This window comes from Paracoccus sp. MC1854, assembly GCF_014164635.1.
Classification (GTDB): domain Bacteria; phylum Pseudomonadota; class Alphaproteobacteria; order Rhodobacterales; family Rhodobacteraceae; genus Paracoccus.
In genome coordinates this window covers 1-54637 of sequence record NZ_JACJFU010000017.1, presented here as the reverse complement: position 1 = coordinate 54637, position 54637 = coordinate 1, and the positions used below count along the sequence as shown (strand labels likewise).

The following is a 54637-nucleotide window of genomic DNA, read 5'->3' as shown; positions in this document are numbered from 1 at the left end:
TTCTGGAAGAACTGGAATGTCGAGAGCGTCTCGGGGTTCGTCATGGCACGGGCTCCTTCTGGAACCTTTATAATCTAGCTAGCCACGACCGCCAAGCGAAATTTGGCTAGTTATCTATATAGTCCCCTTGAAGAACTGCCAGGCAGGTTCAGTGTTTCACAACGCGTCCGGTTGCCGCAGGCCGCAGGCCGCAGGTCCGAATCGTCTCGCCCCCACCATCTTTCCTATGAACTCCGCCCCCGAGGGGCTTTGCGCGGATAGCGGCTTTCATGGCGCTGTCATCGGGGCTATACCCCGCGCGGACCGTCAAAGGGGTTTAGGCATGGCGAATGTGGTGGTGGTCGGCGCCCAGTGGGGCGACGAGGGCAAGGGCAAGATCGTCGATTGGCTGTCCGAGCGCGCCGACGTGATCGCCCGCTTCCAGGGCGGCCACAACGCGGGCCACACGCTGGTCATCGGCAACGAGGTCTTCAAGCTGTCGCTGCTGCCCTCGGGGATCGTCCGCAAGAACAAGCTGGCCGTGATCGGCAACGGCGTCGTGCTGGACCCTTGGGCGCTGTTTGCGGAAATCGACAAGCTGGCGGGGCAGGGCGTCGCCATTTCCACCGACAACCTGATGATCGCGGAAAACACGCCGCTGATCCTGCCCCTGCACCAGGACCTCGACCGCCTGCGCGAGGAAGCCGCGGGCGCCTCGAAGATCGGCACCACCGGCCGCGGCATCGGCCCGGCCTATGAGGACAAGGTCGGCCGCCGCGCCATCCGCCTTGCCGATCTTTCCGACGAGGAGACGCTGGACCAGCGGCTTGACCGGCTGCTGGCGCACCACGACCCGCTGCGGCAGGGACTGGGGGCCGAACCCATCGACCGGACGGACCTGAAAGCCCGGCTGCTGGAGATCGCGCCGAAGCTGCTGCCCTATGCCCAGCCCGTCTGGAAGATCATGGCCGACGCCCGGAAATCCGGCAAGCGCATCCTCTTCGAAGGGGCGCAGGGCGCTCTTCTGGACATCGACTTCGGCACTTATCCCTATGTCACCTCCTCCACCACCATGTCGGGCGCTGCGGCCAGCGGCACCGGCATGGGGCCGGGCGCGATCGGCTATGTGCTGGGCATCGTCAAGGCCTATACCACCCGCGTCGGCTCCGGTCCCTTCCCGACCGAGCTTGAGGATGAGATCGGCCAGCGGCTGGGCGAGCGTGGGCACGAATTCGGCACCGTCACCGGCCGCAAGCGCCGCTGCGGCTGGTTCGACGCGGCGCTGGTGCGCCAGACCTGCGCCATTTCCGGCGTGAACGGCATCGCCCTGACCAAGCTGGACGTTCTGGACGGCTTCGAGACGCTGAAGATCTGCACCGGCTACACCGTGGACGGCCAGCATTACGACTACCTGCCCATCGCCGCCGCCCTGCAGGCCCGCGCCCAGCCGGTCTACGAGGAGATCGAGGGCTGGTCGGAATCGACCGAAGGCGCGCGGTCATGGGCCGACCTGCCGGCCGCGGCCATCAAGTATGTCCGCCGGATCGAGGAACTGATCCAGTGCCCCGTCGCGTTGCTGTCGACAAGCCCCGAACGCGAGGACACCATCCTTGTCACCGACCCCTTCGCCGACTGATCCATGCGCGTCCTGATCCTCGACGGCCATCCCGACAGCGACCGGCTGACCCAGTCGCTGCTGGACGCCTATGAGGAGGGGCTGCCCCCCGGCACCCGCGTCGCGCGGCTGGCGGTCCGCGATCTCGACTTCGACCCCAACCTGCGGCGCGGCTACGAGACGATCCAGGAATGGGAACCCGACCTGCACCTGCTCTGGCAGGCGATGCTGGCCGCCGACCATATCGTTCTGGGCTTTCCGCTGTGGTGGGGGGCGGAACCCGCGCGGCTCAAGGGCCTGTGGGATCGGCTGATCCTTCCCGCCAAGGCGTTCTCGGTGGCCGAGGGCGCGCTGATGCCCGACCCCATGCTGGCCGGGCGTTCCGTGGACATGATCGTGACGATGGACACGCCGCCGCTGCTTTACCGCCTCGTCATGCGCGACCCCCTAGGCGCGCGAATGGGCTGGCAGGTGCTGGGCTACTGCGGGCTCGACCCGATCCGCCGCATCTATCTGGGCCGCGTCCGCGAGGGCGAGGCGGAACGCAACATGCCCCGCTGGCGCCGCCGCCTGCATGGCGCGGCCGCCACCGCCCTGCGGCTGCGCCGCCGCCCCACCGCTCGCCGCATCGCCGTCGAGGCGCAGGAGCGCGAGACATGAACCTCCAGCAACGCAAGAGATGGTCGCTGGTCCTGCTGCTGGTCTGGATGCCGGTCTGGATCGTCATCGCCGTGACCTTCATCAACTGGCTGGACGCCCGCTTCGGCCGAATGCCGATCTGGGCCGAGGTGCCGGTCTATATCTTCCTCGCCTTTGCTTGGCTGCTGCCCTTCCGCCGCGTCTTCCGGGGCGTTGGTCGGGGGGAATGACGCCGGTCCTGACCTCGGCCGCCGGCGTCACCCTGATCGGCGGCGGCGCGGTGACGGCGGCCGATCTTGCCGAGGCGCTGGCGTTGGCGCCCACCGTGGCGGCCGCCGACAGCGGCGCCGACCGGGCCTTGGCGGATGGCATCATGCCGCAGGCGGTGATCGGCGATCTCGATTCGCTCTCGACGGCGGGGCGCGCGGCCATCCCTCCCGATCGGCTGCACCATGTTCCCGAACAGGAAACGACCGACTTCGAGAAATGCCTGACCCGCATCGCCGCGCCCTTTGTCGTGGCGGTGGGCTTCACCGGCTCGCGCGCCGACCACCTCTTGGCCTGCCTGACCACGCTTGTCCGGGTGCCGCGCCCCTGCCTGCTGCTGGGGGGCGAGGACGCGATCTTCGCCGCCCCCGCCCGGCTGGCGCTGGACCTGCCGCCGGGCACCCGGCTGTCCCTTTATCCCCTCGGCCCCGTCACCGGCACCAGCCGGGGCCTGCGCTGGCCCATCGACGGCCTGACGCTCGACCCCGCCCGGCGCACCGGCACCTCGAACGAGACGACCGGCCCCGTCGAACTGGCGCTCGACGGCCCTTGTCTCGTCATCCTGCCCCGCGCCCAGGCCGCCGCCGCCATCCAGGCCATCACCTCGGCCTGACGGTAGCCTGCGGGCTTCTTCTTCGTCGAAATATCCCCGGGGTGAGGCCCGGAACGGGCCGAGGGGCAGCGCCCCTTGACTCTTGCGCCGCATCTTCCCCTTGCCCGCGCGCCATGCCACCCTGCCACCGCCGCGAAGGAGACACCCATGCCCGTCAAGAACCGCTTTGCCGAGCTTCACCCCGAGATCACCGCCTGGCGGCGGGACTTCCACGAGAAGCCCGAACTGGATTACGACGTCCACCGCACCGCCGCCCGCGTGGCCGAACTGCTGCGCGGCTTCGGCGCCGACGAGGTGACGGAAGGCGTCGGCCGCACCGGCGTCGTCGGCGTCATCAGGGGCCGCAGCGACAGCAGCGGCCGCGTCATCGGGTTGCGCGCCGACATGGACGCCCTGCCGATCACCGAGGCGACGGGCGCCGATTACGCCTCGAAGACCCCCGGCGTCATGCATGCCTGCGGCCATGACGGCCATACGGCCATGCTGCTGGGCGCGGCGAAATACCTGGCCGAGACGCGCAACTTCGACGGCACGGCGGTGGTGATCTTCCAGCCCGCCGAGGAAGCCGGCGGCGGCGGGCAGGCGATGGTGCAGGACGGCCTCGTGGACCGCTGGGGCATCCAGGAGTTCTACGCCATGCACAACCTGCCCGGCCTGCCCGCCGGACAGTTCGCCATCCGCGACGGCGCGATGATGGCCGCCGCCGACACATTCGAGATCCTGCTGACCGGCAAGGGCGGCCACGCGGCCCGCCCCCATGACGGCGTGGACACGACCCTGATGGCCGCGCAGGTGATCGTGGCGCTGCAATCCATCGTCTCGCGCAACGTCGATCCGCTGCACAGCGCCGTGGTCTCGGTCTGCGTGGTCGAGACGAGCAGCCGTGCCCATAACATCATCCCCCAGACCGTCCGCCTGCGCGGCACGGCCCGCAGCCTTGATCCCGCCATCCGCGACCTTGTCGAAGAACGGCTGCACCGCGTCGCGACCGGGGTGGCCGGGGCGATGGGCGGCTCGGCCGAGGTGAACTACCAGCGCGGCTATCCGGTGACGATGAACGACCCGCAGGCAACCCTTCACGCGGCGCAGGTCGCCCGGCAGGTCGCGGGCGAGGTCGACACCGAGATCATGCCGATGATGGCGGGCGAGGATTTCAGCTACATGCTGCTGGAACGCCCCGGCGCCTATATCTTCACGGGCAACGGCGACACGGCGATGCTCCACCACCCGGCCTATGACTTCAACGACGAGGCCATCCCGGCGGGTTCAAGCTGGTATGCTGGCATGATCGAGGCCCGGATGCCCGCCGCGTGACGCAGACCCTTCCGCCCGAGCTTGCGGTCCAGCTTGACCTGCTGGGCCTGGGCGGGGGCTTCGTCCCGCCGACCGAGGTCGGTCTTGCCGCGCGGCAGGGCCTTGCCCTGCGACAGCGGCATGGCCGCGGCGGCACCGAAGTCGGCCTTGCCCGCGCGCAAGGCCTGTCCGCCCTGCGCCCCCATTCAGCCAGAGAGATGCGGGTGATCGCGGTTTGGTTCGCCCGCTTCGGCTATCTGCGCGGGCGGGGGCGCTGGGACGATGCCGCGAACCCCTCGACCGGCTACATCGCCTGGCTGCTCTGGGGCGGCGATGCCGGGCGCGACTGGGTCGAGGCCCGCCGCGCCGACTGGTCGTGACCCGGCGCGGGCCTCAGCTTCGATAGACCTCAAGCTCGGGCAGGTCGGTCAGGTCCGCGCCCAGCGTGGTCAGCGCCGGCAGCGACACCTGGCTGCCCGCCGAGGCCGGACCGGGCAGGGGGATCAGGTCCACGTTCACCGACCGCCCCGAGGCCGCGTCCACGATCCGCCCCTTGCCTGGCGCGCTGACCAGCGGCGTCTTGATCCAGAACCCGCCCTCGGTCGCGTCGCCCAGCGAGGCGATGGTGGTGCCGAGCCGCCCGCCCGCCGCGCTCGGCCGCGTGGCCGCCGCCTTCTCGGCGGCCGAGGCGTCAAGCTGCGCCACCGACTGCGAGCCTGCCGGCCGCTGCAGCGAACCGGCCGCCACCGTGGGCGCGGCGCTGACCGTCGCCGCCGGGGTCCGCGGGGGTGGCGCGGGCCGCAGGTCGGACATCATGTCGCAGCCGGCCAGCGCCAGAACCAGCGCGGCGGACGAAAGAATGGGGCGGATCGTCATGTCGTATCCCTTGTGCATGAGATGTGCATCGACCGTGCATGGCCTGTGACCGCGATTTTGCGCCGCTGGCCGTCCCGCTGTCCACGCCCGGCGCGCGCCCCGGCGGCAAGCCGCCAACCTTGTGCCCCGGACGCCACGGACCTATGTTGCCCCCATGACTGCAGCTCCCCTGATCGACCCCTTCGCCCGCCCGATCACCTATCTGCGGGTGTCGGTCACCGACCGCTGTGATTTCCGCTGCACCTACTGCATGGCCGAGCACATGCAGTTCCTGCCGAAAGCCGAGCTGCTGACGCTGGAGGAACTGGAACGCCTCGCCGGCGCCTTCATCGACCTCGGTGTGCGCAAGCTGCGGATCACCGGGGGCGAACCCTTGGTGCGACGCAACATCATGTCCTTCTTCCACGTCATGTCCGACCGGCTGGGGCAGGGGCTGGACGAGCTGACCCTGACCACCAACGGCAGCCAGCTTGCCCGCTTTGCCGAGGAACTGGCCGAGTGCGGGGTGCGCCGCATCAACGTCTCGCTGGACACGCTGGACCCCGACAAGTTCGCCGCCATCACCCGCTGGGGCCGCCTGCCGCAGGTCATGGACGGCATCGCCGCCGCCAAGACCGCCGGATTGCGCATCAAGATCAACACGGTAGCCCTCAAGGGCTTCAACGAGGACGAGTTGTTCCCGTTGATCGACTGGTGCGGCGAACAGGGCCACGACCTGACCTTCATCGAGGTCATGCCGATGGGCGACATGGGCGAGGAGGTCCGTCTGGACCAGTACTGGCCCCTCAGCGACCTGCGCCGAAGGCTGGAAACCCGCTTTACCCTGACCCCGCTGGCGGAACGCACCGGCGGCCCCGCCCGCTATGTGCGGCTTGAGGAAACCGGCCAGAAGATCGGCTTCATCACGCCGCTCACGCATAATTTCTGCGAAAGCTGCAACCGCGTCCGCGTCACCTGCACGGGCGAGCTTTACATGTGCCTCGGGCAAGAGGACCGCGCCGACCTGCGCGGACCCCTGCGCGCCAGCCCCGGCGACGCGCCGCTGAAGGACGCCATCCGCGCCGCCATTGCCCGCAAGCCGAAGGGCCACGACTTCGACTATTCCCGCGGAGTCGGCGGTCAGGTGACGCGGCACATGAGCCACACCGGCGGCTGACCTGTAACTACAGCCTGATCCAGACCACGCCGGGCACCATCACGCGCAGCCCTGCATCGCGCGGCTGCGCCTCGTGTTCCCCTCCCGGCATGACCTGGCCGCTGCCGAAGTCTGGCGCGATCCAGCCCCTTCAGTGTGACAGGGGGCCAGCCGTGGATGAGGGACGCGCCGCCTGCTGTGCGGTCGTGGGCGGCGGCGCGAAGGACGGGCAGGGGACGATCCCGCCTTGTCACACGCGCGGGTAGGGAAAACCCGAGCCGCTGATCCGGCAAGACGGAACCGCTGTGGCCCTTACGCCGAGGCGCCGTCGTAGTGGCTTGACTCCAGCGTCCGCGCGTCCACCCCCTCGAGGCAGTTGACGTTGATCGCCACCATCTTCTGCCCGTTCTGTTCGCCATAGGCGAAGGGTTCGATGCCGCAAACAGGGCAGAAGCGGTGCGAGATGACCTGCTCGTTGAACCTGTATTCCGTCGTCGGCCCGTCCGAGGTCAGCCGGAACGCCTGCCTCGGAACAAAGGCCAGCACCGATCCCAGCCTGCGGCAGCGCGAGCAGTTGCAGGTGACGGTCTGGTCCAGGTCGGCGTCCACCTTGAAGGCGATGGCGCCGCATTGGCAACTGCCGGCATGATGTTGCGCGGCCATGGGTCATCCTCTCATTTCACGGTAATGCGGCCGTTCAATGCAGGGGCATAGCCCAGCCCCTGCCGCGACAGCCAGTCGGCCAGAATCTCGGCCAGATCGGGGCCGAAGTCATAGGCGTCGGTTCCCTCGGTGGCGAACATCGCATAGCCGTCGCCACCGCCGCGCAGGTAGTTGTTGGTGACGATGCCATAGGTCGCCGCGGGGTCCAGCGGCGCCCAGCTTTCGCCCGTCCGAACCTGAACGTCGCTGATCCGGCTGCCCGCGGGCGCTGCGGGATCAATCGCATAGCGTAGCCCCGCGACCTGGGCGAAGCGGCCTGCGCCATCCTCGATCTCGCTGGCGCCGTTTTCCAGCGCGGCCAGAACGGTCGAGCCCTTGGCGCGGAAGGTAGAAAGCGAGTTCTGGAAGGGCAGGACGTCATAAACCTCTCCCATCGTCACCGGCCCTGCGTCGATCGAGGCGCGCAAGCCCCCGCCGTTCTGGATTGCGATGCTGACGCCCTGATCTGCCACCCGCGCCAGCATCGCATCGGCCACGACATTGCCCATGACGCATTCCCGTGCCCGGCAGTCGGCCCGGTCAGCGCCCAAGGGAACGGCGATCTCGGCCACCTGCTTGCGGCGCAGCTCCTCAAGCGGCCGGGCCAGTTCCTACACGCGGGCGACGATGGTGTCGTCCTCGGGGTGGCTGGCGTCCAGGAGGATCGGCGCACCCTCGGCTGCGGTCAAGCGGCCCTGGTCGTCGAAGGTCAGCTTCAACTCGCCGAGGTATTTCCCATAAGCGTAGGCAGTTGCGACCGGAACCTCGGCGCCGCTCGAAGCTGTGACGCGCGTCGGATAGGGGCCAGCGGCGCCCTCCATCTCTCCCAGCAGCGTGTGGCTGTGGCCGCCGATGATGGCATCGAGGCCGGGCACCCCTGTGGCGAACTCAAGGTCACTGCTATAGCCCACATGGGTCAGCGCGATGATCTTGTCCACGCCCTCGGCTTCCAGCGCCTGCACCCCGGCCTTGAGGCTCTCCATGTCGTCCAGGAAGATCACCGAGGGACCGGGCGAAGCCGTCTCGGGCGTGTCCATCGCCAGCGCCGAGACGAGGCCGATCTTCTCTCCGCCCACCTCCAGCGTGACCGTATGGCGCAGCTTGCCCGCCAGCAGGTTCGATTGCGAGACGTCGAGGTTGCCCGACATGACCGGGAACTCCGCCCCGTCCAGCAGGACCGCCGCGCCCTCGGGGCCATCGTCGAACTCGTGGTTGCCGAGGCTCATGGCGTCATAGCCGATGGCGTTCATGAACTCGACCGTGTCCCGGCCCTTGTAGGTCGTGTAGAACAGCGATCCCTGATACTGATCGCCCGCGTCTAGCACGATCACGTTGCCGCCCTCGGCCCGGATTGCGTCCCGCCGCGCGTCGATGGCGGCCTTCAGCCGCGCCACGCCGCCGAAGCATTCGTTCTTCGCCAGCGTTTCGGCGTCGCAGGTCGAATCGAAGGCATTGATCGGCTCGATCCGGCTGTGGAAATCGTTGGTGTGCAGGATGTGCAGCACGTAGTCGGCCTGCGCGGTGCTGGCGAAGGCGACCAGCGCCGTGGTCAGAAGCAGTCGGGTCATGGCGGACTCCGTCAGGGGATCAGGTTCAGCCTGCCAGTGGCACGCTCATGTGACAAGCTGACTTCAGCGCAGATGTTCGCCTGATGTTCTTTCCGGCTTGCGTTTCGCGCAGGCGACCATATCTGATGCCCTTGTCCCCCCGAGAGGTCCGCATGGAACAGAAGTTCATCGAGGTGCGCGGCGCGCGCGAGCATAATCTCAAGGGCGTGGACATGGACATTCCGCGCGACTCGCTGGTGGTCATCACCGGGTTGTCGGGGTCGGGGAAGTCGAGCCTCGCCTTCGACACGATCTATGCGGAAGGCCAGCGGCGCTATGTCGAGAGCCTGTCGGCCTATGCGCGGCAGTTCCTCGACATGATGGGCAAGCCGGACGTGGACCATATCTCGGGCCTGTCGCCGGCGATTTCCATCGAGCAGAAGACGACCTCGAAGAACCCGCGTTCGACGGTGGGGACGGTCACGGAAATCTACGACTACCTGCGGCTGCTGTTCGCCCGTGCAGGGACACCGTATTCCCCGGCGACCGGCCTGCCCATTGAGGCGCAGCAGGTGCAGGACATGGTGGACCGGGTGATGGCGCTGCCCGAGGGGACGCGCGCCTTTCTGCTGGCCCCCATCGTCCGCGACCGCAAGGGCGCTTACGAAAAGGAACTGCTGGACCTGCGGAAAAAGGGCTTCCAGCGGGTCAAGATCGACGGCGCGTTCCACGAGCTTGATACGCCGCCCACGCTGGACAAGAAGTTCCGCCACGACATCGACGTGGTGGTGGACCGCATCGTCGTGCGCGAGGGGCTGGAAACGCGGCTGGCCGATAGCTTCCGCACGGCGCTGGACCTTGCGGAAGGCATCGCGGTTCTGGAAACCGCGCCTTCCGAGGGTCAACCCGAGCGCATCACCTTCTCGGAAAACTTCGCCTGCCCGGTCAGCGGCTTCACCATCCCCGAAATCGAGCCGCGCCTGTTTTCCTTCAACGCGCCATTGGGCGCCTGTCCCGCTTGCGACGGGCTGGGGGTGGAACTGTTCTTCGACGAACGCCTGGTCGTTCCCGACACCGGCCTGTCGGTGGCGCAAGGGGCCATCGCGCCCTGGGCCAAGTCCAAGTCGGCCTACATGACTCAGACGACCAATGCGCTGGCCGCGCATTACGGCTTTGACCGCAAGACGCCGTGGCGCGACCTGCCGGACCATGTGCGCCACGTCCTGATGCACGGCTCAGGCGCTGAGGAAATCCGCTTCCGCTTCGACGACGCGGGCCGCGTCTACGAGGTCAGCCGCACCTTCGAAGGCGTCATCCCCAACATTGAGCGCCGCTGGCGCGAGACCGACTCGTCCTGGTCGCGCGAGGAGCTTGAGCGTTACCAGAACAGCCGCCCCTGCCATGTCTGCGACGGCAACCGGCTGAAGCCCGAGGCACTGGCGGTGAAGATCGCTGGCCGCCATGTCGGTCAGGTCACGGACCAGTCGATCCGAGAGGCGCTGGCATGGGTCGAGGACGCCCCGAACCATCTGTCGAATCAGAAAAACGAGATCGCCCGCGCCATCCTCAAGGAAATCCGAGAGCGGCTGGGGTTCCTCGTGAACGTGGGGCTGGACTACCTGACGCTTTCCCGCGCGGCGGGCACGCTGTCGGGCGGCGAAAGCCAGCGCATCCGGCTGGCGTCGCAGATCGGCTCGGGCCTGACGGGCGTGCTCTATGTGCTGGATGAGCCCTCCATCGGCCTGCACCAGCGCGACAACGACCGGCTGCTGGAGGCGCTGAAGGGGCTGCGCGATCAGGGCAACTCGGTGATCGTGGTCGAGCATGACGAGGATGCGATCCGTCATGCCGATTACGTCTTCGACATGGGACCGGGTGCGGGCGTCCACGGCGGCGAGGTCGTGGCCAAGGGCACGCCCGCCGAGATCGAGGCCAACCCGGACAGCCTCACCGGGCAGTATCTCTCCGGCGCGCGCGAGATCGAGGTTCCAGCCGAACGCCGCAAGGGCAACGGCAAGGCCGTGACGGTGGAAGGGGCGACGGGCAACAACCTCAAGGACGTGACCGTCGATTTTCCCTTGGGCCGGTTCGTCTGCATCACCGGCGTGTCCGGCGGCGGCAAGTCCACGCTGACGGTCGAGACGCTGTTCAAGACGGCCTCGATGCGGCTGAACGGCGCGCGGCAGACCCCCGCGCCCGCCCGCGCGATTAAGGGGCTGGAGCATCTGGACAAGGTCATCGACATCGACCAGCGCCCCATCGGCCGCACCCCCCGGTCGAACCCGGCGACCTACACCGGCGCCTATACCCATATCCGCGACTGGTTCGCCCGCCTGCCGGAATCCAAGGCGCGCGGCTACGGCCCCGGCCGCTTCAGCTTCAACGTCAAGGGCGGGCGCTGCGAGGCCTGCCAAGGCGACGGCGTCATCAAGATCGAGATGCACTTCCTGCCCGACGTCTATGTCACCTGCGAAACCTGCAAGGGCAAGCGCTACAACCGCGAAACGCTGGAGGTCGAGTTCAAGGGCAAGTCCATCGCCGACGTGCTGGACATGACCATCGAGGACGCGCAGGAGTTCTTCAAGGCGGTGCCCTCGATCCGGTCCAAGATGGACGCGCTGGTCCAGGTGGGACTGGGTTACGTCAAGGTCGGGCAGCAGGCGACGACGCTGTCGGGCGGCGAGGCGCAGCGGGTGAAGCTGGCCAAGGAACTTTCCCGAGCTTCCACCGGCAAGACGCTGTATATCCTAGACGAACCGACCACAGGCCTGCATTTCGACGACACCCGCAAGCTGCTGGAGGTGCTGCAGCGGCTGGTCGATCAGGGCAACACGGTGGTGGTGATCGAGCATAACCTCGACGTCATCAAGACCGCCGACTGGATCATCGACATCGGCCCCGAAGGCGGTGACGCCGGGGGTCGCATCGTGGCCGAGGGAACGCCCGAGGATGTGGCGCAGGTCACGGAAAGCTACACCGGCCACTATCTGGCGCCGATGCTGGAAGTGGCGGCGCGACGGCGCGATGCCGCGCCCAAGGCCAGACGCGCGCGGGTGTCTGCGGCCTGATGCCGCGGTGATGGGGGCAGGGGCAACCCTTCGGCCGCCGGTTCGTTCCCTTTCCGGGCGAACTGGCGAAGGAGGCTTTCATGTCCGACATCACATTCGACTTCTCGGGCCGCGTGGCGATCGTGACCGGCGCGGGGTCCGGCATTGGCCGCGCCATCGCGCTTGAGCTGGCGCGTTCCGGCGCAGGCGTCGTCGTGGGCGATCTTCAGCAGGGCGTGGCCGACAAGGTCGCGGCCGAGATTGAGCAGGCGGGCGGCAAGGCGCTGGGCGTCTCTGGCGACGTGGCCGACCCGGCCAATGCCGAGGCGCTGGTGCGGGCTGCCGAAAGCCTGCCCGGAACGCTGGCGATGGCGGTCAACAACGCGGGCATTGGCGGTCCTCATGCCGATGCGGGGGACTATCCGGTAGACGACTGGAACAGGGTCATCGACATCAACCTGAACGGCGTCCTTTACGGGATGCGGGCGCAGCTTGCGGCGATGGCGAAGGCGGGGACGAAGGGGTCCATCGTCAACATGGCCTCGATCCTCGGCAGCGTGGGATTCGCCGGGTCCAGCGCCTATGTCGCGGCCAAGCACGGCGTCGTCGGCATGACCAAGAGCGCCGCATGGGAATACGGATCACGCGGGATTCGAGTCAACGCGGTGGGGCCGGGCTTCATCCTGACCCCGCTGGTGGAATCGAGCATGGATGACGCAGCGCTGCAGGGACTGGCCGAGCGCCACGCCTTCGGCCGTCTCGGCACCCCCGAGGAGGTCGCCGCCCTGACCCTATTCCTCTTGTCTGACCGGGCGAGCTTCATCACCGGCAGCTATCATCTGGTGGACGGCGGCTATACCGCCACCTGAGGATGCGGCGAAAGCGGCGGGTTCCATTGACCCTTGGTGCGGGCGGGGCTAAATGAGGCTCAGCCAACCCACGCGGGCACAAGCACCCGCGTCGTCAGGGGAGCCCGCCTCTTGGACTATCTCGTATCCGAATACCTGCCCGTGCTGGTCTTCCTGGGCATGGCCTCGGCGCTGGCGATCATCCTCGTGCTCGCAGCCGCCATCATCGCCGTCCGCAACCCGGACCCCGAAAAGACCAGCGCCTATGAATGCGGCTTCAACGCCTTCGACGATGCGCGCATGAAGTTCGATGTCCGCTTTTACCTCGTCTCGATCCTGTTCATCATCTTCGACCTGGAGGTGGCCTTCCTGTTCCCCTGGGCGGTCAGCTTCGCCACGCTGTCCGACGTGGCTTTCTGGTCGATGATGGTCTTCCTGGCCGTCCTGACGATCGGCTTTGCCTATGAATGGCGGAAAGGGGCGCTGGAATGGGCGTGATGGACGAAACGCGCGGAGATCCAGGCGCAGCCGGGCAGACCGGCGCGAATCCCGGCTCGGCTATCGGCACCGGCACGGGGCCGGCGCATCATGGGGCGCATCCCACCCACACCAAGTCGGGCCTGATCTTCCCGGGCGGCGTCCAGACCGGCCCGAACACGGCCGGTCCCGACCGCGACGTGGCGACACAGGCCCTGAACCGCGAATTGCAGGACAAGGGCTTCCTGCTGACCACGACGCAGGACATCATCGCCTGGGCGCGCAACGGCTCGCTGCACTGGATGACCTTTGGCCTTGCCTGCTGCGCCATCGAGATGATGCAGGTCTCGATGCCGCGCTATGACCTCGAACGCTTCGGCACCGCGCCCCGCGCATCCCCGCGCCAGTCGGACCTGATGATCGTCGCCGGCACGCTGACCAACAAGATGGCCCCGGCGCTGCGCAAGGTCTATGACCAGATGCCCGAGCCGCGCTATGTGATCTCGATGGGGTCCTGCGCGAATGGCGGCGGCTATTACCATTACAGCTATTCCGTCGTGCGCGGCTGCGATCGGGTCGTGCCGGTGGACATCTATGTCCCCGGCTGTCCGCCCACGGCCGAGGCGCTGCTGTATGGCATCCTGCAACTGCAGCGGAAGATCCGCCGCACCTCGACGTTGATGAGGTAAGCGATGGCCGTCTATCCCGATCCCGAGGCGTTGGCCGAACTGGGCGAGACCATCGCCGCTCGCCGCCCCAATGACGTGCTGGGCTACGAGGTCGCCTTTGGCGAGTTGAACCTGACGATCCACGCAAGTTCCATCGTCGGGCTGGTGCAGGCGCTGCGCGACGACCCGGCCTGTCGCTTCGGCACGCTGGTGGACATCACCGCGGTCGATTACCCGCAGCGGCCGGCGCGCTTCGACGTGGTCTGGCAATTCCTGTCGATGTACACCAACCAGCGGATCCGCCTGAAGGCCGCGATCCGCGAGGACGAGCTGGTGCCCTCGATCACCAGCGTCACCCCCGCCGCCGACTGGTTCGAGCGCGAGGTCTTCGACATGTTCGGCATCCTCTTTTCGGGCCACCCGGACCTGCGCCGCATCCTGACCGACTACGGCTTCAAGGGCTACCCGCTGCGCAAGGACTTCCCGACGACCGGCTATGTCGAGGTCCGCTACGACGACATCGAGAAGCGCGTCGTCTACGAGCCCGTCAGCCTGCCGCAGGAATACCGCAAGTTCGACTTCCTGTCCCCGTGGGAGGGCGCGAATTACGTTCTGCCGGGCGACGAGAAGGCCCCCGCCACCACCGGCGTCACGGCGGACGGCAAGAAGTGATGCGCGGGCGCCGGGACCATCGTCCCGGCGCACCGGCAGTGAAATTCGCCGGGCGGCTGGCCGACAGCCCCGCTCGCGTCGCAGCAAGAGGGTAGGCCGATGGACGGCGACATCCGCAGCAACACCTATGACGACGGCAGCTTCGACGTGCTGACCGGCGAACAGCGCATCCGCAACTTCAGCATCAACTTCGGGCCCCAGCACCCGGCGGCCCATGGCGTGCTTCGCATGGTGATCGAGCTTGACGGCGAGATCGTCGAGCGTTGCGACCCCCATATCGGCCTGCTGCACCGCGGCACCGAAAAGCTGATGGAAGACAGGACCTACCTGCAGAACCTGCCCTATCTGGACCGGCTGGATTACACCTCGCCCATGTGCCAGGAACATGCCTGGTGCCTGGCGATCGAAAGGCTGACGGGCGTGGAGATCCCCCGCCGCGCCAGCCTGATCCGTGTTCTCTATTCCGAGATCACGCGCATCCTGAACCACCTGCTGAACGTCACGACCGGCGCGATGGACGTGGGCGCCCTGACCCCGCCGCTCTGGGGGTTCGAGGAACGCGAGAAGCTGATGATCTTCTACGAGCGGGCCTCGGGCGCGCGGCTTCACTCGGCCTATTTCCGACCTGGCGGGGTGCATCAGGACCTGCCGCCGAAGCTGCTGGACGACATCGACGACTGGGCGGTGCAGTTTCCGTCCAAGGTCAACGACCTCGACATGCTGATCACCGAAAACCGCATCTTCAAGCAGCGGACCGTGGATATCGGCATCGCCACCGAACAGGACGTGGTGGATCGGGGCTGGTCAGGGATCATGGCCCGCGGCTCCGGCCTCGCCTGGGACCTGCGCCGCTCGCAGCCCTACGAATGCTACGACGAGTTCGAGTTCGAGGTGCCGGTCGGCACCAATGGCGACTGCTACGACCGCTACCTGCTGCGGATGGAGGAGATGCGGCAATCAACCCGCATCATCCGGCAGGCCGTCGCCAAGCTGAAGGCCGAGCCTGCGGGCGACGTGCTGGCGCGGGGCAAGCTGACCCCGCCCAAGCGCATCGACATGAAGCGCGACATGGAAAGCCTGATCCACCACTTCAAGCTGTATACCGAGGGCTTCAAGGTTCCGGCGGGCGAGGTTTATGCCGCCGTCGAGGCGCCCAAGGGCGAGTTCGGCGTCTACCTGGTCAGCGACGGCACCAACAAGCCCTACCGCGCCAAGCTGCGCGCGCCGGGCTTCCTGCATCTGCAGTCGATGGACTGGCTGGCCCGCGGCCACATGCTGTCCGACGTGACCGCCCTGATCGCCACATCGGACGTCGTCTTCGGAGAGGTGGACCGTTGATCGCCCGTTCCACCCTGTCCGCCCTGCCCGGAGTCTTCGCCTGATGCTGCGCCGCCTGTCCCCCGTCCAGCCCGAGTCCTTCGAGTTCACGCCCGCGAACCTTGAATGGGCGCGGGCGCAGATGACCAAATATCCCGAAGGCCGCCAGCAGTCCGCGGTGATCCCGCTGCTGTGGCGGGCGCAGGAACAGGAGGGCTGGGTGTCCCGCCCGGCCATCGAATATGTCGCCGATCTTTTGGGGCTGTCCTACATCCGCGTGCTGGAAGTCGCGACCTTCTACTTCATGTTCCAGCTTCAACCCATTGGCCGGATTGCGAACATCCAGATTTGTGGCACCACGACCTGCATGATCTGCGGGGCCGAGGACCTGATGCGCGTCTGCCGCGAGAAGGTCGCGCCGACCCCGCATACCATTTCCGCCGACGGCAATTTCTCGTGGGAAGAGGTCGAGTGCCTCGGCGCCTGCACGAACGCGCCGATGGTCCAGATCGGCAAGGATTACTACGAAGACCTGACTGCCGAGAAGCTGTCGGAGCTGATCGACGCGCTGGCGGCGGGACAGGTGCCCGTGCCGGGTCCGCAGAACGGCCGCTTCTCCTCGGAACCCTTGGGCGGTGCGGTGGCGCTGGCCTCGATCGAGCGGGCCGAGAAGATGAACGCTTCGGCCGCGCTGGCGGTGAAGCTGCGCGACACGGTCAAGCGGATCGACGGGACCGAAGCACCGATCCTGACGCCCTGGAAGCGGCCCGAGGAGGTCAGCGGCGACGCCGAGCATGATCCGACCCCCGGCGAGGGGCGCCCGATCGACAAGACCGGGGTCACGGTGCAGGAGGCGCCGGGAACCTCGGCGGCGCGGCCGCCATCCAAGCGCGAGCCGGCCGGCCAGCCCGCCGACGCGAAGAGCACCGATTGAACTGACACCCACAGGGGGACCCGATGAGCACCTGCGCCCGCCAATGCTGGATCTTCGCCGCCGTCATGGGGGTGGTCGTGTTCGCCTTCGGGGCGGGCAGCGTCGGGACCGTTCCGGGGCTGTTTCTCGGGTTGGTGACGGCCGGCCTTCTGGGCGGGCTGCTGATCATCCTGTTCTGCCAGGGTGCCGACGACGTCGAGGAATGGGCACGCCCCGTTGACAGCGCCAAGGACCCTGACGTGCCCGGCGCCCGCTCGATCCGGCGCGACGGGGCGCCGGTGGCGCAGGTCCCGATTGCACGGCCCCAGCGGCCCGAGGGGATGGATGGGGCACCGCATGGGGCCTCGGTTCAGGCGGCGCAGGCCGTGACCTTCGGCGCGGATGGGTCCGGGCCGAATACGACGGACGCAAGCCGGCTGGCCCGTCGTGCGAAGGCCGCCGTTCTTGCGGAAGTGCCCGAAACGGCGCATTCCGGTGCGGTGGGGCATGGTGAATCGGCATGACGCCGGTGCGGCCCTCTGGCGATACCGGGCAGATGCGGCTGGCGGGTGGTGTCATCGCCACGGCCATGCTGTTGTGGCTTGCCGCCAACTGGGCGGGCCGGCGCTTCGGCTGGCCCTCGGAATACGCCTTTCTCGCCGATCTGGCGGCGATCGGGGCACTTGTCTGGTCGCTTGCGGTGACCTGGCGGATCTGGCGGCGGCGTGACGACGCGCCGCGCGAACGATAGGACGACACACGCGATGCTGAGCGATCAGGACCGGATCTTCACCAACCTTTACGGGATGGGCGACCGCAGCCTTAAGGGCGCGCGGGCACGCGGCCATTGGGACGGCACGGCAGACATCATCGCGCGGGGCCGCGATGGGATCATCGACGAGATGAAGAAATCCGGGTTGCGTGGCCGCGGCGGCGCGGGCTTCCCGACCGGGATGAAGTGGTCCTTCATGCCCAAGGAATCGGACGGACGGCCGTCCTATCTGGTCATCAACGGCGATGAATCCGAGCCCGCGACCTGCAAGGACCGCGAGATCATGCGCCACGATCCGCATACGCTGATCGAAGGCGCGCTGATCGCCGGCTTCGCCATGGGCGCGCATACCGCCTATGTCTACCTGCGCGGCGAGTTCGTCCGCGAGCGCGAGTCGCTGCAGGCCGCCATCGACGAATGCTATGACGCTTGCCTGCTGGGCCGGAACGCGGCCAATTCCGGCTGGGACTTCGACATCTTCCTGCACCACGGTGCCGGGGCCTATATCTGCGGCGAGGAAACCGCGCTGCTGGAAAGCCTTGAAGGCAAGAAGGGCATGCCCCGGATGAAGCCGCCCTTCCCGGCGGGGGCTGGCCTCTACGGCTGCCCGACCACGGTGAACAACGTGGAATCCATCGCTGTGGTCCCCACCATCCTGCGGCGCGGGGCCGAGTGGTTCGCGGGCTTCGGCCGCCCGAACAACGCGGGCGTCAAGCTGTTCGGCCTGACCGGGCACGTCAACACGCCCTGCGTGGTCGAGGAAGCCATGTCGATCCCGATGCGCGAGCTGATCGAGAAGCACGGCGGCGGCATCCGCGGCGGCTGGAAGAACCTCAAGGCGATCATCCCCGGCGGCGCGTCCTGTCCCGTGATCCCCGCGCATCTGTGCGAGGATGCGATCATGGACTTCGACGGGATGCGCGAGCTGAAGTCGTCCTTCGGCACCGCCTGCATGATCGTGATGGATCAGTCCACCGACATCATCAAGGCGATCTGGCGGCTGTCGGCCTTCTTCAAGCATGAAAGTTGCGGCCAATGCACCCCCTGCCGCGAGGGCACCGGCTGGATGATGCGTGTGATGGACCGGCTGGTGCGCGGCGAGGCGGAGGTCGAGGAGATCGACATGCTGCTGGACGTGACCAAGCAGGTCGAGGGGCACACGATCTGCGCGCTCGGCGATGCCGCGGCCTGGCCGATCCAGGGCCTGATCCGGCATTACCGCGAGGAAATCGAGGACCGCATCAAGGCCAAGCGCACCGGCCGCATGGGCGCGATGGCGGCGGAGTGAGGCGTGAAGGGCCAGATCCTCCATATCGACGCGCAGTCGGGCAACGGTGTGATCACCGGCGCCGACGGCCGCCGCTATGCCTTCGGCGAGGCTGACCTGCTGGGCAGCGGGCAGATCGCCCGCGCGGGCGTGCCGGTGGATTTCCAGCCGCAGGGTGATGCGGCGGTCCAGATCTATCCCGACCCCAATACCCCCGCCGCCTTTGCATATGGCGACAAAAACAAGTTCATCGCCGGGCTGCTCGCGCTGTTCTTCGGCACCTTCGGCGTCCACAAGTTCTACCTCGGCTTCAACAAGGCCGGGCTGATCATGCTGGCCTGCACGCTGCTGGGGTGGGTCGTCTTCTTCCTGCCGACGATGATCGTGGGCGTGATCGCCTTCATCGAGGCAATCATCTACATGACCCGTTCGGACGAGCAGTTCCACGAAACCTACGAAATCCGCCGGAAGGAATGGTTCTGATGGCGGGATCGAGCCGGGATCACGCCCGCATGACTGCCTCGTGTGCGGCGGTTCGCGGCCTTTGTTCCTATGTTGCAGGCATCCGCAACAAGGGAAACGCCATGACCGGAAAGACAGTTGCCGCCCTGACCGCCGCGATGATGACGCTGGGGGCGCTGGCCACCCCCGCCGCCGCGCTGGAGCCGCTGAGCCAGGAACGCTACATCAACGACCGACTGATCGCCGCGCGCATTGCCGACCGCATCCGCCGTGAATGCCCGACACTGGGCGCGCGGATGATCTATGCCTACAGCCAGGCCCGCGCGCTGGAACGCTATGCGCTGGACAAGGGCTATTCGCGCGCGCAGGTGGATGCCTTCCTTGACAGCAAGGAAGACCGCAGGCGCATCTATGCAGTGGCCGAGGATTACATGGCCCGTAACGGCGTGAAGAAGGGCGATCCCGAAAGCTACTGCCGCCTCGGCCGTCAGGAAATGGCGGGCGGGACCGTGACCGGCTCGCTGCTGGTGGCGAAATGAAGCAGGCGGTGCGCTGGATCGGGATCGGCATCACCGTGGCCGCCGCCGCGACGATGCTGCTGGCGGATGTGGCGCTTGCCGCATCCTCGGACGCAGCCGGGCGCCAGCCGCCCGCCACCAATGCGCGGGTAGGGGGCTTGCAGGCGGCCATGCCGCATGGCTTTCCCTCGACGCCGGGCCGGACGTCGGATGGTCCCGTGACCTATCGTCGCGCTGTCCAGCCGGTGACGACAATTGTCGACGCCGGGCCATGGACCGGGTATCAGCAGAAGACCTTTGTCCATCTGGACTGAGGCAAAGCGCAAGGCACGCAGATGAGCAATCTCCGCACCATCAAGATCGATGACCAGTTGATCGAGGTCGACCCGAACATGACCCTGCTGCAGGCCTGCGAGCAGGCGGGGATCGAGGTGCCGCGCTTCTGCTATCACGAGCGCCTGTCCATCGCCGGCAACTGCCGCATGTGCCTGGTCGAGGTCGTGGGCGGCCCGCCCAAGCCCGCGGCCTCCTGCGCGATGCAGGTGCGTGACTTGCGCCCCGGACCCGAGGGCGCGCCATCGGAAATCCGCACGAACTCGCCCATGGTGCGGAAGGCGCGGGAAGGGGTGATGGAGTTCCTGCTCATCAACCACCCGCTCGACTGCCCGATCTGCGACCAGGGCGGGGAATGCGACCTGCAGGACCAGGCGATGGCTTACGGCGTCGATTTCGGCCGCTACCGCGAGCCGAAGCGGGCGAACGAGGATCTGGACCTGGGGCCTCTGGTCGAGACGCACATGACCCGCTGCATCAGTTGCACCCGCTGCGTGCGCTTCACGACCGAGGTCGCGGGTATCGAGCAGATGGGCCAGACGGGGCGCGGCGAGGACTCCGAGATCACCTCTTACCTGGGGCTGACGCTGGATTCGAACCTGCAGGGCAACATCATCGACCTCTGCCCGGTGGGGGCGCTCGTCAACAAGCCCTATGCCTTCACCGCCCGCCCGTGGGAGTTGCGGAAGACCGAATCCATCGACGTGATGGACGCGCTGGGGTCGTCGATCCGCATCGACACCAAGGGGCGCGAGGTCATGCGCATCCTGCCGCGCAACCATGACGGCGTGAACGAGGAATGGATCAGCGACAAGACCCGCTTCGTCTGGGACGGGCTGCGCCGGCAAAGGCTGGACAAGCCTTACCTGCGCGAGAACGGCCGGCTGCGTCCCGCAAGCTGGTCCGAGGCGCTTGAGGCCGCGGCCTCGGCGATGAAGGGCCGCAGGGTCGCCGGGCTGGTGGGCGATCTCGCCCCGGTCGAGGCCGCCTTCGCGCTGAAGCAGCTTGTCGAGGGCTTGGGCGGCTCGGTCGAGTGCCGCACCGACGGGGCCAGGCTGCCCGCAGGCAACCGCGCGGGCTATGTCGGCACCGCCATGATCGAGGAGATCGACAGCGCCCGCCGCATCCTGCTGATCGGCACCAATCCGCGCGTCGAGGCGCCGGTCCTGAACGCACGCATCCGCAAGGCCTGGGCGCATGGGGCGCAGATCGCGCTGCTGGGCGAGGCTGCCGACCTGACCTATGACTACGACCATCTCGGCAGCGACCGCGATGCCTTGGCGAAGCTGCTGGACGATGACCTGACGAACACGGCCGGCACGCCCGGTATCGTCATCATCGGGCAGGGCGCGCTGCGCGAGGCAGACGGCGCGGCTGTTCTCGGCCATGCGATGCGGATCTGCGAACTTGGCGATTGCAAGCTGCTGGTCCTGCACACCGCCGCTGCCCGCGTAGGGTCGATGGACGTGGGCGCCGTGACCGAAGGCGGCCTGAACGCGACCATCGAGGGGGCCGAGGTCATCTACAGCCTCGGCGCTGACGAGGTCGAGATCGCGCCGCGCGTCGAGGGCGGGCCCTTCGTCATCTATCAGGGCAGCCACGGCGACCGGGGCGCGCACCGCGCCGACCTGATCCTGCCCGCCGCCTGCTACACCGAGGAAAGCGGGCTGTTCGTCAACACCGAGGGCCGCCCGCAGCTTGCCATGCGCGCCAATTTTGCCCCCGGCGAGGCCAAGGAGAACTGGGCGATCCTGCGCGCCCTGTCGGCCGAACTGGGCCTGACCCAGCCGTGGAACAGCCTCGCCGAGCTTCGCCGGGCGCTGATCGACGCCGTGCCGCATCTGGCGCAGATCGACGCGGTGCCCGCGAATGCGTGGCAGCCGGTCGAACCCGGCCAGCTTGGCCGCGCGAGCTTCCGCAACGCGGTCCGCGATTTCTACCTGACGAACCCTATCGCCCGGTCATCGCCGCTGATGGCCGAGCTTTCAGCAATGGCAGCGGCACGCCGGGCACCGGCATTGGCAGCGGAGTAATTGATGCGGGCGCTCATCACGGGATTGATCGCGGCAGCCGGCATGGCCGGGCTGACCGGCTGCGCGGCCCAGACAGAAAGCCAGAACCTGGTTGCGCCGGGCGCTGTGGCACAGGCCGGGGCCGAACGCGGCAAGGCCCAGCCCAGGCTCGGGCTGGCGCGGGTTTCGACCAAGTCGGGCGAGATCCTGATCCTCGAGCCTGACGGCTCGGTCACGCCCGTCGCGCTGGACAGCCCGGCAGGCCGCGACGCCTTCGAGGTCACGGAAGCCGATCTGGCCGCGCTGGAGGTCAATCTGGGGCTTGACCTGTCGGCGGCCGACATCGCCGGCTTTGATGTCGTGGCGCCGGAACGCCGCCGGATGCCGACCGCCCAGCAGAAGGCGCTGGAGGAATTCGCCGCCCGCACCCGCCCGGCGCTGCCTGACTTCCCCGAGGGCTTCAAGGCGGAGCCTGCGAATTTCATCGCCGTCCGGGTCGATCCCGTGCAGGGCGACCGCAAGAACGAGCTTGTCGAGGTGACGGCGAACCTTGCGGCCGGTGTGGACCCCGAGGTTGCTTTCGCCTATGCCACCTGCGCGCTGGCCGGCTGGGCCAAGACGCAGGGCAAGGACTACGGCCGGCATATCCGCACGCTGCAGAACCAGCGGAACGGCAAGCTGATGACCGGCTCGGTCTTCACCCTGTCGGACAAGAAGCCCATGGGGCTGCGCGTGATGGAAACCGACCAGACCTTGCGAAGCTGCAAGGACCGCGGCATTCCCGCCGCTTGACGAGGGGAAAACGAACACATGACTGAATTCTGGGCATCCCCCCTCGGCTACACGGTCATCCTGCTGGCGCAGGGTCTGGCGCTGATCGCCTTCGTGATGCTGTCGCTGGTCTGGCTGGTTTACGGCGACCGCAAGATCTGGGCCGCCGTGCAGTTGCGGCGCGGCCCGAACGTGGTCGGCCCCTGGGGCCTGCTGCAGACCTTCGCCGACGCGATCAAATACGTCCTCAAGGAGATCGTCGTCCCGTCGGGTGCGGACAAGTTCGTCTTCTTCCTCGCCCCGTTCCTGTCGATGATGCTGGCGCTGTTCGCCTTCGTGGCGATTCCTTTCGCGCCCGGCTGGGTGATGGCCGACCTCAACGTCGGCATCCTGTTCATCTTCGCCATCAGCTCGCTGCATGTGTATGGCGTCATCATGGGCGGCTGGGCCTCGAACTCGAAATACCCCTTCCTCGCCTCGCTGCGATCGGCGGCGCAGATGATCTCCTACGAGGTCAGCATGGGCCTCATCATCATCGGCGTCATCATCTCGGCAGGGTCGATGAACCTGTCGGCGATCGTCGAAAGCCAGCGGAGCGGCTGGGGGATGCTGAGCTGGTACTGGCTGCCGCATCTGCCGATGATGGTGCTGTTCTTCATCAGCGCCCTGGCCGAAACGAACCGTCCGCCCTTTGATCTGGCCGAGGCGGAATCCGAACTGGTCGCCGGCCACATGGTCGAATATTCCTCGACCCCCTACCTGCTGTTCATGGCGGGCGAATACATCTCGATCTGGCTGATGTGCGCGCTGATGTCGCTGCTGTTCTTCGGCGGCTGGCTGTCGCCGATCCCCGGCCTGCCCGATGGCGCGCTGTGGATGTTCCTGAAGATGGTATTCTGGTTCTTCATGATCGCCATGGTGAAGGCGATGGTACCGCGCTATCGCTATGACCAGTTGATGCGGATCGGCTGGAAGGTGTTCCTGCCCCTGTCGCTGGGCTGGGTCGTGCTGATCGCCTTCCTCGCCCGCTTCCAGGCGCTGGACGGCTTCTGGGCCCGCTGGGATCATCTGGTGCCGATCGGCCAGACCATTGTCGGAGGATAAGCCTTGATCACGAATGAAATCGCGGTTGCCCTGCGCGACGCCACGGAAAACGACAAGGCCGAGTTCGCCCAGTTCCTGCTGGACGCGCTGGCACCGCACGGGATCACGCCGGACGGCTCGGTCAAGCGCATCCTGGTGGGCGCGATGGACCGCTATGCCGCCCCGGAGGGCGGCGTGGAAGCAGTCGGAGAAACCCTGTAATGGCCGTCGATTTCGTCCGCGCGACCAAGTATTTTTTCATGTGGGACTTCATCAAGGGCTTCGGCCTTGCGATGAAATACTTCTTCGCGCCCAAGCCCACGATCAACTATCCGCATGAAAAGGGCCCGCTGTCGCCGCGCTTCCGGGGCGAGCACGCCCTGCGCCGCTATCCCAACGGCGAGGAACGCTGCATCGCCTGCAAGCTTTGCGAGGCGATCTGCCCGGCGCAGGCCATCACCATCGACGCCGAGCCGCGCGAGGACGGCTCGCGCCGGACCACGCGCTATGACATCGACATGACCAAGTGCATCTACTGCGGCTTCTGCCAGGAAGCCTGCCCGGTCGATGCCATCGTCGAGACGCCGAATTTTGAATTCGCCACGGAAACGCGCGAAGAACTGTTCTACGACAAGGCCAAGCTGCTCGCCAACGGCGAGCGGTGGGAGGCCGAGGTCGCCCGCAACCTTCAACTGGATGCGCCCTACAGATGAGCGACGGTTTCACCAAGCTGTTCCAGCAGATGCTGCAGTCCGGGCAGGAGATGGCGCAGGCCTTCAATCCTGCGCTGGAAAAATTCGACCCCCGCGCCTTTGAAAAGATGTTCCCCACCATGTCCGCCGACATGATGGAGATGTGGTTCGGCCGCACCTTCAACCGCGAGGGGCTGGACGCCAAGACCCGCCTGCTGCTGACCATCGGCGCGCTGACCGTGCAAGGCGCGATGGCCGAGCCGCAGTTGCGGCTTGCCGTGCGCCACGCCCGGGAATCCGGCGCCACCAAGCGCGAGATCGCCGAAACGATCTGGCAGATGAGCATGTTCGGCGGCTTGCCGGCGATGCAGAAGGCGCTGGAACTGGCGCAGTCGGTCTTTGCCGAGGAGGACGACGCGTCATGATGGCTTTCGCCTTCTACCTTTTCGCGATCTCCGTCTGCATCGCCGGCTTCATGGTGGTGATCTCGCGCAACCCGGTCCATTCGGTGCTGTGGCTGATCCTCGCCTTCCTGTCCTCGGCGGGGCTGTTCGTCCTGCAGGGGGCCGAGTTCGTGGCGATGCTGCTGATCATCGTCTATGTGGGCGCGGTCGCGGTGCTGTTCCTCTTCGTGGTGATGATGCTCGACATCGACTTCGCCGCGCTGAAAGGGGAACTGGCGCGCTATCTGCCGCTGGCGCTGCTGATGGGGCTGGTCGTGCTGGCGCAACTGGGTATCGCCTTCGGGGCCTGGGAAAGCGCCGCCACGGCCGAGGGCGCTCGGATCGCGCCCATCGTGGAAAACACGCTGAACACCCATGCGCTTGGCGGCATCCTTTATGACCGCTACCTGCTGCCCTTCCAGTTGGCCGGGCTGATCCTGCTGGTGGCCATGATCGGGGCCATCCTGCTGACCCTGCGCCACCGCCGCGACATCAAGCGTCAGGACGTGCTGCAGCAGATGTGGCGCGACCCGGCCAAGGCGATGCGGATGACCAATCCCAGGCCGGGGCAGGGCTTGCAATAAGACGTCCGCCTGCATCCCCGATGCAGGCGGCGGATTTCGCGGCTCGCGTCTGTTCACTCGCGGCGGCGTGATCTAAACAGCGGCGCAAGAGAGTCGCGCGCAAGAAGACCGGACCACGAACCGGAAGGGACGAAGGCAGATGATCGGACTGACACATTATCTTGTCGTGGGGGCGATCCTGTTCGTCACCGGCGTGTTCGGCATCTTCGTGAACCGCAAGAACGTCATCGTCATCCTGATGTCGATCGAACTGATCCTGCTGTCGGCGAACATCAACTTCGTCGCCTTTTCGGCGCATCTGGGCGATCTCGCGGGGCAAGTCTTCACCATGTTCGTGCTGACCGTCGCCGCGGCCGAGGCGGCCATCGGCCTTGCCATCCTCGTGGTGTTCTTCCGCAACCGCGGCACCATCGAGGTCGAAGACGTCAACGTGATGAAGGGCTGAGGCAGTTCATGGAAAAGTTCATCCTCCTTGCCCCCCTGATTGCCTCGGTCATCGCCGGCTTCGGCTGGCGGGTGATCTCGGAAAAGGGCGCGCAGGTCCTGACGACAGGCGTGCTGTTCCTTGCCGCCCTGTTCAGCTGGATCATCTTCCTCGGCTTCGACGGCCAGCCATATTCGATCCACATGATGGACTGGATCGTCTCGGGCGATTTCGCCGCCACCTGGACCATCCGCATCGACCGGCTGACCGCGATCATGCTGATCGTGGTGACGACCGTCTCGGCGCTCGTGCACCTGTATTCGATCGGCTACATGGCCCATGACGACAACTGGACCGAGGACGAGCCTTACCGCGCCCGCTTCTTCGCCTATCTGTCCTTCTTCACCTTCGCCATGCTGGCGCTGGTGACGGCCGACAACCTGCTGCAGATGTTCTTCGGGTGGGAGGGCGTGGGCCTCGCCTCGTACCTGCTGATCGGCTTCTACTACAAGAAACCCAGCGCGAATGCGGCGGCGATGAAGGCTTTCATCGTCAACCGCGTGGGCGACTTCGGTTTCCTGCTGGGGATCTTCGGGCTGTGGTGGCTGACCGGCTCGGTCCGCTTCGACGAGATCTTCGCGCAGGTGCCGACCATCGCCACGACCGAGGTGCCGTTCCTCTGGACCACCTGGAACGCCGCCAACCTGCTGGGCGTGCTGCTGTTCATCGGCGCGATGGGGAAATCGGCGCAGCTTGGCCTGCACACCTGGCTGCCGGACGCGATGGAGGGGCCGACGCCGGTGTCCGCCCTGATCCACGCCGCGACCATGGTGACGGCGGGCGTGTTCCTGGTCTGCCGGATGTCGCCGCTCTATGAATTCGCGCCCGAGGCCAAGCAGTTCATCGTCTTCATCGGCGCGGCCACCGCCTTCTTCGCGGCGACCGTGGGCCTCGTGCAGAACGACATCAAGCGCGTGATCGCCTATTCGACCTGCTCGCAGCTGGGCTACATGTTCGTGGCGGCGGGCGTCGGCGTCTATTCGGTCGCCATGTTCCACCTGTTCACCCATGCCTTCTTCAAGGCGATGCTGTTCCTCGGCGCCGGTTCGGTCATCCACGCGATGCACCATGAACAGGACATGCGGAACTACGGCGGCTTGCGAAAGAAGCTGCCTTGGACCTTCGGAGCGATGCTGATCGGAACGCTGGCCATCACCGGCGTCGGGATTCCCCTGACCACGATCGGTTTTGCCGGCTTCCTGTCCAAGGACGCGGTGATCGAAAGCGCCTATGCCTCGGGCGAGGCTTACGCCTTCTGGCTGCTGGTCATCGCCGCCTGCTTCACCAGCTTCTATTCCTGGCGGCTGATGTTCCTGACCTTCTGGGGCCAGCCGCGCCCGCAGCAGGTCTGGGACCCCGAGATCAAGGCCGAGGAGGAGGTCCAGCCTTCGCCCGCCCACGCCCATGTCCACGACGCGCATCATCACCACGATCCCATGCACGCGCATGAGCATGCCCATGAAAGCCCGCCCGTCATGCTGGTGCCGCTGGGCGTGCTGGCGGTCGGCGCGGTCTTCGCTGGGATGGTCTGGTATGGCCCCTTCTTCGGCGACCATGACCGCGTGACGCAGTTTTTCCACATGCCGCATCATGCGGCGGGTGCCGAGCATGCCAGCGCCGATCCCGCCGACCACGTGGCGGCGCCGGGCGAGGCTGCGGCCCCGACGGCTCCGGCCGAAGTGGCGGCCGACCATGCCGCCGTCGACCCGGCGACGGGGGCCACCAACCCGGAGAGCGCGCCCGCTGATGGCGAGGTTGCGGTGGTCGCCGCCCCGGTCGGAGGCGCGATCTACATGCACCCCGACAACCATGTGATGGACGAAGCGCACCATTCGCCGGTCTGGGTGAAGGTCTCGCCCTTCATCGCCATGCTGATCGGCCTCGGGCTGGCTTACGCGATGTATATCCGCAACCCCGCCGCCCCCGCGCGGCTGGCCGCGACGCAGCGGCCGCTCTACCGCTTCCTGCTGAACAAGTGGTATTTCGACGAGCTGTACGACTGGGTCTTTGTCCGTCCCGCGCAATGGATCGGCCGGGCGCTGTGGAAGGGCGGCGACCAGCGCACAATCGACGGCACGATCAACGGCATCGCCATGGGCCTGATCCCGCGCCTGACCCGTTTCGCCGGCCGCGTTCAGTCCGGCTATCTCTTCCACTACGCCTTCGGGATGGTGCTGGGCCTTGTTGCCCTGCTGCTCTGGGTGACGGCGCGGAGCATGAGCTGACATGACGACCTATCCGCTTCTTTCGATCATCACCTTCCTGCCGATCGTCGCGGGCCTGATCCTGGCGCTGTTCCTGCGCGGCAATGACGAGGCTGCGGGGCGCAATGCCAAGTGGCTGGCGCTGGTCGCAACTGTCGCGACCTTCGCGGTCTCCTGCGTGGTGATGGCTGGCTTTGACCCGCAGAACACCGGCTTCCAGTTCGTCGAGGACCAGCCCTGGATCATGGGGCTGCGCTACAAGCTGGGCGTGGACGGCATCTCGATCCTCTTCGTGATGCTGACGACCTTCCTGATGCCGCTGGTGATCCTGTCTACCTGGACCATGACGGACCGCGCCAAGGACTACATGATCGCCTTCCTGGTGCTGGAAGGGCTGATGATCGGCGTCTTCGTGGCGCTGGATCTGGTGCTGTTCTACCTGTTCTTCGAGGCCGGGCTGATCCCGATGTTCCTGATCATCGGGATCTGGGGCGGCCGCGACCGCATCTACGCGGCCTTCAAGTTCTTCCTGTATACCTTCCTCGGCTCGGTGCTGATGCTGGTCGCGATGATCGTGATGTACCGTGTCTCGGGCACCACCGACATTCCGACGCTGCTGGGCTTCGACTTCCCGTCCGAGCCGATGCGGGTTCTGGGCATCTCGGTCGCAACGGGAATGCAGATGCTGCTGTTCCTGTGCTTCCTCGCCTCTTTTGCAGTGAAGCTGCCGATGTGGCCGGTCCACACCTGGCTGCCCGACGCCCACGTGCAGGCGCCGACGGCCGCTTCGGTCCTGCTGGCGGCGGTGCTGCTGAAGATGGGTGGCTACGGCTTCCTGCGCTTCAGCCTGCCGATGTTCCCGGAGGCTTCCAACGCCGCGCAGCCGTTCATCTTCTGGCTGTCAGCCATTGCCATCGTCTACACCAGTCTCGTGGCGCTGGCGCAATCCGACATGAAGAAGCTGATCGCCTATTCCTCGGTCGCCCACATGGGCTATGTGACGCTCGGCACCTTTGCCGCGAACCAGCAGGGCGTCGATGGCGCGATCTTCCAGATGCTGTCGCATGGCTTCATCTCGGGTGCGCTGTTCCTGCTGGTCGGCGTCATCTACGATCGGATGCACACGCGAGAGATCGACGCCTATGGCGGGCTGGTGAACCGGATGCCGCTTTACGCGCTGATCTTCCTGTTCTTCACCATGGCGAACGTGGGACTTCCCGGCACCTCGGGCTTTGTTGGCGAGTTCCTGACGCTGCTGGGAACCTTCCACGTCAACACCTGGGTGGCGGTCGTCGCGACCTCGGGCGTGATCCTGTCGGCGGGTTATGCGCTGTGGCTCTACCGCCGCGTGACGCTTGGCGCACTGGTGAAGGAGAGCCTGCGGACCATGGGCGACATGACCCCGCGCGAGCGCTGGATCTTCGTGCCGCTGATCGCGATGACGATCCTGCTGGGCGTGTATCCGCGCGTCGTGACCGACATCACCGGCCCCTCGGTGGCCGCGCTATTGAACGACTATCACGCCAGCCTGCCTGCCGCCGACGACACGACGCAAGTCGCCGTCGCGCCCGTGGCCGGACAGTAAGGGGCACCCGCCATGACGTCTCTCGACTTTAACATCCTCATGCCCGAGGCGGCGCTGGCCCTGTTCTCGTTGGTGGCGCTGATGTTCGGTGCCTTCTTCGGCAAGGACCGGACCGCCGTGCCGGTGCTGTGGCTGTCGGTCATCGCCATGCTGGCCGCCGCCTTTGCCCTCGGTTGGGGCGGGCGCACGGACTCGCAGGCCTTCTTTGGGATGTTCATCGACGACGCATTCGCGCGCTTCGCCAAGGTGGTCATGCTGCTGGGCGCCGCCGCCGTGCTGGCGATGAGTGCATCTTACCTGGCCCGCAACGGGCTGATGCGGTTCGAGTTGCCGATCCTGGTGGTCCTGGCGGTCATTGGCATGATGGTCATGGTCTCGGCGGGCGACCTGCTGACGCTTTACATGGGGCTCGAACTGCAGTCGCTGGCGCTTTACGTCGTGGCGGCTCTGCGGCGCGAAAGCGCGCGGTCGTCCGAGGCGGGGCTGAAGTATTTCGTCCTCGGCTCGCTCAGCTCGGGGATGCTGCTTTACGGGGCGGCGCTGGTTTATGGCTATTCGGGGACGACCAACCTTGCCGGTATCATGCAGGCAGTGGGCGGCGAGCGGCTGTCGCTGGGTCTGCTGTTCGGTCTGGTGTTCCTGCTGGTTGGCCTTGCCTTCAAGGTCTCGGCGGTTCCCTTCCACATGTGGACGCCGGACGTGTATGAGGGCTCGCCCACGCCGGTGACGGCCTTCTTCGCGACCGCGCCCAAGGTTGCGGCGATGGCTCTGATCGCGCGGCTGATGTGGGGCGCCTTCGGCAGCGTGCCGGGGGAATGGACGCAGGTGCTGGCGGTCATGGCGGTGCTGTCGATGTTCCTCGGTTCCATCGCCGGGATCGGACAGCGCGACATCAAGCGGCTGATGGCCTATTCCTCGATCGCCCATGTGGGCTTTGCGCTGATCGGCCTGGCGGCGGGCACCGTCTATGGCGTGCAGACCATGCTGATCTACATGGCGATCTATGTGGTGATGAACGTTGGCACCTTTGCCTTCATCCTGTCGATGGAACGCGACGGCCGTCCCGTCACCGCCATCGACGACCTGAACCTGCTGGCGCGGTCCGAGCCGCTGAAGGCGCTGGCTATGGCCGTGCTGCTGTTCAGCCTGACGGGCGTTCCGCCGATGCTGGGCTTCTTCGCCAAGTTCGGCGTGCTCAAGGCGGCGGTGGACGCAAACATGGGCTGGCTGGCGTTGCTGGGCGTCATCGCCTCGGTGATCGGCGCCTATTATTACCTGCGGATGGTCTATTACATCTACTTCGGCAGCGCGCGCGAGGTGCCGGTGGAAACCCGCATGGGCGGCGTGCAGTGGCTGGCGCTGATGGGCTCGGCCGCGGTGATGATCCTTGGCGCCTTCACCATGCTGGGCACCGAGGCTGCGGCAGAACGTGCGGCGGCCTCGCTGGTGACGGCGAATGTGGCGGTGGCGGACCCGGTCGCCGTCGCGACTGCCGCCGTTGACTGAGCCGCCCCGTCCGGTGGCCTGGCCCGAGGGCGTGGCGCGCCACGTCCTTGCGCGGACCGAAAGCACCAATGCCGAGGCATTGCGCCTCGCCCCCGGCCTGAGCGGTCCGGCCTGGATCATGACCCGGCAGCAGACGGCAGGGCGGGGTCGTCGCGGACGAAGCTGGTCGATGCCCGAGGGCAATTTCGCGGCAACGCTGGCGATGCGGCCGCAGGGCTCTCCCTCCGATGTGTCGCTTTACAGCTTTGTTGCCGCCCTGGCGCTGCATGAAGCGCTGACGGCTGTATGCGGCCCCACAACCCGGCTGGCGATCAAGTGGCCGAACGACGTGCTGCTGAATGGCGGCAAGGTCGCCGGAATCCTTCTGGAAAGCGCGGGGCAGGGCGGGGCGGTCTCGGCGCTGGCCGTCGGCATCGGCGTCAACCTTGCCGCTGCACCGGAACCGGAGGCCATCGAGGCGGGTGCGGTTCACCCGGTCTCGGTGCTGGGTGAAACCGGTCATGCCGTCAGCCCGGATGATTTCCTAGACCTGCTCGCGCCAGCCTTCGACCGCTGGCAGCGGCAGTTGATGACCTGGGGCTTCGCCCCCATCCGCACCGCATGGACCGCCCGCGCGGCCCGGCTGGGCGAGACCATCACCGCGCGCACCGGCAATGCCATCCGCACCGGCCGCTTCGAGGGTATCGACGAGACCGGCGCGCTGGTTCTGACCACCGCCGCCGGGCGCGAGGTCATCCCCGCCGCCGACGTCTTCTTCCACGAGGTTGCCTGATGCTTCTGTGCATCGACACCGGTAACACCAACACGCTGTTCTCGATCTGGGATGGCGAGCGGTTCATCAGCCATTGGCGCATCGCCACCGACCACCGCCGCACCGCCGACGAATATTTCGTCTGGCTGCGCTCGCTGATGTCGCTGAGCCGGCTGGAGGTCGAGGTGGATGCCTGCATCATCAGCTCGACCGTGCCGCGGGTGGTCTTCAACCTGCGCGTCCTCTGCAACCGCTATTTCGACACAAGGCCGCTGGTCGTGGGCAAGCCCGACTGCCTGCTGCCCGCGCCGCCGCGTGTCGATCCCGGCACCGTCGTCGGCCCTGACCGGATCGTGAACACCTGGGCGGCCTTCGACCGCTATGGCCCCGACCTCGTGGTGGTCGATTTCGGCACCGCCACGACCTTCGACGTGGTGGACACGGACGGCGCCTATGTCGGCGGTGTGATCTCTCCGGGCGTGAACCTGTCGCTTGAGGCGCTGCACATGGGCGCAGCCTCGCTGCCGCATGTCGATGTCACCAGGCCCCAGCAGGTCATCGGCACCAACACCGTAGAATGCATCCAGTCCGGTGTCTTCTGGGGCTATGCGGGCCTTGTGCGCGAGATCTGCGCCCGCATCGCCGTCGAGCGTGGCCGTCCGATGAAGATCATTGCAACCGGGGGGCTTGCCGCGCTGTTCGACCAGATCGAGGATCTGTTCGACACCTGGGACGACGATCTGACCATGCACGGGCTGCGGCTCATCAACGACTACAACAAGGAGATGGGCAATGTCTGAGCGCCTGATCTATCTGCCGCTGGGCGGCGCGGGCGAAATCGGCATGAACGCCTATGTCTACGGCTATGGCCAGCCGGGACGGGAACGCCTGATCCTCGTGGACCTGGGCGTGACCTTCGGCGACATGGACAGCGCGCCGGGGATCGACCTGATCATGCCCGATGTCCGCTGGCTGGAGGACAACCGCGACCGGCTTGAGGCGATCTTCATCACCCACGGGCACGAGGATCACGTCGGCGCGCTCGGCCTCTTGTGGAACCGCCTGCGCGCCCCGGTCTATGCCCGCCGCTTCACCGGCACGCTCGCCCGCATGAAGATGGAGGAAGCGGGCCAGCCCATCGACAAGCTGCGCATCGTCGAGCCGCGACCCGAGATGGTCGAGGCCGGTCCCTTCCGCGTCCAGTTCGTCCCCGTGAGCCACTCGATCCCCGAAAGCGCGGCCCTCATCATCGACACGCCCGCGGGCCGTATTGTCCATTCCGGCGATTTCAAGCTGGACGGCACCCCCGTGGTGGGCGAGGCCTTCGACCCCATCAAGTGGCACGAGATCGCGGGCGAGACCCCGATAACCGCGCTGATGTGCGATTCGACCAATGTCTTCAGCACCCACCCCGGCCGGTCCGAGGCCGTGCTGGCCAATCCGCTGCTCGACTGGGTGGTGGCGCAGAAGCAGATGGTGGTGGCGACGACCTTCGCCTCGAACGTGGCGCGGCTGAAGACGCTGGCCAATGCCGGTACGGCCGCGGGCCGCCGGATCTGCCTGCTCGGCCGCGCAATGCGCAAGATGACGACGGCTGCGGTCGAAACGGGCATCCTGCGTGACTTCCCCGCCGTGATCGGCCCCGAGGAAGCCGCCGACCTGCCCCGCAACAAGGTGCTGCTGATCGTCACCGGCAGCCAGGGCGAACGCCGCGCCGCATCGATGCAGCTCTCGATGGGCAAGTATCTGGGCCTGCAGCTGAAAGAGGGTGACAGTTTCCTTTTTTCCAGCCGGACCATCCCCGGGAACGAGCGCCCTGTTGGCCGCATCCAGAACAACCTCAGCCGTCTGGGGGTGAATGTGTTCGATGCCGACTCGGGCCTTTACCACGTCTCGGGCCATGCCAACCGCCCGGATCTCGAGGCGGTGCATGATCTGCTCAAGCCGCGCATCGTCATCCCCATGCATGGCGAGCACATGCACCTGCGGGAACATGCGAAGCTCGCCCGCGCCAAGGGGCTGATCTCGGAAATCGTGACCAACGGGACGATGATCGACCTTGCGGGCGACAAGCCACGCGTCGTGGACCAGATCGAGACCGGCCGCATCTACCTCGACGGCAATGTCCTGATCGGGGCGATGGACGGCGTGGTGCGCGACCGCATCCGCATGGCGCTGAACGGCCATGCGACGGTCTCGGTGATCGTGGACGAGAACGACGAGGTCCTGCCCGACGCCTGGGTCGAGACAATGGGCCTGCCGGCACAGGGCCGCGCCGGGGTGCCGCTGGCCGACCGCATCGAAAGCGAATTGGCCGAGTATCTCGACCGCGTGGACGATGCGACGGTGATGAACGACCGCAAGCTCGACGAGGGCATCCGCCGCATCACCCGCCAGGTCTCGATGGAGGAGATCGGCAAGAAGCCCGAGGTCAAGGTCATCATCAGCCGCCTCGCCGCCGACTGAGCGCAGGGCGCCGCAGCCGGGCGCCCTGACCTTCTTCTTCGGAAAAATATCCCGGGGGCGCACGAAGTGCGGCGGGGGCAGCGCCCCCGTCCGACCTTGCCGCTTGACCTTCCGCTGCCGCCTTGGCATCGCCCCCGCATGACCGAGTTCGACCCCACCCCCACGCACCGCAACTTCTATGGCCGCCGCCACGGCAAGACCCTGCGGCAGAGCCAGAAGGGCTACCTGTCCGAAGACCTTGGCACCTTGCGCCCGCGCGGGATCACCGTTGCGGACAACCCCGACCGTGCGCCCATCGACCCTGCCGCGATCTTCGGGGACGGCCGTCCCGTCTGGCTGGAAATCGGCTTCGGCGGCGGCGAGCACATGGTCGCCATGGCAGCCCGTTACCGCGAGATCGGCATCATCGGCTGCGAGCCCTTCATCAACGGCGTGGCCATGCTGCTGGGCAAGATCCGTGCGGCGGGCGTGACGAATGTCAGCGTCCATCCGGGCGATGCGCGCGACCTGATGGACGTGCTGCCGGACGGCGCGATCAGCAAGGCCTTCCTCAACTACCCCGATCCCTGGCCGAAAGCGCGCCACCATCGCCGGCGCTTCGTCACGCCCGAGCACCTGATCCCGCTGCACCGCATCATGGCCCCCGGCGCCGAGTTCCGTGTCGCGACCGACATCCCCGACTACATGCGCCAGACGCTGGAGGAAGTGCCGAAGGCCGGCTTCACCCTGGTCCACGACGGGCCGAAGGCCTGGGATGACTGGCACTCCACCCGCTATGAGCAGAAGGCCTTGCGCGAGGGCCGGGTGCCGCATTACGCGACCTTCCGGCGTTGACGCCCCGGGCCTCGGGTCCGGGATATTTTCAGACGGATGATGGCAGGGCCGCGCGCCCCGCGCTAAGGTCTCGCCCGAATGAAGGAGAGCCCCATGTCGCACAGCGCCGCACCCCTGCCCATGTCCGCCCGCCGATCGGACCCGCTGCGTGGCGAGGCGCTTGTGCCCGGCGACAAGTCGGTCAGCCACCGGGCGTTGATTCTCGCTGCGCTGACGGTAGGCGAGACGCGCATCACCGGCCTGCTGGAAGGGCAGGACGTGCTGGATACCGCGAAGGCCATGCAGGCATTCGGCGCCGACGTGCAGCGTGTGGGCGAGGGCACGTGGATCGTCCACGGCGTCGGCGTCGGCGGCTTTGCCGAGCCCGAGGGCGTGATCGACTGCGGCAACTCGGGGACCGGCGTTCGCCTCATCATGGGCGCGATGGCGACCACGCCCATCACCGCGATCTTCACCGGCGACCCGAGCCTGTCGCGCCGCCCCATGCGGCGGATCACCGACCCGCTGGAGCTTTTCGGCGCGCAGGTCACGGCACGCGAGGGCGGGCTGCTGCCGCTGACGATCCGGGGCGCGGCTGACCCGCTGCCGGTGCTTTACCGCACGCCGGTCGCCAGCGCCCAGATCAAGTCCGCGGTGCTGCTGGCGGGCCTCAACGCGCCGGGGCAGACAGTGGTGATCGAATCCGAACCCACGCGCGACCACACCGAGCGGATGCTTGCTGGCTTCGGCGCAACCGTCACGACCGAAGTGACCGATGAGGGCCGCGTCATCACCCTGACCGGCCGCCCCGAACTGCACCCCTGCACGGTGGCGGTGCCGCGCGACCCGTCCTCCGCCGCCTTCCCGGTGGCGGCGGCGTTGATCGTGCCGGGGTCCGAGATCCGCGTGCCCGGTGTCAGCCGCAACCCGACGCGGGACGGGCTTTATGTAACGCTGGAGGACATGGGTGCCGACCTGACTTGGGAAAACCAGCGCGAGGAAGGCGGCGAGCCGGTCGCCGACCTGATCGTGCGCCACGGCCCCTTGCGCGGCGTGACCGTTCCGGCCGAGCGCGCGGCCAGCATGATCGACGAGTTCCCGATCCTGTCCGTCTTGGCGGTCTTTGCGGAAGGGACGACCGTGATGAACGGCGTGGCGGAACTGCGCGTGAAGGAAAGCGACCGGATCGACGCCATGGCGCGGGGGCTTGAGGCGAACGGAGCGCGCCTTGAGGAAACTCGCGACAGCCTGACGGTCCACGGGACCGGCGGTCTGAGCGGCGGGGCCATCTGCGCCACGCATCTTGACCATCGTATCGCCATGTCCTTTCTGGTGGCAGGGCTTGCCTCGGACCAGCCGATCAGCGTGGATGACGCCGGGCCGATCGCGACGAGCTTCCCCGATTTCGTGCCGCTGATGACTCGCCTGGGCGCTCGGATCGGCTGAGACGCGGAGGGTTTGCGGTGATCGCAGCGCTCTCTCTTGCGAGAGGCGCGGCGATGCCACAGCTCTTCTGACCCGGCAGGAAGTGCTGGAATGGCGCTTTACCTGCCTTTGTCGTCGCGATCACGACCCGTGGCTCCCGCTACTTGGCAAAGGCGCAGCCTCATGACTGCGCCCCTTGGCGGAAGGATCGTCAGGCCCGACCAGCGGTCGCCTGTCCGGTCGCTTTCAGTGCCTCGCGGATCTCGTCCAGAACTGCCGGATCGTCGATGGTGGCGGGCATCTTGAACTCTTCGCCATCCGCGATCTTGGCCATGGTCGCGCGCAGGATCTTGCCCGAACGGGTCTTGGGCAGACGGTCCACGACGACCGTGTCCTTGAAGGCGGCGACAGGGCCGATGCGGTCGCGGACCATCTTCACCACCTCGCGCCCGATCTGTTCGGGGGTCGTGTCCACGCCCTTCTTGAGGCAGAGGAACCCCAGAGGCGTCTGGCCCTTGAGCGCATCCGCCACCCCGATAACCGCGCATTCGGCGACGGCAGGATGCGAAGACAGCACCTCCTCCATCGCGCCGGTCGAAAGCCGGTGGCCCGCGACGTTGATGACGTCGTCGGTGCGGGCCATGATGTAAAGGTATCCGTCCTCATCGATGTAGCCGGCATCGCCGGTCTCGTAATAGCCGGGGAAGGCGGTCAGGTAGGACTTGCGGAAGCGGTCCTCGGCGTTCCACAGCGTCGGCAGCGTGCCGGGGGGCAGGGGAAGTTTGATCGTGACCGCGCCCAGCGTGCCGGGTGGCACGGGATGGCCCGCCTCGTCCAGGATCTGCACCTCATAGCCGGGCATGGGCACCGAGGGACTGCCGTGCTTGACCGGCAGCACCTCGATCCCGAATGGGTTGGCGGCGATGGCCCAGCCGGTTTCCGTCTGCCACCAGTGGTCGATCACCGGCACGTTGAGGTTCTGTTCCACCCATTGCACCGTGTCGGGGTCGGCCCGCTCGCCCGCGAGGAACACCGCCTTCAGCGACTTGAGGCTGTAGTCGCGGATATAGACGCAGGCCGGGTCCTCGCGCTTGACGGCGCGGATGGCGGTCGGCGCGGTGAAGAAGACCTTGACCTTGTGGTTCTGGATGATGCGGCCGAAGATTCCGGGGTCGGGGGTGCCGACGGGCTTGCCCTCGAAGACGATGGTGGTCGCGCCCGCCAGCAGCGGGGCGTAGCAGATGTAGCTGTGGCCCACGACCCAGCCCACGTCGGACGCGGCCCAGAAGACATCGCCCGCATCGATGCCGTAGATGTTCTTCATCGTCCAGTTCAGCGCGACGATGTGGCCCGCCGTGTGACGCACCACGCCCTTGGGTTGGCCGGTCGTGCCCGAGGTATACAGGATATAGTGCGGGTGGTTGCCTTCGACCGGGACGCACTCGGCAGGTTCGACGCCATACTGGAAGCTGTGCCAGGCGAAGTCGCGGTCCTCGATCAGTTCCGCGACCTCCTGTTCGCGCTGGAAGATCACGCAGAACTCGGGTTTGTGCTTCGCTTCCTCGATGGCGCGGTCCAGCAGCGGCTTGTAATGGACGACGCGGCCGGGTTCCAACCCGCAGGACGCCGCGATGATCGCCTTGGGGGTGCAGTCGTCGATGCGGACGGCCAGCTCATGCGCGGCAAAGCCGCCGAAGACGACGGAATGGATGGCGCCGAGGCGCGAGCAGGCCAGCATCGCCTCGATCGCCTCGGGGACCATCGGCATATAGATGATGACGCGGTCCCCCTTCTGCACGCCCTTGTCGCGCAGGGCGCCGGCAAGACGCGCCACGCGGTCGCGCAGATCGCGGTAGGTGATGCCACGATAAGAATGGGTGATCGGGCTGTCGTGGATCACGGCAAGCTGATCGCCGCGCCCGGCCTCGACATGGCGGTCCACGGCGTTCCAGCAGGCGTTGACCTTCGCATCGGCGAACCACTCGCCGGCCGGACCCTGGTCGAAATAGGCGCGGCTGGGCGGTTCGATCCAGTCGATGCCCTTGGCGGCCTCCATCCAGAAGCCTTCGGGATCGGTCTTCCACGCGCTGTAGATGTCCTGATAACCCATGCCCGTCTCTCCCCCTTACGTCCTGTTCCTGTCCTAGAGGCGAGGGGGCAGGCAAATCAACAATATTGCCCGGAACACCTCGCCGATGTGGCGGAATGTCCCGGCAGGCGGCTTTGGCATTTGCAAAGCGATGAAATACCTTGCGATCTGACGGGCAAGAATTGCGGGTCTTTGCAAATCCCGGCCCGGACCGATTCGCCTCAGCCGTAATGCGCGACCGGGGTCCCGGCCAGCGCGCTGATGTTCAAAAGCCCCCGCGCGGTGATCGAGGGCGTCACGATATGCGCCTTGTTCCCCATCCCCATCAGGATCGGCCCGACCTCCAGCCCTGATGCCCGCGTCTTGAGGATGTTGCGCACCGCCGACGCTGCGTCGGTGCCCGCAAAGACCAGCACGTTCGCGGGTTCGTCCCCCAGCCGTGACTTGGGCAGCAGGCGGGCGCGGACGGAAGGATCGAGCGCGGCGTCCACGTGCATCTCGCCGTCGAAGAGGAAATCGACCTCGCGTCCGGTCAGGATGTCCATTGCTTCCCGCATCTTGCGGCCCGAGGCGGTGTCGAGATTGCCGAACTGCGAATGGCTGCAGAGTGCGATCCGCGGCGTCAGGCCGAAGCGGCGGACGTGGCGGGCGCAGGCCGTGGCGGTGTCGGCGACCTCGGCGGGGGTGGGGTCGTGGTGGACCTGGGTGTCGGCGATGAAGAGGGGCCCTTCCTCCTGAATCATCATCGACAGGGCGCCGACCGGATGCAGCCCGCCGCGCGCCAGGATCTCGCGCACATAGCCCAGATGCCAGGAATACTGGCCGAAGCAGCCGCAGATCAGGCTGTCGGCCTCGTTCCGATGCACCATCACTGCGCCGATTGCCGTGGTGTTGGTGCGCATGAACGCACGGGCGATGTCGGGGGTGACGCCGCGCCGCGCCATCAGCGAATGATAGGTTTCCCAATAGTCGCGGTAGCGGGGGTCGTCCTCGGGGTTCACGATCTGGAAATCGACGACCGGGCGGATCGGCAGGCCAGCGCGTTCGGCCCGGGTCTCGATCACCTCGGGGCGGCCGATCAGGATCGGAACGTCGTTGGTCTCCTCAAGCATGGCATTGGCGGCGCGCAGCACCCGCTCGTCCTCTCCTTCCGCGAAGACGATGCGCCGCTCTGCGGTGGCTGAGGCCTCGAACACCGGCCGCATGATCAGGGCGGACCGGAAGACCGAGCCGTCAAGCTTGCGCTTGTAGGCGTGGATGTCGGGCAGGGGGCGGGTCGCCACGCCCGATTCCATCGCCGCGCGGGCGACAGCGGTGGCAACAACGCCGATCAGGCGGGGGTCGAAGGGCTTGGGGATCAGATAGTTCGGCCCGAAGGTCAGCGTCTCGCCGCGATAAGCCGCGGCGGCCTCGGCGCTGGTGGTGGCGCGGGCCAGCGCGGCGATCCCCTCGATGCAGGCGATCTGCATGGCGTCGTTGATCTCGGTCGCGCCCACGTCCAGCGCGCCCCGGAAGATGAAGGGAAAGCACAGGACGTTGTTGACCTGGTTGGGATAGTCGCTGCGCCCGGTCGCCATGAGCGCGTCGGGGGCGACCTCGCGCACATCCTCGGGCAGGATCTCGGGCGAGGGGTTCGCCAGCGCGAAGATGATCGGCCGCCGCGCCATGCGCGCCACCATCTCGGGCTTCAGCACGCCGGGGCCGGAGAGGCCGAGAAACAGGTCGGCGCCGTCGATCACGTCGTCCAGAGCCCGCAGGTCGGTCGCCTGCGCGAAAGCGGCCTTCTGCGGATTCATGTCCTCGGCCCGGCCCTCGTAGACCAGCCCATGGATGTCGCAGAGCCACACGTTCTCGCGTTTTACCCCCAGCTTCAGCAGCATGTTGAGACAGGCTATTCCCGCCGCGCCCCCGCCGGTGGACACGACCTTGATGTCGTCGAACCGCCGCCCCGTGACGCGCAGCGCATTGGTGGCGGCGGCGCCCACGACGATGGCGGTGCCGTGCTGGTCATCGTGGAAGACGGGGATGTTCATCGATTCGCGGCAGAGCTTTTCCACCACGAAGCATTCCGGCGCCTTGATATCCTCGAGATTGATGGCGCCGAAGGTCGGTTCCAGCGCGCGGACGATCTCGGCCAGTTTCACCGGATCGGTCTCGTTCACCTCGATGTCGAAGCAGTCGATATTGGCGAATTTCTTGAACAGGACGGCCTTGCCTTCCATCACCGGCTTCGAGGCCTGCGCGCCGATGTTGCCAAGGCCCAGCACCGCCGTTCCGTTCGTCACCACCGCGACGAGGTTCCCCCGCGCGGTATAGCGCGCCGCGCAGGCGGGATCGGCCTGAATCTCCAGGCAGGCCTCGGCCACGCCCGGCGAATAGGCGAGGCTCAGGTCGCGTCCGTTCGCCAGCGGCTTGGTCGCGCGGATCTCGAGCTTGCCGGGTCGCGGATGCTCGTGATATTTCAGCGCCGCCTGCCGCAGATTTTCCCTTTGCCGCTCGTCCATTGCCCGTCTCCCTTGACCGTCCTTTCGTCGTAGCCCCCGCGACGCCGCGTCACAAGCGGCTGGCGCGCGGCTTTGCGCATGGCGAAAGGGGCGGGGTTGCGCCGGGTCGCGACGCTGCGGATGATGGGGCAAAACCGAAGGTGCGCCCATGTCCCTGATCGACGCCGCCCGCCGCGTGCGCGAGGCTGCCTATGCGCCATATTCCGGCTTCAAGGTCGGCGCGGCGGTGCGCGGCGCATCCGGCGTGATCTATGCCGGCTGCAACGTGGAAAACGTGGCCTACCCCGAGGGCACCTGCGCCGAGGCCGGCGCCATCGCCGCCATGGTCGCGGCGGGTGAGACCGAGATCATCGAGGTCTGCGTCGTCGCCGACAGCGCCCACCCCACGCCCCCCTGCGGCGGCTGCCGCCAGAAGCTGGCCGAGTTCGCCCGCGCCGACACCCCCGTCCTTCTGGCGACGGTCGGCGGCGAGAAGCTGGCCACGACCGTGGCCGAGCTGCTGCCGGGCCGCTTCGACGCAGGCCACATGGGCGGCGCATGAGGGACCGCAGGGCCACTCTGCGCTTGCTTCGCCCGGCCGTCCCCTTCATGGCACGACATCCCTACCGATCCCTGAACGCGGACGCTGCCCGATGACCCAGTTCCCCAACCTCACGCTCGTCGATCACCCGCTGGTCCAGCACAAGCTGACGATCATGCGCAAGCACGAGACATCGACCAACAGCTTCCGGCGGCTCCTGCGCGAGATCAGCCTGCTTCTGGCCTACGAGGTCACGCGCGAACTTGAGGTGACGACCGCCCGCATCCAGACCCCGATCTGCGAGATGGACGCGCCGATTCTGGAAGGAAAGAAGCTCGCGCTGATCTCGATCCTGCGGGCGGGGAACGGGCTTCTGGACGGCATCCTCGAACTGATCCCGGCGGCGCGGGTGGGGTTCCTCGGCCTCTATCGAGACCCAGACACGCTGCAGCCGGTGCAGTATTACTGCAAGGTTCCGGGCGATCTTGATGCGCGGATGGTGATCGTGGTGGACCCGATGCTGGCCACGGGGAACAGCGCGGTGGCCAGCATCGACCTGCTGAAGGCGCGAGGCGCGAAGAACATCCGCTTCCTCTGCCTGCTGGCCGCCCCCGAGGGAGTCCGGCGGATGCTGGAAGCCCATCCCGACGTGCCGGTCTATACCGCGGCGCTCGACGAAAGACTGGACGAGCACGGCTACATCGTGCCGGGACTGGGCGACGCGGGGGACCGGATGTTCGGCACCAAGTAGGGCGTTAACCGGTCCTTAGAGCATCCCGGGATAGACCCGGCTCCGCACGAACCGAATCAAGGGGCCGGTCATGGCTGTCACGGGTTTCTCTTTGCTGCTTGCGGCGGCCTCGGCGCTGGCCGGATTGGCAGGGATTGCCCTGCCGGTTCATGCGGAAACGCCTGCGACTGCAACCTCCGCCCTTGGTGCCTCACTGGCCCTGACGGTGCGGCAGCCGGCCGAGATCCCGCCCCCGGATTTCACGGCGGAACAGTATATCGACTCGGCGGGCTGCGTCTTCAAGCGGGCGGACGGCGGATGGCTTGTGCGGGCGGATCCCGATGGCGCGCCACTTTGCGGCTTTCCCCCGACACTGTCCGCAAGGCGCACCGCTTTCGGCAACGAGGGGGCGCTGTTCCCCAAACCTGATGAGCCGGCAGCGGAAAGAATCCACCGCGAGTTTGCCGAAGCGATCATTCCGAACCTGCAGGCGGGCGAGTTGCTGCAGGTTCCGGGAACGCAGGATGATCTGGCAACTTCCGGGGCGGACCTTGCCAGAGTCGGTGCCGATCATGGCGCCGCCATTCCCCCGCGGTTGGCAATGGCCGACGAAGGCGGAACGCAAGGCGAACTGGGCAAAATGATGGCCCGTGCGCCCGGCTTGGCCGCTGGCATGACCCGTGCGAACCACACCGACCGGCTTTGTGCCCTGATCGGCAAGCCGGCGCATGACACGGGTGCTGCCGGCTTGGGATTATGCGGATCGGGAACTGCCTTGTCTGCCGCGCCGCCGGGGCGCCAGGTGTCGGAAGCCAAGCCGGCTGCGCGTCGGATCGCGACCGACGAGCGGGCTGAACGCGGCACCCGGCAGCCTGGCAGACAGATCGTCAGCGTGGACTCTGCCGCAACCAAGGCTCGCCCGACCCCATCGCTGCCCCGGGCGTCTCGGGGAATGATCCCTCCGGGAGCGCGCTATCTGCAGGTCGGGGTTTTCAGCGAAACGGAAGAAGCGAATCGCATGGCGAGGAAGCTTGCCGGGCTGGGCCTGCCGGTAGCGCGTTCGCGGGATGCAGGGCGAGGGCAGCAAATGATCCTTGTCGGGCCGCTCGACGGCCGCGAGGCGATCGTGCGAATTATCGACCGCCTCGGCCGCGCCGGGTTCCGCGATGTCGTGGCCCGCCGCTGACAGGGCCAAGGCGCGACGTGCGAGCAGCAGCCGTAGGGATCGTTTCTCCGACGCGCCATTGCGCGGATCGATGTCAGACCGGCATAAGGACGGACCTTCTGCGCGTGATCTCAGTTCTTCCGGGTGGCGGCTGCATCATCAGGGTCATCCCGTAGGATACCCGGCCATCGGCAGCGCGGGATCACCCGTTATCCATCCAGATCGTCACGGGTCCGTCATTGACCAGCGCCACTTTCATGTCGGCGCCGAACTCGCCTGTCTCGACGGGCAGGTCCAGCGCCCTCAGCGCCTCGGCAAAGGCCAGATACAGGCGCTTGCCTTCCTCTGGCGGTGCGGCGGTCGAGAAGCCGGGGCGGTTCCCGCTGCGCGTGTCGGCGGCAAGCGTGAACTGGCTGACAACCAGAACCGCGCCGCCGGTATCCTGCACGGACCGGTTCATCCGGCCCTGATCGTCGCGGAATATCCGCAGGCGCGCCACCCGGCCGGCAAGGCGTTCGGCCGCTGCCTGGTCGTCACCCTGCATCGCGCAGACGAGCAGCAGAAGCCCGGGACCGATCCGGCCGACGGACCGGCCATCGACGGTGACTTCTGCCTCGCTCACCCGCTGGATCAGCACCCGCATGACCGTCCCTCAGCGCAGCATGATCCCGAGGACTACCGCCATCAGCCCCAGCATCGAGGCCGCGAGCGCGCCCATGTTCACCGCCACCACACGATGCATGGTGGCCCGCATGGCGGCGTCATCCCCGCCCATGCGCTTTGCCCGTGCCACGGCGACGATGCACCAGACGATGCCCGCCAGACCTGCGGTGGTCAGCGCCGCGCCGCACCAGATCAGGATGTCGTGGATGGTCATGCGGCCTCCGTCAACCAGTCGCTTCCGGGCCTAGCGGCGATTGCGCGTCCCGGCAAGACGGCCTATTGCAGCGCCTCATTTCCGCGGCGAAGGACAGCGACATGAGCGACGATCAGGCCTATGGCATCGCAGCCGGAGAGCTGCGCCAGTTCATCGAGCAATACGAGCAGCTCGACGCCGAGAAGAACGACGTGGCCGAGCGCCAGAAGGAACTGATGGCCGAGGCCAAGGCACGCGGCTACGACACCAAGGTGATGCGCAAGATCGTGGCCCTGCGCAAACGCGACAAGGACGACGTGGCCGAGGAAGAGGCGATCCTGGAAATGTACAAATCCGCTTTGGGGATGTGAGCGGACCGGGCAGGCCGGAACTGCCGCTCACCCGCTGATTCCCAGAGGGCGGCATCTGGAAGCCGATGGATGTCTGGCAGGTCGGCCTCCAGCCGAGCTTGTCACCGATCATGCGGCACGCAGCAGCGTTATCAAAGACGGCGAAGAATAGGCCAGCGGTGACGCAAGGCGCAGCGCAGCCTTCTTGCGGCCTCAGGGGCTCAGGAACTCCACCCCCGGCAGGGCGGCGATGCGGCCGACGTCTTCCTCATAGGCGTCGGTGATCTCGTCCACCAGGTCCTGCGTCCAGCCGGGGACGGTGACGGTTTCGCGCACCAGGTCGGCGCGGGCGTGGCGGCCCAGCATCTCGGCGAAGATCCGGCGCCGCGCCTCGACGGTCAGCGGGGCGGCGCGGGTCATGGCCTCCTTCAGGTCCGCCATCCCCTCGGGCGGCAGCAGGTCGCCCAGGACGGCGAGGCCGGATTTCAGGGGCACGTCCGCGGGCATCCGGGCGATGCGCCGCACCACCTCGGGCCAGATCAGGGGGGTGTCCTCGTAGCACCAGACGATCACGCGCCGGCCCTGCATCGCCTCGATGATGCGCTGCATTGCGGGACCCCAGCGCAACTGGCGGGGGTCGCAGCCTTTCAGCAGGCGTTCGACCGAGCCATCCGGCACGCGCGAGGCGAGATGCGGGATCTGCAGCGCGGGGTTCTGGATCGCCAGCGACACCTCGACCTCGGCCGAGGGGAACAGGCCGGCCACTGCCCGCATCCGGGTGCCCGCCTGTGGAAACAGCCCTTTTTCGCTGAGGCAGCGCACCGGCGCCCCGATCAGCGAGGCCTGCGAGATCACCATCCTCTGCGCGCTTTCGGATTCCAGCATCGCGTCGTAGATGACCTCCTCCATCTCGGCCGGCGCATCGCCGCCTTTCAGCGAGTTCAGCGCCTCGTCCAGAACGCCCTTGTAGCGGCCGGGCGGCACCACCTCGACGCCATTGGCGAGCAGCCAGTCGCGGTTTTCCATCAGCGTGCGGATCATCCGCTCGGGCTCGGTGCCGTGGGTGCCGAAATGGATCGCGACCTGCATGGAAGAACCCTCGTCCTGCTGCTGGCCGTCCCGTCGCCCTGCGCGGGCGCGGGGTCAAGGGGCCGGCCGGGATTGTCATGGAAAAACTTGGGCGGGGTTGCGGGGGCGTGGTGCTTGCGCCACCCGCGACGGGCGCGTATTCCGGCGTCATGCCGGCTTAGCTCAGTGGTAGAGCGTCTGATTTGTAATCAGGGGGTCGGGGGTTCAAATCCCTCAGCCGGCACCAGCTTACCCGCCCCAGCTGCGTTCCAGCACCGACAGCCAGTTCCGCCAGGCGATCTTCTCAACCAGGTCGCGGCCATAGCCATGCGCCAGCATGGCGTCAGTCAGCCGGGGCAGCGCGGCCGCGTCGGGCAGGTCCGCCGGCATCACCGCGCCGTCGAAATCGGAACCCAGCGCCACGCCGTCCTCGCCCAGGATTGCCAGCATATGGTCGAGATGGCGCAGCAGGATGTCGAAGCCGCGGAACTGTTCCCGCCGGCCGTCGGGGGCAAGGAAGCCGGTGTTGAAGTTCAGCCCCACCACGCCGCCGGTATCGGCGATCTGGCGCAACTGCCGGTTGGTCAGGTTGCGGGAACTGGGGCAGATCGCATGGGCGCCCGAATGGGTGGCGACCAGCGGCGCGTCGGTCAGCCGCGCCACGTCGTCGCAGCCCTTCTCGTTCAGGTGCGACAGGTCGATCATGATCCGCAGCGCGTTGCATTCGCGCACCAGGGCTCGGCCACGTTCTGTCAACCCCTCGCCACGATCGGGGGCCGAGGGGAAGGCGAAGGGCACGCCATGCCCGTAGGCCGTCGGCCGCGACCAGACGAACCCCATCGAGCGCAGCCCCATCGCGTGCCACAGGTGCAGCGCATCAAGGTCGGCCAGCGGCTCGGCCCCTTCCATGTGCAGGATCGCGGCGACGCGGCCTGCATCCATCGCTGCGCGGATGTCGGCGGCGCTGCGGCAGATCGACAGCGTGCCCGTGCGTTCCAGCCCGAACAGCGCCGCGGCCTGCGCGAAGGCCAGCGGCAGGGCCGCGTCGCAGGCGACCTGGGGCGGCAGGGGCAGGTCGAAGGGCGGGTTTTCCTTCTGGCGCAGCAGTTCGGCTATGTCCCCGGTCTGGGCGTCGGGCACCCACATGGCGAAGAAGCCGCCGGCCATGCCACCCTGCCGCAGCCGCGGCAGGTCCATGTGGCCAGTGCCGTCCCCTTCCTGCCACAGCCGGGCGGCATCGGTTCCAGCGGCCACGGCGCGCTGCAGGAAATCGTTATGTCCATCGAATACGGGGATCATCCGGCCCAGTCCCAAGATTTGCGCCTGCACGAAGATCATTCCGGCGGCGCCGATGCAAGCGCGCCGGGCTTGCCCTTCGGCGGGCTGCATGCAACGCATTTCTATCGGCGGCGGGAAACAGGAACGACATGGCGGGACGCATCATCACCGTCGCTCAGCAGAAGGGCGGCTCGGGCAAGACCACGCTGACGGTGAACCTTGCCGTGGCGCTGCGCCGCAAGGGCTTTTCGGTCGCGGTGCTGGACACCGATCCGCAGGGCAGCCTCGGGCGCTGGTTCATGGAACGGCTGAACCGCATCGGCGAGGATGCGGGGCTGGAGTTCTCGACCTCGTCGGCCTGGGGGGCAAGCTATGAAAGCGAGAAGCTGAAGCGGCGCTTTGACGTGGTGCTGATCGACACGCCGCCGAAGATCGAAAGCGACCTGCGCCCGGCGCTGCGGGTGGCCGACCTGATCTTGGTGCCGGTGGCTTCCAGCCAGGTGGACCTGTGGGCGACGGAAGGCGTGCTGGACCTTGCCGACCGGGAAAAACGGCCGGTGCTGATCGTGCTGAACCGCACCCGGCCGAACACCCGGCTGGGGGCCGAAGTGGCTGCAGGTGCGGCGGCGCTTGGGGTGGACGTGGCCCGCGCCGAGATCGCGAACCGCGTGGCCTATGCCGAGACGCTCGGGCACGGCAGCGCCGTGGCCGAGGGGCCGTCCGGTCCGGCGCGCGACGAGATGGCGGTGCTGGCGGATGAGGTCATGGCCCATGCCGGGATCGAGGGCGCAGCAACCATCGGCGGTCCGAGCCGCAGTTGACGGCCTGATGCTGCCGATCAAGAACCAGCCCGGCAGTGGAAAGGGGACATGATGGCCGAAACGGCAGATTTCAGCGGCATTTCCGGTGCCACGCCCATCGAGCCACTGGCCACGCCGCTTGCCCCCGATGCCTTGCGCGAACAGGTCGTCGCGCTGGGACCGTGGTTTCACAACATCGATCTTGCGCCCGGCCTGTCCACGCGCGGGATCGCACCCTCGGCCGGACCTCAGCCCGTCGATCATCCGCTGCGGCGCTGGCAGGTTTACGAAGACGTGCTGCCGCAGGACATGACCGGGATGCGGGTGCTGGACCTCGGCTCGGCCGAGGGGTTCTTTGCGCTGGAGATGGCGCGCAGGGGCGCCTTCGTGCTGGCGCAGGATTTCTGGGGCGCGATGATCCGGCGGCTGCGCTTTGCGGCGCAGGTCACGGGTCTGCAGGACCGGATCTGGACCCGGATCGGAAATGTGACCGCCATCCAGCCCGGCGAACGCTATGACGCGGTGCTGGCGCTGGGGCTGCTTTACCACCTGCGCCATCCCTTCCACGACCTTGAGATCATCTCCCGCGCGTCGGACCTGCTGTGGCTGGAAACGACGCTGCACGAGGGCGAGGAAAGCTTTCTCTACTTCAAGCCGCCGGCCGAGGGCGTCCACCATGTCCGAAAATGGTTTCCGACCCGCGCCTGCGTGCGCGACATGCTGGAGGAGTGCAGGTTCACCATGATCGAGGACATCCCCGACCCGACACCCAACCGCGGCTCTTTCATGGCGCGGCGCTGAAGCCTTTCCAGAGGGCAGCGGTCGCAAGACCCACGATGCAGACAGCCTGCCCTTGATCAGTTCAGCAGCGGCTTTTCAATGCCGCCGCTTGCTGCGCTTGTTGCCTCCGCGCTGGCCTGCGCGACCGGCGGTCGAGCGGCCCTGCGAACGGACAGCGGCCTCGGCTGCTTCCTCGACCGCCGTCTGCCGAGCCAAGGGATCGTCGGCCACCACCAGTTCGACCGCCTCCAGCCGCTTGACCTCGTCACGCAGGCGGGCGGCTTCCTCGAACTCGAGATTTTCGGCGGCCTTGCGCATCTGCGTCCGCAGGGCGTCCAGATGCGCCTGCAGGTTGGCGCCGACCAGGGGCTTGTCGATCTTTGTCGTGATCCGCGACTGGTCAGTGTCGCCCTGCCACAGCCCGGCCAGCACGTCATCGACGTTCTTGCGGACGGTTGTCGGGGTGATGCCATGCGCCTCGTTATAGGCCTGCTGCTTGGCACGGCGGCGTTCGGTTTCCCGCATCGCGCGTTCCATGCTGCCGGTGATGCGATCGGCATACATGATGACCCGCCCGTCCACGTTCCGGGCGGCTCGGCCGATGGTCTGAATCAGCGAGGTTTCGGACCGCAGGAACCCTTCCTTGTCGGCATCGAGGATCGCGACGAGGCCGCATTCAGGAATATCAAGGCCTTCGCGCAGCAGGTTGATGCCCACCAGAACATCATAAGCGCCAAGGCGCAGGTCGCGCAGGATCTCGATCCGCTCGATCGTGTCGATGTCGGAATGCATGTAGCGGACGCGGATGCCCTGTTCGTGCAGGTATTCGGTCAGGTCCTCGGCCATGCGCTTGGTCAGGGTCGTGACCAGCGTGCGATAGCCTTGTTTTGCAACCAGCCGGACCTCGTCCAGCAGGTCGTCCACCTGCGTCTCGACGGGGCGGATCTCGATCACAGGGTCCAGAAGACCGGTCGGGCGGATCACCTGCTCGGCAAAGACGCCGCCGGCCTGATCCATTTCCCATTGGCTGGGGGTGGCCGAGACGAAGACCGACTGCGGGCGCATGGCATCCCATTCCTCGAACTTCAGGGGGCGGTTGTCCATGCAACTGGGCAAGCGGAAACCGTGTTCCGCCAGCGTGAACTTGCGCCGGAAGTCGCCGCGATACATGCCCCCGATCTGCGGCACGCTGACGTGGGATTCATCGGCGAAGACGATGGCGTTGTCGGGGATGAACTCGAACAGCGTGGGCGGAGGCTCGCCCGGCGCGCGGCCGGTCAGGTAGCGGCTGTAGTTCTCGATGCCGTTGCAGACGCCAGTGGCCTCCAGCATCTCTAGGTCGAAGTTGGTGCGCTGTTCCAGCCGCTGGGCTTCCAGCAGCTTGCCCTCGTCGGTCAGTTGCTTCAGCCGCATCTGAAGTTCCGCTCGTATCCCCTTGCTGGCCTGCTGCAAGGTCGGCCGAGGCGTGACATAGTGGCTGTTGGCATAGATGCGGATCTGCTTGTAGTCGCCATCGCGGGCGCCGGTCAGCGGGTCGAACTCGACAATGGCCTCAAGCTCGTTGCCGAAGAAGCTGAATCGCCAGGCGCGGTCGTCGAGGTGCGCGGGCCAGACCTCGACCACGTCGCCGCGCACCCGGAAGGCGCCGCGCTGGAAGGCCGTGTCCAGGCGCTTGTATTGCTGCGCCACCAGTTCGTTGATGAAAGCGCGCTGGTCGTAGCTTTGCCCCACGACCATGTCCTGCGTCATCGCCGAATAGGTCTCGACCGAGCCGATGCCGTAGATGCAGGACACCGAGGCCACGATGATCACATCGTCTCGTTCCAGCAGTGCCCGGGTCGCCGAGTGGCGCATCCGGTCAATCGCCTCGTTGATCTGCGATTCTTTCTCGATATAGGTATCCGACCGCGGGACATAGGCTTCGGGCTGGTAGTAGTCGTAATAGCTGACGAAATATTCCACCGCATTATCGGGGAAGAAGCCCTTGAATTCGCCGTAAAGCTGCGCGGCCAGCGTCTTGTTCGGTGCCAGGATGATGGCAGGGCGCTGCGTTTCCTCGATCACCTTGGCCATGGTGTAGGTCTTGCCGGTGCCGGTCGCGCCAAGCAGCACCTGATCGCGCTCGCCCTCACGCACCCCCCGGGCCAGTTCGGCGATGGCGCCGGGCTGGTCGCCGGCCGGCGAGAACTCGCTGTGCATGACGAAGTGCTTGCCGCCTTCCAGCTTCACCCGCCGCTCGGGCTGCAGCAGCATCGGCATGGGAGCGTTGGTGTTGTTATGGGCCATGACGATCCTTGAGGGAAGGTGGTGCGAAGGATGCCGTTAGGTGGTGCGGAAAGTGCCCGTTTTCAAGGAAAAGGCCGCCCTGTCGCGGGCGGCCCCATGCTGCTGCAGGCGTGGTTCAGCTTGACAGTTCGAGAACCGCGCAGGCGATGCGGTCGCCCGCGTTGCCGGCAGGCTGGCTCGTGTAATCGTCCACATCGGAATGGATCATCACGGCCGAACCATCCTCATCGAGGATTTGATCCATCAGGATACCGGGCAGGAAATACTCGACATGCAGCGCGCCTGCCGTCCCCATCGTGATGTTCGGAAGGTCGCCCGGATGCGGGCCGTTCGCCGAATGGACGCCATGTTCCCGGTCGCCTGCCATATGGCCGCCGGCGCTTTCAAAGGTGGGGCCTTCGCACAGGCCGGCCTCATGGATATGCAGCCCGTGCTGTGCGGCGGACACCGCGCCCTCGCTGATGTCCAGCACGAAATGCATCACGCCCGAGGTGGTTTCGGTGATCAGGACGCTGCCGACATCCGCTCCTTCGCCATTGCGAAGAACGCCGCCTGCCTGGCGGAACTGCTCGCCACCTGCCGCTGCCGTGGCATCGCCTGCTGCGGGCGCATCCGGCTGATCCGCGCCTGTTGCTGCCGGAGAGGCATTCTCGACCGGCGCCGCCTGCGCGGGCTGGGCATCTGCCGCGGCAGGTGCCGAATCCTGCGTATGGCCTGGATGCGGGGCCAGCACCAGAGCCGCGCCCAGCAGCAGGGCGCCGAGGGCATGAGGCTGGGGCAGAACACGTGTCGCGTTAAGGGATCGGGTCATCGAGGGCACTCCTGTCTGTCCTTGCCTGGCGTCAACGCCCGAGGGCGGCAGCCGTTCCCCCCTGTTTCGCCCTTGCCGGACAGTGGCGCTTGATCGTCGGCGCCGCCTGCGCCACAAGAGGCCGGCCCGTCTTCAGCCGCCAAGGGGTTCCGCCATGCGCGTCCGCATCTACAAGCCCGCCCGCAACGCCATGCAGTCCGGTGTTGCCCGCACCAAGGAATGGGTGCTCGAATTCTCTCATTCCGACCGGCCGGACCTGGACCCGCTGATGGGCTGGACGAGTTCCGATGACACCCAGTCGCAGATCCGCCTGCGCTTTGACAGCCGCGCCGAGGCCGAGGCTTACGCCAAGGCCAAGGGGCTGGAATATATCGTGACCGAGCCGAAACCCCGCGCCCACAACATCCGCCCGCGTGGCTATGGTGAAAACTTCGCCACGGACCGCAAGGCGCCGTGGACGCATTGACCGGAAAATCGTGCCGGGGTTGCCGCAGGCGGAAGGTGGATGCGTCTGCCGGGCAAGGGTCGGCGCTGGGCCCTGTTCATTGACATGAACAAACAGGGCAGCGATCCGCGTCCAGTTCCCGTTGCGCTGCAGGCCATGACAGGCGTGACCATTGCGATGGAAAGCCCGCTTTCTTCCGATCTGGATCTTCTGTTCGCCCGCCACGTTCAGGCGATGCACGCCGACACCCCGCCCGAGTCGATCCACATGCTGCCGCGCCAGGATCTTGTCTCGCCCTTGATCGACTTCCTTGTGCTGCGGGCAGAGGGCGCGCCAGTGGGCATGGGTGCACTGAAGCGGATCGCGCCGGATCATGGCGAGATCAAGTCCATGCACATCCTCTCCGAGCAGCGGGGAGAGGGGCACGCCCGCCGGTTGCTGCAGGCACTGATCGACCAAGCGAAAGCAAGGGACTACCGGCGCGTATCGCTGGAAACCGGAACTCAGGACAGCTTCGGCCCGGCGCGCGTCCTTTACGCCCGCGCGGGCTTCACCGAATGCGCACCGTTCGCGGGCTACGCCCCCGACCCGAACAGCGTTTTCATGACCAGCGAGGTCTGACGCAACCTCGCCCCCTTGCACCGGGGCGGGCTTTGCCGCAATCACAACGGGCGCGGCCCCGTAGCTCAACTGGATAGAGCAGGGACCTTCTAAGTCCAAGGTTGGGGGTTCGAGCCCTCCCGGGGTCGCCACGGTGATGTTGCAGAGTTGGCGTTGTTTTCGGGATGTCTGCGCGGGTTTCAGTTGGGAAACCGAACGCAACAGGCGGGGCACGGGCACCGCCCCAGCAAACGGAGAACGCAAGTGCAACATTGTGATCATCTTCAGCCGGCAGGCCTTGCCGGGTCCATCGAGTTCATCAGGCTTGAGGAAACCCTTCGAGAATTTGCGGAAGACGAGTCCTTCATCTTCGTCGTCAACAAGGGGAATTGGGGCGACGGGCTGATCCGATATGCAACAGAGCAATTCTTCCGGCACAATGCCTTTCGGTATGTGAGTGTTCCTGTAGCGCGCGCCATGACGATGTCGCCCGATGACCTGCGTCAACTATCATCCAGTTCGAAGGTTCGAATGGTTTACAGCGGCGGAGGAGCGTTTCTGGATAAATATCGGATGCATAAAAAGATACCCGCACTGATTGAGCGATCAGAACGGATGCTGGTTCTGCCTCATACTTTTGCAGTTCCGCGAAGAAGACTGGGATTCCGGCGAACGGATATCCTTTTCCGCCGGGATGAAAGCGGATCGAAAAAGTTCGCTCCTCGGTCAATCTTCTGCCACGACATGGCGCTCAGCCTTGGGCGGATCGCGACATCCGGCAATGGTTCAGGCGTAGGATATTTCTTCCGCGGCGATGTGGAAAAGATCGAGGACATGCCTGTCCCCGAGGGCAATCGTGACATCTCGACAGAGGGCAAAGAGAGCACACCGATGTCGGGTTTCCTGGATGCCATCGCCCGGTTCGGGACGATACATACCAACCGCCTGCATATTTCGATTGCCGCCGCGATGATGGGACGGCGGGTTCATCTTTACGCCAATTCCTATTTCAAGAATAACTCGATCTATGAAGCATCGCTGAAACAGGCATTTTCAAACCTGACCTTTCACCAGCGATACACAGCGCCATCCGCGTGAGTTGCAGAGGTTAGTCCGCCATGAAGTCTGTTGCCATTCTGACAATGGTCTATGATGACGACATTTACCTGAAAATCTGGCTTTCTTACTGGGAAAAATTTGTTCCCCGCAGTAATCTCTACGTTTTGATCCATGCGGATTATGGACACTACGAACAGATGGCGAGTGACTGCAATACGATCAGGATCGCCCGACCGCCAATGCACGCCGGCTCTGAGGTCAGCAGGTGGAAGATGTTGTCCAGTTTGGCTTCTGGTCTGACACTTATGTTCGATCGGGTCATCTACACGGATGTAGATGAGATAATCGCGCTTGATCCAAAGCACGGAAATAATCCAATCGATTATATCTTAGGTCCTGTTGACAAAAGGGATTCTCATGGCGCGCTGATCGTGATTCAAGCCGGTATCTGCGATGGAGACCAGCTTGGCACGAGACCTGATGTCGGACGAGGAATGGGCGTTCCATGAGCCCTTCA

At 66.5% G+C, this 54637-nt stretch carries 56 protein-coding genes, 2 tRNA genes and 1 pseudogene; 48 read left to right on the top strand and 11 right to left on the bottom strand.

Annotation, left to right across the window (positions count from 1 at the left end; genetic code table 11):
• The first annotated feature begins 322 nt into the window (after nucleotides 1-322).
• The 6 genes from H5395_RS12845 to H5395_RS12820 all read left to right on the top strand — a co-directional run bounded on the left by H5395_RS12845 (nucleotide 323) and on the right by H5395_RS12820 (nucleotide 4786).
• On the top strand, nucleotides 323-1615 hold the full coding sequence (locus tag H5395_RS12845) for an adenylosuccinate synthase (protein WP_182792975.1): 1293 nt from the start codon (nucleotides 323-325) through the stop codon (nucleotides 1613-1615).
• A 3-nt stretch (nucleotides 1616-1618) separates the two neighbouring features.
• A complete protein-coding gene (locus tag H5395_RS12840; protein ID WP_182792974.1) occupies nucleotides 1619-2254 on the top strand; it encodes an NAD(P)H-dependent oxidoreductase in 636 nt (211 codons plus the stop codon).
• The gene (locus H5395_RS12835) at nucleotides 2251-2463 is read left to right on the top strand and encodes a DUF2842 domain-containing protein (RefSeq protein ID WP_182792973.1); all 213 of its coding nucleotides are present in this window, start codon (nucleotides 2251-2253) and stop codon (nucleotides 2461-2463) included. Before H5395_RS12840 ends, H5395_RS12835 begins: the two co-directional genes overlap by 4 nt.
• Nucleotides 2460-3113: a thiamine diphosphokinase gene (locus tag H5395_RS12830; protein ID WP_182792972.1), complete on the top strand. Its 654-nt coding sequence runs from the start codon at nucleotides 2460-2462 to the stop codon at nucleotides 3111-3113. Before H5395_RS12835 ends, H5395_RS12830 begins: the two co-directional genes overlap by 4 nt.
• A gap of 147 nt (nucleotides 3114-3260) precedes the next feature.
• The gene (locus H5395_RS12825; protein ID WP_182792971.1) at nucleotides 3261-4427 is read left to right on the top strand and encodes a M20 aminoacylase family protein; all 1167 of its coding nucleotides are present in this window, start codon (nucleotides 3261-3263) and stop codon (nucleotides 4425-4427) included.
• On the top strand, nucleotides 4424-4786 hold the full coding sequence (locus tag H5395_RS12820; RefSeq protein WP_220495025.1) for a hypothetical protein: 363 nt from the start codon (nucleotides 4424-4426) through the stop codon (nucleotides 4784-4786). Before H5395_RS12825 ends, H5395_RS12820 begins: the two co-directional genes overlap by 4 nt.
• Nucleotides 4787-4799: 13 nt before the next feature.
• Here H5395_RS12820 and H5395_RS12815 read toward each other — a convergent pair whose 3' ends face one another.
• Entirely contained in the window at nucleotides 4800-5282 is a 483-nt protein-coding gene (locus tag H5395_RS12815; RefSeq protein ID WP_182792970.1) for a hypothetical protein, read from the bottom strand.
• Between the two features lie 154 nt (nucleotides 5283-5436).
• Here H5395_RS12815 and moaA point away from each other — a divergent pair, with 154 nt between their 5' ends.
• Entirely contained in the window at nucleotides 5437-6438 is a 1002-nt protein-coding gene (gene moaA, locus H5395_RS12810; protein WP_182792969.1) for a GTP 3',8-cyclase MoaA, read from the top strand.
• Between the two features lie 291 nt (nucleotides 6439-6729).
• Here moaA and H5395_RS12805 read toward each other — a convergent pair whose 3' ends face one another.
• Complete coding sequence (locus H5395_RS12805; RefSeq protein WP_182792968.1) at nucleotides 6730-7080, bottom strand: GFA family protein; 351 nt, start codon at nucleotides 7078-7080, stop codon at nucleotides 6730-6732.
• Nucleotides 7081-7091: 11 nt separating this feature from the next.
• Nucleotides 7092-8687, bottom strand: a pseudogene (locus tag H5395_RS12800) (bifunctional UDP-sugar hydrolase/5'-nucleotidase).
• A gap of 152 nt (nucleotides 8688-8839) precedes the next feature.
• Here H5395_RS12800 and uvrA point away from each other — a divergent pair.
• The 29 genes from uvrA (at nucleotide 8840) to aroA (ending at nucleotide 36800) form a co-directional block, all read left to right on the top strand.
• Nucleotides 8840-11734: an excinuclease ABC subunit UvrA gene (uvrA, locus tag H5395_RS12795; RefSeq protein WP_182792967.1), complete on the top strand. Its 2895-nt coding sequence runs from the start codon at nucleotides 8840-8842 to the stop codon at nucleotides 11732-11734.
• Nucleotides 11735-11823: 89 nt separating this feature from the next.
• Complete coding sequence (locus H5395_RS12790; RefSeq protein WP_200559498.1) at nucleotides 11824-12582, top strand: SDR family NAD(P)-dependent oxidoreductase; 759 nt, start codon at nucleotides 11824-11826, stop codon at nucleotides 12580-12582.
• A gap of 159 nt (nucleotides 12583-12741) precedes the next feature.
• Complete coding sequence (locus H5395_RS12785; RefSeq protein WP_370576452.1) at nucleotides 12742-13059, top strand: NADH-quinone oxidoreductase subunit A; 318 nt, start codon at nucleotides 12742-12744, stop codon at nucleotides 13057-13059.
• A 125-nt stretch (nucleotides 13060-13184) separates the two neighbouring features.
• Nucleotides 13185-13727, top strand: coding sequence for an NADH-quinone oxidoreductase subunit B family protein (locus tag H5395_RS12780; RefSeq protein ID WP_182792980.1), 543 nt, complete (start codon nucleotides 13185-13187; stop codon nucleotides 13725-13727).
• Nucleotides 13728-13730: 3 nt separating this feature from the next.
• On the top strand, nucleotides 13731-14378 hold the full coding sequence (locus tag H5395_RS12775; RefSeq protein WP_182792964.1) for an NADH-quinone oxidoreductase subunit C: 648 nt from the start codon (nucleotides 13731-13733) through the stop codon (nucleotides 14376-14378).
• A 99-nt stretch (nucleotides 14379-14477) separates the two neighbouring features.
• Complete coding sequence (locus tag H5395_RS12770; RefSeq protein WP_182792963.1) at nucleotides 14478-15716, top strand: NADH-quinone oxidoreductase subunit D; 1239 nt, start codon at nucleotides 14478-14480, stop codon at nucleotides 15714-15716.
• A gap of 43 nt (nucleotides 15717-15759) precedes the next feature.
• Entirely contained in the window at nucleotides 15760-16629 is an 870-nt protein-coding gene (gene nuoE / locus H5395_RS12765; protein WP_182792962.1) for an NADH-quinone oxidoreductase subunit NuoE, read from the top strand.
• Nucleotides 16630-16652: 23 nt separating this feature from the next.
• Nucleotides 16653-17132: a hypothetical protein gene (locus tag H5395_RS12760; protein WP_182792961.1), complete on the top strand. Its 480-nt coding sequence runs from the start codon at nucleotides 16653-16655 to the stop codon at nucleotides 17130-17132.
• On the top strand, nucleotides 17129-17359 hold the full coding sequence (locus H5395_RS12755) for a DUF5337 domain-containing protein (RefSeq protein ID WP_182792960.1): 231 nt from the start codon (nucleotides 17129-17131) through the stop codon (nucleotides 17357-17359). Before H5395_RS12760 ends, H5395_RS12755 begins: the two co-directional genes overlap by 4 nt.
• Nucleotides 17360-17372: 13 nt before the next feature.
• Nucleotides 17373-18668, top strand: coding sequence for an NADH-quinone oxidoreductase subunit NuoF (gene nuoF, locus H5395_RS12750; RefSeq protein ID WP_182792959.1), 1296 nt, complete (start codon nucleotides 17373-17375; stop codon nucleotides 18666-18668).
• A gap of 3 nt (nucleotides 18669-18671) precedes the next feature.
• Nucleotides 18672-19130 carry a TM2 domain-containing protein gene (locus tag H5395_RS12745; protein WP_182792958.1) on the top strand — a complete coding sequence of 153 codons (459 nt, stop codon included), beginning with the start codon at nucleotides 18672-18674 and terminating at the stop codon, nucleotides 19128-19130.
• 101 nt (nucleotides 19131-19231) lie between these two features.
• Nucleotides 19232-19648, top strand: coding sequence for a DUF5333 domain-containing protein (locus H5395_RS12740; RefSeq protein ID WP_234450844.1), 417 nt, complete (start codon nucleotides 19232-19234; stop codon nucleotides 19646-19648).
• A gap of 8 nt (nucleotides 19649-19656) precedes the next feature.
• Nucleotides 19657-19941: a hypothetical protein gene (locus H5395_RS12735; RefSeq protein WP_182792957.1), complete on the top strand. Its 285-nt coding sequence runs from the start codon at nucleotides 19657-19659 to the stop codon at nucleotides 19939-19941.
• A 21-nt stretch (nucleotides 19942-19962) separates the two neighbouring features.
• The gene (nuoG, locus tag H5395_RS12730) at nucleotides 19963-21993 is read left to right on the top strand and encodes an NADH-quinone oxidoreductase subunit NuoG (RefSeq protein WP_182792956.1); all 2031 of its coding nucleotides are present in this window, start codon (nucleotides 19963-19965) and stop codon (nucleotides 21991-21993) included.
• 3 nt (nucleotides 21994-21996) lie between these two features.
• Nucleotides 21997-22764, top strand: a complete 768-nt coding sequence (locus H5395_RS12725) for a hypothetical protein (RefSeq protein WP_182792955.1) — start codon at nucleotides 21997-21999, stop codon at nucleotides 22762-22764.
• An 18-nt stretch (nucleotides 22765-22782) separates the two neighbouring features.
• Complete coding sequence (gene nuoH / locus H5395_RS12720; RefSeq protein WP_182792954.1) at nucleotides 22783-23847, top strand: NADH-quinone oxidoreductase subunit NuoH; 1065 nt, start codon at nucleotides 22783-22785, stop codon at nucleotides 23845-23847.
• A 3-nt stretch (nucleotides 23848-23850) separates the two neighbouring features.
• Nucleotides 23851-24048, top strand: a complete 198-nt coding sequence (locus H5395_RS12715; protein ID WP_182792953.1) for a hypothetical protein — start codon at nucleotides 23851-23853, stop codon at nucleotides 24046-24048.
• Nucleotides 24048-24539: an NADH-quinone oxidoreductase subunit NuoI gene (nuoI, locus tag H5395_RS12710; RefSeq protein ID WP_182792952.1), complete on the top strand. Its 492-nt coding sequence runs from the start codon at nucleotides 24048-24050 to the stop codon at nucleotides 24537-24539. Before H5395_RS12715 ends, nuoI begins: the two co-directional genes overlap by 1 nt.
• Nucleotides 24536-24943, top strand: coding sequence for a carboxymuconolactone decarboxylase family protein (locus tag H5395_RS12705; RefSeq protein WP_182792951.1), 408 nt, complete (start codon nucleotides 24536-24538; stop codon nucleotides 24941-24943). The genes nuoI and H5395_RS12705 overlap by 4 nt, the downstream gene beginning before the upstream one ends.
• Nucleotides 24940-25545, top strand: coding sequence for an NADH-quinone oxidoreductase subunit J (locus H5395_RS12700; protein ID WP_182792950.1), 606 nt, complete (start codon nucleotides 24940-24942; stop codon nucleotides 25543-25545). Before H5395_RS12705 ends, H5395_RS12700 begins: the two co-directional genes overlap by 4 nt.
• Before the next feature lie 139 nt (nucleotides 25546-25684).
• Nucleotides 25685-25990, top strand: coding sequence for an NADH-quinone oxidoreductase subunit NuoK (gene nuoK, locus H5395_RS12695; protein WP_182792949.1), 306 nt, complete (start codon nucleotides 25685-25687; stop codon nucleotides 25988-25990).
• A gap of 8 nt (nucleotides 25991-25998) precedes the next feature.
• Entirely contained in the window at nucleotides 25999-28254 is a 2256-nt protein-coding gene (gene nuoL, locus H5395_RS12690; RefSeq protein WP_182792948.1) for an NADH-quinone oxidoreductase subunit L, read from the top strand.
• Nucleotide 28255: 1 nt separating this feature from the next.
• Nucleotides 28256-29818: an NADH-quinone oxidoreductase subunit M gene (locus H5395_RS12685; protein WP_182792947.1), complete on the top strand. Its 1563-nt coding sequence runs from the start codon at nucleotides 28256-28258 to the stop codon at nucleotides 29816-29818.
• 12 nt (nucleotides 29819-29830) lie between these two features.
• Nucleotides 29831-31324: an NADH-quinone oxidoreductase subunit NuoN gene (nuoN, locus tag H5395_RS12680; protein WP_182792946.1), complete on the top strand. Its 1494-nt coding sequence runs from the start codon at nucleotides 29831-29833 to the stop codon at nucleotides 31322-31324.
• On the top strand, nucleotides 31317-32096 hold the full coding sequence (locus H5395_RS12675) for a biotin--[acetyl-CoA-carboxylase] ligase (RefSeq protein ID WP_234450845.1): 780 nt from the start codon (nucleotides 31317-31319) through the stop codon (nucleotides 32094-32096). Before nuoN ends, H5395_RS12675 begins: the two co-directional genes overlap by 8 nt.
• Nucleotides 32096-32875 carry a type III pantothenate kinase gene (locus tag H5395_RS12670; RefSeq protein WP_182792944.1) on the top strand — a complete coding sequence of 260 codons (780 nt, stop codon included), beginning with the start codon at nucleotides 32096-32098 and terminating at the stop codon, nucleotides 32873-32875. Before H5395_RS12675 ends, H5395_RS12670 begins: the two co-directional genes overlap by 1 nt.
• On the top strand, nucleotides 32868-34541 hold the full coding sequence (locus tag H5395_RS12665) for a ribonuclease J (RefSeq protein ID WP_182792943.1): 1674 nt from the start codon (nucleotides 32868-32870) through the stop codon (nucleotides 34539-34541). Before H5395_RS12670 ends, H5395_RS12665 begins: the two co-directional genes overlap by 8 nt.
• 138 nt (nucleotides 34542-34679) lie before the next feature.
• Nucleotides 34680-35375: a tRNA (guanosine(46)-N(7))-methyltransferase TrmB gene (locus tag H5395_RS12660; RefSeq protein ID WP_182792942.1), complete on the top strand. Its 696-nt coding sequence runs from the start codon at nucleotides 34680-34682 to the stop codon at nucleotides 35373-35375.
• Nucleotides 35376-35468: 93 nt separating this feature from the next.
• Complete coding sequence (aroA, locus tag H5395_RS12655; protein WP_182792941.1) at nucleotides 35469-36800, top strand: 3-phosphoshikimate 1-carboxyvinyltransferase; 1332 nt, start codon at nucleotides 35469-35471, stop codon at nucleotides 36798-36800.
• Between the two features lie 190 nt (nucleotides 36801-36990).
• Here the strand turns inward: aroA and H5395_RS12650 are convergent, their stop codons facing one another.
• Both H5395_RS12650 and H5395_RS12645 read right to left on the bottom strand, forming a co-directional pair.
• The gene (locus tag H5395_RS12650; RefSeq protein WP_182792940.1) at nucleotides 36991-38889 is read right to left on the bottom strand and encodes a propionyl-CoA synthetase; all 1899 of its coding nucleotides are present in this window, start codon (nucleotides 38887-38889) and stop codon (nucleotides 36991-36993) included.
• Between the two features lie 200 nt (nucleotides 38890-39089).
• On the bottom strand, nucleotides 39090-41372 hold the full coding sequence (locus tag H5395_RS12645; RefSeq protein WP_182792939.1) for an NADP-dependent malic enzyme: 2283 nt from the start codon (nucleotides 41370-41372) through the stop codon (nucleotides 39090-39092).
• Between the two features lie 148 nt (nucleotides 41373-41520).
• On the opposite strand from H5395_RS12645, the gene H5395_RS12640 reads away from it, so the two are divergent.
• The 3 genes from H5395_RS12640 to H5395_RS19495 all read left to right on the top strand — a co-directional run bounded on the left by H5395_RS12640 (nucleotide 41521) and on the right by H5395_RS19495 (nucleotide 43808).
• Nucleotides 41521-41913 carry a cytidine deaminase gene (locus H5395_RS12640; protein ID WP_182792938.1) on the top strand — a complete coding sequence of 131 codons (393 nt, stop codon included), beginning with the start codon at nucleotides 41521-41523 and terminating at the stop codon, nucleotides 41911-41913.
• Nucleotides 41914-42004: 91 nt separating this feature from the next.
• Complete coding sequence (upp, locus tag H5395_RS12635; RefSeq protein WP_182792937.1) at nucleotides 42005-42643, top strand: uracil phosphoribosyltransferase; 639 nt, start codon at nucleotides 42005-42007, stop codon at nucleotides 42641-42643.
• Between the two features lie 304 nt (nucleotides 42644-42947).
• Complete coding sequence (locus H5395_RS19495; RefSeq protein ID WP_182792936.1) at nucleotides 42948-43808, top strand: SPOR domain-containing protein; 861 nt, start codon at nucleotides 42948-42950, stop codon at nucleotides 43806-43808.
• 181 nt (nucleotides 43809-43989) lie between these two features.
• Here H5395_RS19495 and dtd read toward each other — a convergent pair whose 3' ends face one another.
• The gene (gene dtd, locus H5395_RS12625) at nucleotides 43990-44430 is read right to left on the bottom strand and encodes a D-aminoacyl-tRNA deacylase (RefSeq protein ID WP_182792935.1); all 441 of its coding nucleotides are present in this window, start codon (nucleotides 44428-44430) and stop codon (nucleotides 43990-43992) included.
• Between the two features lie 9 nt (nucleotides 44431-44439).
• The gene (locus H5395_RS12620) at nucleotides 44440-44664 is read right to left on the bottom strand and encodes a hypothetical protein (protein ID WP_182792934.1); all 225 of its coding nucleotides are present in this window, start codon (nucleotides 44662-44664) and stop codon (nucleotides 44440-44442) included.
• A 101-nt stretch (nucleotides 44665-44765) separates the two neighbouring features.
• Here H5395_RS12620 and H5395_RS12615 point away from each other — a divergent pair, with 101 nt between their 5' ends.
• A complete protein-coding gene (locus H5395_RS12615) occupies nucleotides 44766-45014 on the top strand; it encodes a DUF2312 domain-containing protein (protein ID WP_182792933.1) in 249 nt (82 codons plus the stop codon).
• 192 nt (nucleotides 45015-45206) lie between these two features.
• On the opposite strand, the gene H5395_RS12610 is transcribed toward H5395_RS12615, so the two are convergent.
• The gene (locus H5395_RS12610; protein WP_182792932.1) at nucleotides 45207-46082 is read right to left on the bottom strand and encodes a hypothetical protein; all 876 of its coding nucleotides are present in this window, start codon (nucleotides 46080-46082) and stop codon (nucleotides 45207-45209) included.
• 151 nt (nucleotides 46083-46233) lie between these two features.
• Between H5395_RS12610 and H5395_RS12605 the strand changes: the two genes are divergently transcribed.
• Nucleotides 46234-46308 (top strand) — tRNA-Thr (locus tag H5395_RS12605).
• A gap of 2 nt (nucleotides 46309-46310) precedes the next feature.
• On the opposite strand, the gene H5395_RS12600 is transcribed toward H5395_RS12605, so the two are convergent.
• Complete coding sequence (locus H5395_RS12600; protein ID WP_182792978.1) at nucleotides 46311-47360, bottom strand: dipeptidase; 1050 nt, start codon at nucleotides 47358-47360, stop codon at nucleotides 46311-46313.
• 128 nt (nucleotides 47361-47488) lie between these two features.
• Between H5395_RS12600 and parA the strand changes: the two genes are divergently transcribed.
• Both parA and H5395_RS12590 read left to right on the top strand, forming a co-directional pair.
• Complete coding sequence (gene parA / locus H5395_RS12595; protein ID WP_182792931.1) at nucleotides 47489-48160, top strand: ParA family partition ATPase; 672 nt, start codon at nucleotides 47489-47491, stop codon at nucleotides 48158-48160.
• Between the two features lie 48 nt (nucleotides 48161-48208).
• Nucleotides 48209-48940, top strand: coding sequence for a methyltransferase domain-containing protein (locus H5395_RS12590; RefSeq protein ID WP_182792930.1), 732 nt, complete (start codon nucleotides 48209-48211; stop codon nucleotides 48938-48940).
• 75 nt (nucleotides 48941-49015) lie between these two features.
• Here the strand turns inward: H5395_RS12590 and uvrB are convergent, their stop codons facing one another.
• Both uvrB and H5395_RS12580 read right to left on the bottom strand, forming a co-directional pair.
• On the bottom strand, nucleotides 49016-51205 hold the full coding sequence (uvrB, locus tag H5395_RS12585) for an excinuclease ABC subunit UvrB (RefSeq protein ID WP_304612824.1): 2190 nt from the start codon (nucleotides 51203-51205) through the stop codon (nucleotides 49016-49018).
• A gap of 115 nt (nucleotides 51206-51320) precedes the next feature.
• On the bottom strand, nucleotides 51321-52016 hold the full coding sequence (locus H5395_RS12580; protein WP_182792929.1) for a superoxide dismutase family protein: 696 nt from the start codon (nucleotides 52014-52016) through the stop codon (nucleotides 51321-51323).
• Between the two features lie 154 nt (nucleotides 52017-52170).
• On the opposite strand from H5395_RS12580, the gene H5395_RS12575 reads away from it, so the two are divergent.
• From H5395_RS12575 to H5395_RS12555, 5 genes are all read left to right on the top strand, one after another.
• Complete coding sequence (locus tag H5395_RS12575) at nucleotides 52171-52482, top strand: ETC complex I subunit (RefSeq protein ID WP_182792928.1); 312 nt, start codon at nucleotides 52171-52173, stop codon at nucleotides 52480-52482.
• Nucleotides 52483-52566: 84 nt separating this feature from the next.
• Nucleotides 52567-53082, top strand: coding sequence for a GNAT family N-acetyltransferase (locus H5395_RS12570; RefSeq protein ID WP_370576451.1), 516 nt, complete (start codon nucleotides 52567-52569; stop codon nucleotides 53080-53082).
• A gap of 54 nt (nucleotides 53083-53136) precedes the next feature.
• Nucleotides 53137-53213 (top strand) — tRNA-Arg (locus H5395_RS12565).
• 112 nt (nucleotides 53214-53325) lie between these two features.
• Complete coding sequence (locus H5395_RS12560; protein WP_182792927.1) at nucleotides 53326-54159, top strand: hypothetical protein; 834 nt, start codon at nucleotides 53326-53328, stop codon at nucleotides 54157-54159.
• A gap of 20 nt (nucleotides 54160-54179) precedes the next feature.
• A complete protein-coding gene (locus tag H5395_RS12555; protein ID WP_182792926.1) occupies nucleotides 54180-54629 on the top strand; it encodes a hypothetical protein in 450 nt (149 codons plus the stop codon).
• Nucleotides 54630-54637 lie beyond the last annotated feature (8 nt).

Bases quoted from the DNA above. Each gene is read 5' to 3' on its own strand.
- H5395_RS12700 (WP_182792950.1), top strand. From the start codon at position 24,940: ATGATGGCTTTCGCCTTCTACCTTTTCGCGATCTCCGTCTGCATCGCC.
- H5395_RS12805 (WP_182792968.1), bottom strand. From the start codon at position 7,080: ATGGCCGCGCAACATCATGCCGGCAGTTGCCAATGCGGCGCCATCGCC.
- nuoK (WP_182792949.1), top strand. From the start codon at position 25,685: ATGATCGGACTGACACATTATCTTGTCGTGGGGGCGATCCTGTTCGTC.
- H5395_RS12650 (WP_182792940.1), bottom strand. From the start codon at position 38,889: ATGGGTTATCAGGACATCTACAGCGCGTGGAAGACCGATCCCGAAGGC.
- H5395_RS12755 (WP_182792960.1), top strand. From the start codon at position 17,129: ATGACGCCGGTGCGGCCCTCTGGCGATACCGGGCAGATGCGGCTGGCG.
- H5395_RS12555 (WP_182792926.1), top strand. From the start codon at position 54,180: ATGAAGTCTGTTGCCATTCTGACAATGGTCTATGATGACGACATTTAC.
- nuoN (WP_182792946.1), top strand. From the start codon at position 29,831: ATGACGTCTCTCGACTTTAACATCCTCATGCCCGAGGCGGCGCTGGCC.
- H5395_RS12725 (WP_182792955.1), top strand. From the start codon at position 21,997: ATGCGGGCGCTCATCACGGGATTGATCGCGGCAGCCGGCATGGCCGGG.
- H5395_RS12845 (WP_182792975.1), top strand. From the start codon at position 323: ATGGCGAATGTGGTGGTGGTCGGCGCCCAGTGGGGCGACGAGGGCAAG.
- H5395_RS12580 (WP_182792929.1), bottom strand. From the start codon at position 52,016: ATGACCCGATCCCTTAACGCGACACGTGTTCTGCCCCAGCCTCATGCC.
- aroA (WP_182792941.1), top strand. From the start codon at position 35,469: ATGTCGCACAGCGCCGCACCCCTGCCCATGTCCGCCCGCCGATCGGAC.
- H5395_RS12640 (WP_182792938.1), top strand. From the start codon at position 41,521: ATGTCCCTGATCGACGCCGCCCGCCGCGTGCGCGAGGCTGCCTATGCG.
- nuoL (WP_182792948.1), top strand. From the start codon at position 25,999: ATGGAAAAGTTCATCCTCCTTGCCCCCCTGATTGCCTCGGTCATCGCC.
- H5395_RS12615 (WP_182792933.1), top strand. From the start codon at position 44,766: ATGAGCGACGATCAGGCCTATGGCATCGCAGCCGGAGAGCTGCGCCAG.
- H5395_RS12760 (WP_182792961.1), top strand. From the start codon at position 16,653: ATGAGCACCTGCGCCCGCCAATGCTGGATCTTCGCCGCCGTCATGGGG.
- nuoH (WP_182792954.1), top strand. From the start codon at position 22,783: ATGACTGAATTCTGGGCATCCCCCCTCGGCTACACGGTCATCCTGCTG.
- H5395_RS12620 (WP_182792934.1), bottom strand. From the start codon at position 44,664: ATGACCATCCACGACATCCTGATCTGGTGCGGCGCGGCGCTGACCACC.
- H5395_RS12740 (WP_234450844.1), top strand. From the start codon at position 19,232: ATGACCGGAAAGACAGTTGCCGCCCTGACCGCCGCGATGATGACGCTG.
- H5395_RS12825 (WP_182792971.1), top strand. From the start codon at position 3,261: ATGCCCGTCAAGAACCGCTTTGCCGAGCTTCACCCCGAGATCACCGCC.
- H5395_RS12785 (WP_370576452.1), top strand. From the start codon at position 12,742: ATGGCCTCGGCGCTGGCGATCATCCTCGTGCTCGCAGCCGCCATCATC.
- H5395_RS12770 (WP_182792963.1), top strand. From the start codon at position 14,478: ATGGACGGCGACATCCGCAGCAACACCTATGACGACGGCAGCTTCGAC.
- nuoG (WP_182792956.1), top strand. From the start codon at position 19,963: ATGAGCAATCTCCGCACCATCAAGATCGATGACCAGTTGATCGAGGTC.
- H5395_RS12570 (WP_370576451.1), top strand. From the start codon at position 52,567: ATGAACAAACAGGGCAGCGATCCGCGTCCAGTTCCCGTTGCGCTGCAG.
- H5395_RS12610 (WP_182792932.1), bottom strand. From the start codon at position 46,082: ATGCAGGTCGCGATCCATTTCGGCACCCACGGCACCGAGCCCGAGCGG.
- H5395_RS12645 (WP_182792939.1), bottom strand. From the start codon at position 41,372: ATGGACGAGCGGCAAAGGGAAAATCTGCGGCAGGCGGCGCTGAAATAT.
- H5395_RS12670 (WP_182792944.1), top strand. From the start codon at position 32,096: ATGCTTCTGTGCATCGACACCGGTAACACCAACACGCTGTTCTCGATC.
- upp (WP_182792937.1), top strand. From the start codon at position 42,005: ATGACCCAGTTCCCCAACCTCACGCTCGTCGATCACCCGCTGGTCCAG.
- nuoI (WP_182792952.1), top strand. From the start codon at position 24,048: ATGGCCGTCGATTTCGTCCGCGCGACCAAGTATTTTTTCATGTGGGAC.
- H5395_RS12660 (WP_182792942.1), top strand. From the start codon at position 34,680: ATGACCGAGTTCGACCCCACCCCCACGCACCGCAACTTCTATGGCCGC.
- dtd (WP_182792935.1), bottom strand. From the start codon at position 44,430: ATGCGGGTGCTGATCCAGCGGGTGAGCGAGGCAGAAGTCACCGTCGAT.
- uvrA (WP_182792967.1), top strand. From the start codon at position 8,840: ATGGAACAGAAGTTCATCGAGGTGCGCGGCGCGCGCGAGCATAATCTC.
- H5395_RS12685 (WP_182792947.1), top strand. From the start codon at position 28,256: ATGACGACCTATCCGCTTCTTTCGATCATCACCTTCCTGCCGATCGTC.
- nuoF (WP_182792959.1), top strand. From the start codon at position 17,373: ATGCTGAGCGATCAGGACCGGATCTTCACCAACCTTTACGGGATGGGC.
- uvrB (WP_304612824.1), bottom strand. From the start codon at position 51,205: ATGGCCCATAACAACACCAACGCTCCCATGCCGATGCTGCTGCAGCCC.
- H5395_RS12600 (WP_182792978.1), bottom strand. From the start codon at position 47,360: ATGATCCCCGTATTCGATGGACATAACGATTTCCTGCAGCGCGCCGTG.
- H5395_RS12815 (WP_182792970.1), bottom strand. From the start codon at position 5,282: ATGACGATCCGCCCCATTCTTTCGTCCGCCGCGCTGGTTCTGGCGCTG.
- nuoE (WP_182792962.1), top strand. From the start codon at position 15,760: ATGCTGCGCCGCCTGTCCCCCGTCCAGCCCGAGTCCTTCGAGTTCACG.
- H5395_RS12775 (WP_182792964.1), top strand. From the start codon at position 13,731: ATGGCCGTCTATCCCGATCCCGAGGCGTTGGCCGAACTGGGCGAGACC.
- H5395_RS12575 (WP_182792928.1), top strand. From the start codon at position 52,171: ATGCGCGTCCGCATCTACAAGCCCGCCCGCAACGCCATGCAGTCCGGT.
- parA (WP_182792931.1), top strand. From the start codon at position 47,489: ATGGCGGGACGCATCATCACCGTCGCTCAGCAGAAGGGCGGCTCGGGC.
- moaA (WP_182792969.1), top strand. From the start codon at position 5,437: ATGACTGCAGCTCCCCTGATCGACCCCTTCGCCCGCCCGATCACCTAT.
- H5395_RS12830 (WP_182792972.1), top strand. From the start codon at position 2,460: ATGACGCCGGTCCTGACCTCGGCCGCCGGCGTCACCCTGATCGGCGGC.
- H5395_RS12665 (WP_182792943.1), top strand. From the start codon at position 32,868: ATGTCTGAGCGCCTGATCTATCTGCCGCTGGGCGGCGCGGGCGAAATC.
- H5395_RS12835 (WP_182792973.1), top strand. From the start codon at position 2,251: ATGAACCTCCAGCAACGCAAGAGATGGTCGCTGGTCCTGCTGCTGGTC.
- H5395_RS12840 (WP_182792974.1), top strand. From the start codon at position 1,619: ATGCGCGTCCTGATCCTCGACGGCCATCCCGACAGCGACCGGCTGACC.
- H5395_RS12705 (WP_182792951.1), top strand. From the start codon at position 24,536: ATGAGCGACGGTTTCACCAAGCTGTTCCAGCAGATGCTGCAGTCCGGG.
- H5395_RS12590 (WP_182792930.1), top strand. From the start codon at position 48,209: ATGATGGCCGAAACGGCAGATTTCAGCGGCATTTCCGGTGCCACGCCC.